50 protein-coding genes and 1 pseudogene (1 of these 51 cut by a window edge) are annotated in these 52,731 nt (G+C 60.3%); 18 read left to right on the top strand and 33 right to left on the bottom strand.

Annotated features, from left to right (window positions below; genetic code table 11):
- Positions 1-219: 219 nt before the first annotated feature.
- Complete coding sequence (locus tag Q7C20_RS01820; protein WP_375064831.1) at positions 220-846, top strand: transcriptional regulator; 627 nt, start codon at positions 220-222, stop codon at positions 844-846.
- Here Q7C20_RS01820 and Q7C20_RS01815 read toward each other — a convergent pair.
- Both Q7C20_RS01815 and Q7C20_RS01810 read right to left on the bottom strand, forming a co-directional pair.
- Entirely contained in the window at positions 834-1,214 is a 381-nt protein-coding gene (locus Q7C20_RS01815) for a RidA family protein (protein ID WP_375064829.1), read from the bottom strand. The genes Q7C20_RS01820 and Q7C20_RS01815 overlap by 13 nt on opposite strands.
- Positions 1,211-2,176, bottom strand: coding sequence for a threo-3-hydroxy-L-aspartate ammonia-lyase (locus Q7C20_RS01810; protein ID WP_375064827.1), 966 nt, complete (start codon positions 2,174-2,176; stop codon positions 1,211-1,213). The genes Q7C20_RS01815 and Q7C20_RS01810 overlap by 4 nt, the downstream gene beginning before the upstream one ends.
- Positions 2,177-2,297: 121 nt before the next feature.
- Between Q7C20_RS01810 and Q7C20_RS01805 the strand changes: the two genes are divergently transcribed.
- Positions 2,298-2,912, top strand: coding sequence for an LpxA family transferase (locus Q7C20_RS01805; protein ID WP_348059020.1), 615 nt, complete (start codon positions 2,298-2,300; stop codon positions 2,910-2,912).
- Here Q7C20_RS01805 and Q7C20_RS01800 read toward each other — a convergent pair.
- The 10 genes from Q7C20_RS01800 to Q7C20_RS01755 all read right to left on the bottom strand — a co-directional run bounded on the left by Q7C20_RS01800 (position 2,909) and on the right by Q7C20_RS01755 (position 11,355).
- Positions 2,909-3,121 (bottom strand): carbohydrate porin, encoded by a 213-nt coding sequence (locus Q7C20_RS01800; RefSeq protein ID WP_375064825.1) that lies wholly within the window; start codon positions 3,119-3,121, stop codon positions 2,909-2,911. The genes Q7C20_RS01805 and Q7C20_RS01800 overlap by 4 nt on opposite strands.
- Positions 3,084-3,266 carry a hypothetical protein gene (locus tag Q7C20_RS01795; protein WP_375064823.1) on the bottom strand — a complete coding sequence of 61 codons (183 nt, stop codon included), beginning with the start codon at positions 3,264-3,266 and terminating at the stop codon, positions 3,084-3,086. Before Q7C20_RS01795 ends, Q7C20_RS01800 begins: the two co-directional genes overlap by 38 nt.
- A gap of 165 nt (positions 3,267-3,431) precedes the next feature.
- Positions 3,432-4,202, bottom strand: a complete 771-nt coding sequence (locus Q7C20_RS01790) for an SDR family NAD(P)-dependent oxidoreductase (protein WP_375064821.1) — start codon at positions 4,200-4,202, stop codon at positions 3,432-3,434.
- A gap of 28 nt (positions 4,203-4,230) precedes the next feature.
- Positions 4,231-5,289 carry an L-rhamnose/proton symporter RhaT gene (gene rhaT, locus Q7C20_RS01785; protein ID WP_375064819.1) on the bottom strand — a complete coding sequence of 353 codons (1,059 nt, stop codon included), beginning with the start codon at positions 5,287-5,289 and terminating at the stop codon, positions 4,231-4,233.
- Positions 5,290-5,329: 40 nt separating this feature from the next.
- Positions 5,330-5,650, bottom strand: coding sequence for an L-rhamnose mutarotase (gene rhaM / locus Q7C20_RS01780; protein ID WP_375064817.1), 321 nt, complete (start codon positions 5,648-5,650; stop codon positions 5,330-5,332).
- Positions 5,650-6,531 carry an amidohydrolase family protein gene (locus Q7C20_RS01775; RefSeq protein WP_375064815.1) on the bottom strand — a complete coding sequence of 294 codons (882 nt, stop codon included), beginning with the start codon at positions 6,529-6,531 and terminating at the stop codon, positions 5,650-5,652. The genes rhaM and Q7C20_RS01775 overlap by 1 nt, the downstream gene beginning before the upstream one ends.
- A 70-nt stretch (positions 6,532-6,601) precedes the next feature.
- Positions 6,602-8,035, bottom strand: a complete 1,434-nt coding sequence (gene aldA, locus Q7C20_RS01770; protein WP_375064813.1) for an aldehyde dehydrogenase — start codon at positions 8,033-8,035, stop codon at positions 6,602-6,604.
- Positions 8,036-8,046: 11 nt separating this feature from the next.
- Positions 8,047-8,847, bottom strand: coding sequence for an aldolase/citrate lyase family protein (locus Q7C20_RS01765; RefSeq protein WP_375064811.1), 801 nt, complete (start codon positions 8,845-8,847; stop codon positions 8,047-8,049).
- Between the two features lie 11 nt (positions 8,848-8,858).
- Positions 8,859-10,043 (bottom strand): L-rhamnonate dehydratase, encoded by a 1,185-nt coding sequence (rhmD, locus tag Q7C20_RS01760; protein WP_375064809.1) that lies wholly within the window; start codon positions 10,041-10,043, stop codon positions 8,859-8,861.
- A 16-nt stretch (positions 10,044-10,059) separates the two neighbouring features.
- Positions 10,060-11,355: an MFS transporter gene (locus Q7C20_RS01755; protein WP_375064807.1), complete on the bottom strand. Its 1,296-nt coding sequence runs from the start codon at positions 11,353-11,355 to the stop codon at positions 10,060-10,062.
- 116 nt (positions 11,356-11,471) lie between these two features.
- Between Q7C20_RS01755 and Q7C20_RS01750 the strand changes: the two genes are divergently transcribed.
- The 4 genes from Q7C20_RS01750 to Q7C20_RS01735 all read left to right on the top strand — a co-directional run bounded on the left by Q7C20_RS01750 (position 11,472) and on the right by Q7C20_RS01735 (position 14,585).
- Complete coding sequence (locus Q7C20_RS01750) at positions 11,472-12,413, top strand: LysR family transcriptional regulator (protein WP_375064805.1); 942 nt, start codon at positions 11,472-11,474, stop codon at positions 12,411-12,413.
- 92 nt (positions 12,414-12,505) lie between these two features.
- The gene (locus Q7C20_RS01745; RefSeq protein ID WP_375064803.1) at positions 12,506-13,024 is read left to right on the top strand and encodes a sigma-70 family RNA polymerase sigma factor; all 519 of its coding nucleotides are present in this window, start codon (positions 12,506-12,508) and stop codon (positions 13,022-13,024) included.
- Positions 13,021-13,947: a FecR domain-containing protein gene (locus tag Q7C20_RS01740; RefSeq protein WP_375064801.1), complete on the top strand. Its 927-nt coding sequence runs from the start codon at positions 13,021-13,023 to the stop codon at positions 13,945-13,947. Before Q7C20_RS01745 ends, Q7C20_RS01740 begins: the two co-directional genes overlap by 4 nt.
- Positions 13,948-14,369: 422 nt before the next feature.
- Positions 14,370-14,585: a molybdopterin-binding protein gene (locus tag Q7C20_RS01735; RefSeq protein WP_003173733.1), complete on the top strand. Its 216-nt coding sequence runs from the start codon at positions 14,370-14,372 to the stop codon at positions 14,583-14,585.
- Between the two features lie 67 nt (positions 14,586-14,652).
- Here Q7C20_RS01735 and Q7C20_RS01730 read toward each other — a convergent pair whose 3' ends face one another.
- Complete coding sequence (locus Q7C20_RS01730) at positions 14,653-18,006, bottom strand: hypothetical protein (protein WP_375064790.1); 3,354 nt, start codon at positions 18,004-18,006, stop codon at positions 14,653-14,655.
- A gap of 305 nt (positions 18,007-18,311) precedes the next feature.
- Here Q7C20_RS01730 and Q7C20_RS01725 point away from each other — a divergent pair, with 305 nt between their 5' ends.
- A complete protein-coding gene (locus Q7C20_RS01725; protein WP_375064788.1) occupies positions 18,312-22,676 on the top strand; it encodes a hypothetical protein in 4,365 nt (1,454 codons plus the stop codon).
- A 44-nt stretch (positions 22,677-22,720) separates the two neighbouring features.
- Here the strand turns inward: Q7C20_RS01725 and Q7C20_RS01720 are convergent, their stop codons facing one another.
- The 4 genes from Q7C20_RS01720 to Q7C20_RS01705 are packed head-to-tail and all read right to left on the bottom strand — an operon-like array spanning position 22,721 to position 25,424.
- On the bottom strand, positions 22,721-23,866 hold the full coding sequence (locus tag Q7C20_RS01720) for a MalY/PatB family protein (RefSeq protein WP_375064786.1): 1,146 nt from the start codon (positions 23,864-23,866) through the stop codon (positions 22,721-22,723).
- A 58-nt stretch (positions 23,867-23,924) separates the two neighbouring features.
- On the bottom strand, positions 23,925-24,518 hold the full coding sequence (locus tag Q7C20_RS01715; protein ID WP_375064784.1) for an FMN-dependent NADH-azoreductase: 594 nt from the start codon (positions 24,516-24,518) through the stop codon (positions 23,925-23,927).
- On the bottom strand, positions 24,515-24,955 hold the full coding sequence (locus Q7C20_RS01710; protein WP_375064781.1) for a GNAT family N-acetyltransferase: 441 nt from the start codon (positions 24,953-24,955) through the stop codon (positions 24,515-24,517). Before Q7C20_RS01710 ends, Q7C20_RS01715 begins: the two co-directional genes overlap by 4 nt.
- Positions 24,948-25,424 (bottom strand): carboxymuconolactone decarboxylase family protein, encoded by a 477-nt coding sequence (locus Q7C20_RS01705; protein ID WP_375064779.1) that lies wholly within the window; start codon positions 25,422-25,424, stop codon positions 24,948-24,950. The genes Q7C20_RS01710 and Q7C20_RS01705 overlap by 8 nt, the downstream gene beginning before the upstream one ends.
- Positions 25,425-25,553: 129 nt before the next feature.
- Between Q7C20_RS01705 and Q7C20_RS01700 the strand changes: the two genes are divergently transcribed.
- Positions 25,554-26,960 carry a PLP-dependent aminotransferase family protein gene (locus Q7C20_RS01700; RefSeq protein ID WP_375064777.1) on the top strand — a complete coding sequence of 469 codons (1,407 nt, stop codon included), beginning with the start codon at positions 25,554-25,556 and terminating at the stop codon, positions 26,958-26,960.
- 781 nt (positions 26,961-27,741) lie between these two features.
- Positions 27,742-29,466, top strand: a complete 1,725-nt coding sequence (gene ggt / locus Q7C20_RS01695) for a gamma-glutamyltransferase (RefSeq protein ID WP_375064775.1) — start codon at positions 27,742-27,744, stop codon at positions 29,464-29,466.
- A 27-nt stretch (positions 29,467-29,493) separates the two neighbouring features.
- Here the strand turns inward: ggt and Q7C20_RS01690 are convergent, their stop codons facing one another.
- From Q7C20_RS01690 to idi, 3 genes are all read right to left on the bottom strand, one after another.
- Positions 29,494-30,018, bottom strand: coding sequence for an AAA family ATPase (locus tag Q7C20_RS01690; RefSeq protein ID WP_348057697.1), 525 nt, complete (start codon positions 30,016-30,018; stop codon positions 29,494-29,496).
- The gene (gene pnuC / locus Q7C20_RS01685) at positions 30,015-30,578 is read right to left on the bottom strand and encodes a nicotinamide riboside transporter PnuC (protein ID WP_348057641.1); all 564 of its coding nucleotides are present in this window, start codon (positions 30,576-30,578) and stop codon (positions 30,015-30,017) included. Before pnuC ends, Q7C20_RS01690 begins: the two co-directional genes overlap by 4 nt.
- 179 nt (positions 30,579-30,757) lie before the next feature.
- Positions 30,758-32,284: an isopentenyl-diphosphate Delta-isomerase gene (gene idi / locus Q7C20_RS01680; RefSeq protein WP_375064773.1), complete on the bottom strand. Its 1,527-nt coding sequence runs from the start codon at positions 32,282-32,284 to the stop codon at positions 30,758-30,760.
- A 307-nt stretch (positions 32,285-32,591) separates the two neighbouring features.
- Here idi and Q7C20_RS01675 point away from each other — a divergent pair, with 307 nt between their 5' ends.
- Positions 32,592-33,566, top strand: coding sequence for a polyprenyl synthetase family protein (locus Q7C20_RS01675; protein ID WP_348057645.1), 975 nt, complete (start codon positions 32,592-32,594; stop codon positions 33,564-33,566).
- Between the two features lie 19 nt (positions 33,567-33,585).
- Here Q7C20_RS01675 and ampC read toward each other — a convergent pair whose 3' ends face one another.
- Positions 33,586-34,728: a class C beta-lactamase gene (gene ampC, locus Q7C20_RS01670; RefSeq protein WP_375064770.1), complete on the bottom strand. Its 1,143-nt coding sequence runs from the start codon at positions 34,726-34,728 to the stop codon at positions 33,586-33,588.
- Between the two features lie 132 nt (positions 34,729-34,860).
- Between ampC and Q7C20_RS01665 the strand changes: the two genes are divergently transcribed.
- Complete coding sequence (locus tag Q7C20_RS01665) at positions 34,861-35,739, top strand: LysR family transcriptional regulator (protein ID WP_348057649.1); 879 nt, start codon at positions 34,861-34,863, stop codon at positions 35,737-35,739.
- A gap of 54 nt (positions 35,740-35,793) precedes the next feature.
- Here Q7C20_RS01665 and Q7C20_RS01660 read toward each other — a convergent pair whose 3' ends face one another.
- Positions 35,794-36,324 carry a DUF1349 domain-containing protein gene (locus tag Q7C20_RS01660; RefSeq protein ID WP_375064768.1) on the bottom strand — a complete coding sequence of 177 codons (531 nt, stop codon included), beginning with the start codon at positions 36,322-36,324 and terminating at the stop codon, positions 35,794-35,796.
- Positions 36,325-36,433: 109 nt separating this feature from the next.
- On the opposite strand from Q7C20_RS01660, the gene Q7C20_RS01655 reads away from it, so the two are divergent.
- On the top strand, positions 36,434-37,618 hold the full coding sequence (locus tag Q7C20_RS01655; protein WP_375064766.1) for a DUF2252 domain-containing protein: 1,185 nt from the start codon (positions 36,434-36,436) through the stop codon (positions 37,616-37,618).
- Between the two features lie 318 nt (positions 37,619-37,936).
- Here Q7C20_RS01655 and yghX read toward each other — a convergent pair whose 3' ends face one another.
- Positions 37,937-38,824 carry a YghX family hydrolase gene (gene yghX, locus Q7C20_RS01650; protein ID WP_375064764.1) on the bottom strand — a complete coding sequence of 296 codons (888 nt, stop codon included), beginning with the start codon at positions 38,822-38,824 and terminating at the stop codon, positions 37,937-37,939.
- Between the two features lie 44 nt (positions 38,825-38,868).
- Positions 38,869-39,363, bottom strand: a complete 495-nt coding sequence (locus Q7C20_RS01645) for a PaaI family thioesterase (RefSeq protein ID WP_348057657.1) — start codon at positions 39,361-39,363, stop codon at positions 38,869-38,871.
- Positions 39,364-39,484: 121 nt separating this feature from the next.
- On the opposite strand from Q7C20_RS01645, the gene Q7C20_RS01640 reads away from it, so the two are divergent.
- Positions 39,485-40,039 (top strand): YceI family protein, encoded by a 555-nt coding sequence (locus Q7C20_RS01640; protein ID WP_375064761.1) that lies wholly within the window; start codon positions 39,485-39,487, stop codon positions 40,037-40,039.
- On the opposite strand, the gene Q7C20_RS01635 is transcribed toward Q7C20_RS01640, so the two are convergent.
- Positions 40,036-40,926: a DMT family transporter gene (locus Q7C20_RS01635; protein WP_375064759.1), complete on the bottom strand. Its 891-nt coding sequence runs from the start codon at positions 40,924-40,926 to the stop codon at positions 40,036-40,038. The genes Q7C20_RS01640 and Q7C20_RS01635 overlap by 4 nt on opposite strands.
- A gap of 90 nt (positions 40,927-41,016) precedes the next feature.
- On the opposite strand from Q7C20_RS01635, the gene Q7C20_RS01630 reads away from it, so the two are divergent.
- Positions 41,017-42,342: a PLP-dependent aminotransferase family protein gene (locus Q7C20_RS01630; RefSeq protein ID WP_375064757.1), complete on the top strand. Its 1,326-nt coding sequence runs from the start codon at positions 41,017-41,019 to the stop codon at positions 42,340-42,342.
- 11 nt (positions 42,343-42,353) lie between these two features.
- Here the strand turns inward: Q7C20_RS01630 and Q7C20_RS01625 are convergent, their stop codons facing one another.
- Positions 42,354-42,785 (bottom strand): nuclear transport factor 2 family protein, encoded by a 432-nt coding sequence (locus Q7C20_RS01625; RefSeq protein WP_348057665.1) that lies wholly within the window; start codon positions 42,783-42,785, stop codon positions 42,354-42,356.
- A gap of 258 nt (positions 42,786-43,043) precedes the next feature.
- On the opposite strand from Q7C20_RS01625, the gene Q7C20_RS01620 reads away from it, so the two are divergent.
- Both Q7C20_RS01620 and Q7C20_RS01615 read left to right on the top strand, forming a co-directional pair.
- Positions 43,044-43,262, top strand: coding sequence for a DUF6434 domain-containing protein (locus tag Q7C20_RS01620; protein WP_375064755.1), 219 nt, complete (start codon positions 43,044-43,046; stop codon positions 43,260-43,262).
- A 105-nt stretch (positions 43,263-43,367) separates the two neighbouring features.
- Positions 43,368-44,111, top strand: coding sequence for a CPBP family intramembrane glutamic endopeptidase (locus Q7C20_RS01615; RefSeq protein ID WP_375064753.1), 744 nt, complete (start codon positions 43,368-43,370; stop codon positions 44,109-44,111).
- A gap of 249 nt (positions 44,112-44,360) precedes the next feature.
- Here Q7C20_RS01615 and Q7C20_RS01610 read toward each other — a convergent pair whose 3' ends face one another.
- The 3 genes and pseudogenes from Q7C20_RS01610 to Q7C20_RS01600 form a co-directional block, all read right to left on the bottom strand.
- Positions 44,361-46,070 (bottom strand): amidase, encoded by a 1,710-nt coding sequence (locus Q7C20_RS01610; protein WP_375064851.1) that lies wholly within the window; start codon positions 46,068-46,070, stop codon positions 44,361-44,363.
- A gap of 55 nt (positions 46,071-46,125) precedes the next feature.
- Positions 46,126-46,473 (bottom strand): annotated as a pseudogene (locus Q7C20_RS01605) (transcriptional regulator); the annotation flags it as partial.
- A gap of 54 nt (positions 46,474-46,527) precedes the next feature.
- Positions 46,528-47,739, bottom strand: coding sequence for an MFS transporter (locus Q7C20_RS01600; RefSeq protein WP_348057671.1), 1,212 nt, complete (start codon positions 47,737-47,739; stop codon positions 46,528-46,530).
- A gap of 145 nt (positions 47,740-47,884) precedes the next feature.
- Between Q7C20_RS01600 and Q7C20_RS01595 the strand changes: the two genes are divergently transcribed.
- Entirely contained in the window at positions 47,885-48,658 is a 774-nt protein-coding gene (locus Q7C20_RS01595) for a helix-turn-helix domain-containing protein (RefSeq protein ID WP_375064751.1), read from the top strand.
- Here Q7C20_RS01595 and Q7C20_RS01590 read toward each other — a convergent pair.
- On the bottom strand, positions 48,651-49,838 hold the full coding sequence (locus Q7C20_RS01590) for an MFS transporter (protein ID WP_375064749.1): 1,188 nt from the start codon (positions 49,836-49,838) through the stop codon (positions 48,651-48,653). The genes Q7C20_RS01595 and Q7C20_RS01590 overlap by 8 nt on opposite strands.
- Positions 49,839-49,897: 59 nt before the next feature.
- Positions 49,898-50,920, bottom strand: coding sequence for an alpha/beta hydrolase (locus Q7C20_RS01585; RefSeq protein ID WP_375064747.1), 1,023 nt, complete (start codon positions 50,918-50,920; stop codon positions 49,898-49,900).
- 165 nt (positions 50,921-51,085) lie between these two features.
- On the opposite strand from Q7C20_RS01585, the gene Q7C20_RS01580 reads away from it, so the two are divergent.
- Positions 51,086-52,006 (top strand): AraC family transcriptional regulator N-terminal domain-containing protein, encoded by a 921-nt coding sequence (locus Q7C20_RS01580; protein ID WP_375064745.1) that lies wholly within the window; start codon positions 51,086-51,088, stop codon positions 52,004-52,006.
- Here the strand turns inward: Q7C20_RS01580 and Q7C20_RS01575 are convergent.
- Positions 51,984-52,487, bottom strand: a complete 504-nt coding sequence (locus tag Q7C20_RS01575) for a GAF domain-containing protein (RefSeq protein WP_348057679.1) — start codon at positions 52,485-52,487, stop codon at positions 51,984-51,986. The genes Q7C20_RS01580 and Q7C20_RS01575 overlap by 23 nt on opposite strands.
- A gap of 52 nt (positions 52,488-52,539) precedes the next feature.
- Positions 52,540-52,731 carry the end of a glycine betaine/L-proline transporter ProP gene (gene proP, locus Q7C20_RS01570; RefSeq protein WP_375064743.1) on the bottom strand. Its footprint extends 1,311 nt past the window's final position, so only the last 192 of its 1,503 coding nucleotides appear in the window; the start codon falls outside the window, past its right edge — the gene reads right to left on this strand; it ends in the stop codon at positions 52,540-52,542.

Raw genomic sequence — 52,731 nt, 5'->3', positions numbered from 1 at the left:
TTCCGGCGAAGTTTGCTCGCCGGAAAGTGTCCACCATGTCCCCGCACACCCGTCAACCATGTGTCCGGTCCGTACAGGGCGTTTGCCAAAAGTGACCCGCTGTAAGAGCGGAACCGATTTCAGCCATCACCCAAACAACGGATATGTACCCAACCCAACCCAACCCAACCGCACACCAGCAAATTGACGCCCTGTCCATGACTGGATATGTTGTCTCGCATGAAAAAGACCTCGACCCAAGACACCCACCTGATCTCCCAGCTAGAGCAGATCGCCGAAGGCTTGAGCAAAACCTTCAGCCCGTTCTGCGAAGTGGTGCTGCATGACCTGCGCGACCCGCAGCACGCGATTCTGGCGATCCACAACAACCTCTCCGGGCGTCAGCCGGGGGAGCCGGCCACCGCGCTGGGCCTGGCACGCATCGCCGACCCGGAGTACGACCAGGTCATCGCCAATTACCAGAACCAGTTCAGCGATGGTCGCCAGGTCAAAAGCACCTCCATCGGCATCAAGGGCGTCAGTGGCGAATACGTCGCCGCCCTGTGCATGAACGTCGATCTTTCGCTGTTCCGTGGCTTGCAAGGCATGCTGGAACAGTTCGGTTCGCTCAGCGGCGACAACCCCAACGACTCCCTCGACCCGTCGGGCGCCGACGCGATTCGTGCGCGTATCGACAAGTTCGCCGCGCGGCTGGCGACGACTCCGCGTGCGCTCAAGACCGCGGACCGCCGCGTGTTGATGCAAGAACTCAAAGACTCCGGCTGCATGGACATTCGCCGGGCTATGGAAACCGTGGCCTCGCACCTCGGCGTGTCGCGCGCGGCGGTTTACACCTACGCCAAGTAACGCGCCACGGCTTCGATCTCGACCAGGTAGCCGTGGTGCAACTCAGGCACCGGCACCACCGCGCGCGCGGGGCGGTGCTCGCCGAGCGCGGCGGCATACACCTGGTCGAACTGCGGCCAGTGTTCGACGCCCACCACGTACACCGTGACTTTCACCAGGTCCTCGGGTGAGCCGCCCGAAGCCTTCAGTATCGCCAGCACATTTGCCAGCGCCAGCTGCACTTGTTCGGCAAACGAGGCCGACAGGTTGTGCCGCCCATCCGGGCTGACCGGTAATTGCCCAGAGATGTACAAGGTGTCGCCATGGCTGACGGCCTGCGCATAGTGCCCGGCGGGTTTTGATGCGGTGGGCGTGTTGATGATCTTCATGACGCCTCCTGGATCAGCGTGGCGAAGTTCTGAAAGTCCACGTTGCCGCCGGTCACGATGACCCCCACACGCTTGCCCCTGAATTGATCACCCATGCCGCGCAATGCCGCCAGACCGAGGCAGCCGGTGGGCTCCACGACCATTTTCATGCGTTGCATAAAGAACTTCATCGAGGCCACCAGTTCTGCATCCGACACCGTGAGAATGTCGTTCACCCGGTCACGGATGATGGGAAACGTGTAGTTGCCCAGGTGTTGGGTCTGTGCGCCGTCGGCGATGGTCGCCGGGGTGTCGATATGCACGATGCTGCCACTGCGCAACGAGCGCTGGCCGTCATTTCCGGCTTCGGGCTCCACGCCGAACAATTGGCAATCGGGTGACAGCGCACGGGTCGACAATGCCGTGCCCGAGAGCATGCCGCCACCGCCCAGGCCCACAAACAGTGCGTCCAGTGGCCCGGTGAATTCGAGCAGCTCTTTGGCCGCCGTGCCCTGGCCGGCGAGGATGTGCGGGTGGTCGTAAGGCGGGATCAAGGTCATACCGTGTTCAACCGCCAGCGTGCGGCCGATCTGCTCGCGGTCCTCGGTGAAGCGGTCATACAACACCACGCTGGCACCGTAGCCACGGGTGGCCGTGACCTTCGACGCTGGCGCATCGGCGGGCATCACGATGGTTGCCGGCATGCCCAGCAAGCTCGCCGCCAGCGCGATGCCCTGCGCGTGGTTGCCAGACGAAAATGCCACCACGCCGGCCTTGCGCTGCTGTTCATCGAAACGCGACAGCGCATTGAACGCACCGCGAAACTTGAAGGAACCGGTGCGTTGCAGGTTCTCGCATTTGATAAACACCTCGGCACCGGTATCGGCATTCAGGGTGCGTGAAGTGAATACCGGCGTCTGGTGGGCGAAGCCTTCCAGGCGCAGGGCGGCAGCGATGACATCGGGGTAAGTCGGCAATTGCATGGGACGGACCTCATGGGCGTTTCTAGATAAAATATCCACAACAAGACAAATAGTAAAGATGCGTTTTTCTCCTTGGGCATGCTAGGTTTTCGAACTTCGCTGACTGCTGGAGGGTACGACGTTGATCCGAATCACCGATTACATCGCTCACTTTTCCCACTCTGCCCTGGCGCCCTGGACTGACCTTACGCCTTGGGCGATGGTCTCTCAGGCGCCCGCCATCGTCCGGCAGTTGCTGGCCGAATTGTCGGTGGAGGATTACCGCATAGAAGATGACGTCGCCGTGCACCGTACCGCCACCGTCGAGTCCGGCGCCTTGCTTAAAGGGCCGCTGATCATCGGTGCCCATTGCTTTATTGCCAGCGGCTCACTGTTGCGCGGCGGGTGCTGGCTGGATTCACACTGCATCATTGGCCCCGGCGCTGAACTGAAAACGTCCTTCGTGTTCAGCGGCAGCAAGCTGGCGCACTTCAATTTCGTCGGCGATTCGGTACTGGGCCACGGGATTAACCTGGAGGCGGGGAGCATCGTCGCCAACTACCGCAATGAGCGCGACGACAAGGAAGTGCGGGTACGGGTTGACGGGCATGTGCAGCGCACCGGCTGCGACAAGTTTGGTGCCTTGTTGGGCGATCAGTGCCGTATCGGCGCCAATGCGGTATTGGCGCCGGGTGCGCTGCTCAAGCCTGCCAGCGTGGTAGGGCGCGGGCAGGTGTTTGATGGCGAGAAAGACTAGAAGTCGGCAATAAACTGCACGCGGCCGACCACTGCGCCGGTGGTTTGCGTAAGCCCTCCGGGGTATTTCACGTATTGCAGGTTGGGGCGCACCATCAGCCATTTTGTTGCCTGGAAGCCGTAGTTGATCTCGTAGCTGTATTCGCGGCGTTGTTCGGGCACGTACAGCGGGTCATCGATATCGGTAACGCCGTTGGCTGCGTTGAGCATCTGCGTAGCCTTGCTCGGCCAATTGCGGGCGCAGGCCGTTCCGGTCGCCGAGCATGGCGGGGGAATTGGGGTCCAGCAAACCGGCGCTGAAGGCACAGGTCGACATGGCGCTGCAGAGCAGGGCCAGGGGGAGGGTGGTACGCATTGGATGATGGGAACAGCACAAATTTCAGGCACACAGGGGCCTACTGTGGGAGCGGGCTTGCTCGCGAAAGCGGTGGTTCAGGCATGAATCTGGTGACTGACACACTGCATTCGCGAGCAAGCCCGCTCCCACATTGGAACTGTGGTGTTTGTAAGGGGGGTGTGTTTACTGCAGGTTAACGAACAACCCGCCGTCCACCAGCAACGATGCGCCGGTCACATAGCGCGCCATGTCGGAGGCCAGGAACACAATCGGCCCGGCCACGTCATCCGGCTCGCCCAAACGACCCAGCGGCGTGCGCGAGGTCATGTAGGCGAGCTTTTCTTCATCGGCCAAATCTTCCTTGTTGATGTCGGTGGCGATGGTGCCCGGCAACACCGAGTTGCAGCGAATGCCATAAGGCCCCAACGCAATCGCGCAGGACTGCATCAACGAATGCAGCCCGGCCTTGGTCGGCGTGTAGTGGGTTTGCATGCCGCCGCCCACCAGCGCACTGATGGAACTGACGGCGATGATCGCGCCGCCACGGCCCTGGTTTTTCATCTGGTTGGCCGCCGCCTGCACGGCGAAGTAGGCGCCGTTGAGGTTGGTGTTGACGGTCTTGAGGTAGACCTCGCGCGGCATGTCGAGGAACGAGTGGAACGGGCAGATTCCAGCGTTGTTGACGAACACATCGACGCTGCCGAAGGCTTTGACTGCGCCGGCAACGAGCGCGTCGCCGGTGTCCGGGTCGGCGGCGTCGCCCCCGACTTGAATGGCCTGGCCGCCGAACGCCTTGATCTCTTCAATCAACGAGTACGCCGCCTCGGTGCCCTGGCCGCTGCCGCTGTGGCCGATCACCACGCGAGCGCCCTGACGCGCACATTCACGGGCGGCGGCGCGGCCGATGCCACGGGAGGCGCCGGTAATGATTACGGTTTTGTCTGCAAGCAACATAAAAAGTCTCCTGGGAAAAATGAGAGGTTCAGCCGAGGTAATTGCCGTAACCGACCATGGCGATGGCGCCGAGGATCACCGCGATGCCCGCCACCAATACGCCCTTGTTGGTCGCACTGGTGCCTTGCCATTCGCGGAAATACAGGCCCCAGCAGTTGGACACGATGATGATGAACGACATGTGCAGCACCCATGAACTGGCGTCGTTCTGCAGGCGGCTTTCGCCCATGCCATAGAAGAAAAACTGCAGGAACCACAGGGTCCCGGCGATGGCCACCAGCAGGTAATTGCTCAGCAGCGGGGTGCTGCGGTCGGTGTAGTTGGAGAAGGTGCGGTTACGCCAGTTGAGCCACAGGCACCAGATCCCGTTGGTGGTCAAACCGCCCCACATGATCACCATGAAGGTCACGTTGTTCTGGAACAGGCTGTTGGCGCCGTGCTCCACCGCGGCGGCGGCGAGTGGGCGGCCAGCGGAAATACCGTAGCTGAAGCAGGCGCTCAATACCCCCGAAATCACCGCCACCAGCATGCCCTTGCCGAGCGAAAACTCGCTGACACTGGCGAGCTTCACCGCCTGCGGCACTTCGCGTTCCTTGATAAGCCCGGCCTTGCCACACACCGCGATGCCGATCAACGACACGGCCACGCCCCACAGCACCCAATGCCCGCCCTGTGAGGCCAGCATCGAGGTCAGAGTGCCCTCGGTTTCAGTGGTGAACAGGTCGCGGTACAGCGCCGGCATCAAGGCGCCGAGGGCCGAGGTCAGGCCCATGATCAGCGACATGCCCAGGGACAAACCGAGGTAGCGCATGGTCAGGCCGAAGGTCAGCCCGCCGATGCCCCATAACACCCCGAACAGATAGGTCCACAGCAAAGTGCCGGTGTCGGCCGTGCGCAGGATTTCCAACCAGCCCGGCACGGTGAGTTGCGCGGCAATCAGCGGCACGATCAGCCAGGACACCAGGCCGCCGGTGATCCAATAACTTTCCCAGGCCCAGCCGCGGACCTTCTTGTAGGGGATGTAGAAACTGCCGGAAGCGAAGCCGCCGATAAAGTGCAGAATCACACCGAAGAGAATGATTTCCACGTGGTTGAATCCTTTTTATTGTTGTTGTGAGCCAGTCGGTTCAAGGGCGCGTCAGGTGGAACATGGGCAGCAGGTCAACGCTGATCGGCGAGGCATCCGCGTGGCTGGGCATGATGTCCTGCATGTAAGTCCACCAGCGTTGCATCAGCGCGGTGCCGGGCAGTTCGTCCAGGCCATGGGCGTCTTCGTGGGTCAGCACCGCAAACAGCGCGTTGGCGGCCTCATCGAGAAAAATCCGATAGTCCACGACGCCCGCCTCCAGCAGCGCCTGGGCCAGTTCTGGCCAGAGCTCATCGTGGCGTCGACGGTATTCGTCGGCCTGGCCCGGATTGAGGTTCATGCGAAAGGCACGGGTTTGCATCACAGTTCTCCATGGGACGGCGCAGGCGTGTAGATGCGCACCGCGTTGTGCAAAAAGAACTTGGCCTGCGCCGCTTCGGACTTGTCTGCCATGCAGTTTTTTACCAACGCCTGCGTGGTGGCGAAATCCGCCAGGTGATCGCTGTTGGGCCAGTCACTGCCAAAGAAACAACGGTCCTCGCCAAAGGCCTCCCACAACACGGCCAGGCGGTCGTTGTAGAACGCGGTGTCGGTGATCAAGCCGTGCGGCCCGAGCTGGGGGATTTCTGCCAGTTTGGCGAACACATTCGGCCGTTCGGCCAGGCGCAACAGGTCGGCGTGGTAGGCGTTTTCTTCGCCGGTCGGCACCTGGGCGTTCGGCAGGTGGTCGACGACAATGCGCAGTTGCGGCAGCGCGTCGCTCACGTGCAACAGCCCCTTGATCAGACGCGGATTCGGGTTGGCACTGTCCAGGCTGCGTCCGCAGGCGGCCAGCTGGCGCAAACCGTCGATAAACCCCGGGCGGGTTTGGTCCAGCAGCAGGTCGCGGCCCCACAGGTTGCCGTAGCGCAGGCCAAGAAACAGCGGCTCATGGGCCAGTGAGTCGAGGTCGGCAGCGAAAGACGCTTCACGTGGGTCCAGGTTGCCGACAAACCCCAGCATGCGCGGGTCGCTGCGCAGGGTGTCGAGCAGCCAGTGATTGTCGTCACGCCACGGGCTGGCTTCCACGGCGATGGCGCCGACCACATTGTGTTCGCTTGCCACCGCCCAGTAATCCGCTGGCAAATGCGCGGCGTACAGGCGGTTACCCGGCTCCGGCCAGGGAATGCCTTGAGCGCGACGCGGGTCAAACAGGTGCAGATGGCTGTCGATGATCGGGCCGCTGTAAGGGGGCAGGGGCATGGCGCAGTCCTTATCTGTAGCATTCTGGGGAAGGCCCGCACGCTACCGCGCCGGGCCACGTTTCACCACCTCAGCTCTGCAGGTACACCACGTGCGTGTGGGTGTATTCGTACAGGCCGTGTTTGCCGTCAGCACCGCCCACGCCGGATTTACGCACGCCGGCATGGAAGCCTTGCATGGCTTCGAAGTTCTCGCGGTTGACGTAGGTTTCGCCAAAATCAATCTCGCGCACCGCATGCATTGCCTTGCCCAAGTCGCGGGTGTAGATCGAAGACGTCAGGCCGTAGTCGCAGTCATTGGCCATGGCGATGGCTTCGTCCAGATCGTCGACAATCTGGATCGGCAGCACCGGCCCGAAAATCTCTTCGCGCATGATCTCCATGTCGGCGCGGCAGCCGGCCAATACCGTGGGCTGGAAGTGAAAGCCCGCGCCCAGGTCGGCAATCTGCCCGCCGCTGACCAGGGTGGCGCCCTGGCTCAATGCCGTGCGCACTTTGCGGTTGACGCTGTCCAGGCCCTGGCGGTTGATCAGCGGGCCCATCTCCACATCAGCCTGAGCGATGGGGTCGCCGAAGCGCGTGGCCGACATCGCGGCGCTGATGCGCTCGATAAACTGGTCGGCGACCTTGCGCTCCACGTACACGCGCTCGGCGCAGTTGCACACTTGGCCGGTATTGATGATGCGCGAATCGCGGATGGCTTTCACCGCCAGGTCGAGGTCGGCGTCAGCCAGCACGATGGCCGGCGCCTTGCCGCCCAGCTCCAGGTTGAGCTTGGTGATATTCGGTGCGGCGGCGGTCATGATTCGCGAACCGGTGGCCACGCTGCCGGTGAAGCTGATCATGTCCACGCCCTTGTGCGCAGTGAGTGCGCCGCCGACCTGGCAGTCGCCGCACACCACGTTGAACACGCCTGCGGGCAGGTCGGTCTCGGCCACGAGTTTGGCGAATTCGAAGCAGTTATTCGGGGTTTCTTCGCTGGGCTTGATCACGATGGTATTGCCGGTGAGCAGCGCCGGGGCCATCTTGCGCGCGATCAGGAACAACGGAAAATTCCACGGCAGGATGCCGGCGACCACGCCCAGCGGCTTGCGGAACAGGAAGATATTTTCGTTCTGGCGGTCGCTGGTGATGATCTCGCCTTCGATACGCCGCGCCCATTCGGCCATGTAGTCGAGGTAGTCGGCGGTGAAATTGACTTCGACCTCCGCCAGGCCACTGACCTTGCCCTGTTCAAGGGTGATGGTGCGTGCCAGGTGGGCGACGTTTTCGCGCAGCCTGGCAGCGATGCGCCGCAAGTGGCCGGCGCGTTCGATGGCGGGTTTGCGCGCCCAGTCTTTTTGCGCATGGCGAGCGGCGGCGAGTGCCTGGTCGACGTCGGCAGCGGTGGAGGCCGGCACCTTCGACAGCAGCGCGCCGGTGGCCGGGTTGAGCACGTCAATGTGTGCCTGGCTGGCGACGAAACGGCCGTTGATAAAGTTCTGGTAAACGGGAACAGATGACATGGGCAGGTTCCTCAGTAAGTGCGCGACGGCGCTTTCGCGTCGGCGGCCGGGCGATAACGGGCGAGTGTTGCCAGCGCGCTTTGGCGCAGCAGGCTGATGTCGATGGCCACCGCGATAAAGCGGCAACCCCAGGCCTGGTAGCGGCGCGCGTCTTCTTCGTTGGGCGCCAAGATGCCGCTGACCTTGCCGGCGGCAAGGGTGGCGTCCACGGCGTGCTTGATGCGTTGCTGGACTTCGGGGTGGCCAGGGTTACCTGCATGGCCGAGGCCGATGGACAGGTCGGCCGGGCCGATAAACACCGCGTCCACACCTTCCACGGCAGCGATCGCCGCGACGTTTTCCACGCCCAGACGCGACTCCACTTGCACGATCAGGCACAGCTGCTCGTGGGCGGTTTGCAGGTAATCCGCCACGCCGTCCCAGCGCGTGGCGCGGGTTAAACCACCGCCGACGCCACGAATGCCGTGGGGCGGGTAACGCATGGCGCGCACCAGCGCCTGGGCTTGTTCAGCGGTTTCAACCATGGGGATCATCAGGGTCTGGGCGCCGACATCCAGCAATTGTTTGATCAGGTTGGCGTCGCCACTTACCGCACGCACCACGGGCGCTGTGGAGTAGGGCGCCACTGCCTGCAATTGGTTGAGTACGCTGGGGACGGTATTGGGCGCGTGCTCGCCATCGATGAGCATCCAGTCATAGCCGGTGCCGGCGACGATTTCGGCCGCGTAGGCGGTGGCGAAACCGGCCCAGATGCCATATTGCGTGGCGTCCTCGGCGAGGGCGGCCTTGAAGCCGTTGCGGGGCATGTTCATGGCAGTCTTCCTCAGCGGTTGTACGGACGGTGCAGTTGGCAATCCGGGTTCAGGTCAACGCCGAAACCGGGCTTGTCGAGTTCCGACAGGCGCATGCGGCCATTCACCGGTACCGGTTCGCCGAGCAGTTGCGGATGGAACATGGGCACCACTTCGTCGGCCTTGGGCGCCATCATCAGGAATTCGGCGAACGGGCTGTTATGGCGTGTGGCAACAAAGTGGTAGCTGTAGACCGACGAGCCGTGGGGCACGACCATCGCGTTGTGGGCATCGGCCAGGGCGGAGATTTTCACCAGTTCGGTGAGGCCGCCGCACCAGCCGACGTCGGGCTGGATAATGTCGCAGCAGCCCATCTCCAGCAGCATGCGAAAGCCCCAGCGCGTGGCTTCGTGTTCGCCGGTGGTGACCAGCATGCCCTTGGGCACGTTGTTGCGCAGGGCGGCGTAGCCCCAGTAGTCGTCCGGGGACAAGGCTTCTTCGATCCATTTCAGCCCGTATTCATGGGCGCCAATCGCCAGTTTGGTCGCGTAGTTAAGGTCCAGGCTCATCCAGCAATCGAGCATCAGCCAGAAATCCGGGCCGACCCGTTCGCGCATGGTCGCCAGGGTTTCGAGGTTTTTGCGCAGGCCTTCTTCGCCTTCGCTGGGGCCGTGGTGCAGGGGCATTTTGCCGCCGATGAAACCCATCTTCTGCGCGAGGTCGGGGCGCGCGCCAGTGGCGTAGAACTGCAGTTCGTCACGCACCGCGCCGCCGAGCAATTGGTGCACCGGTTCCTGGCGGATTTTGCCGAGCAAGTCCCACAAGGCCAGGTCGACACCGGAGATCGTATTGATCACCAAACCCTTGCGGCCGTAGTAAAGAGTGGACTGGTACATCTGGTCCCAGATCTTTTCGATATCGGTGACGCGGGCGCCCTCGATAAAACGCGCCAGGTGTTTCTCGACGATATAGGCCGCCGGTTCCCCGCCAGTGGTCACCGCAAAGCCGACAGTGCCGTCGCTGGCTTCAATTTCCACCACCAGCGTACCGAGCACGTTGATGCCGAAACTGCGGCGGCTCTGGCGGTATTCGGGGTATTTGCTCATGGGCGTGCTGATGTGGTCATCGATCCAGTGGCCGTCGGCCTGGTCGTGGTAATCCGCGCCGCCGCCGCGCAGTACAAAGGCGCGCACGTGTTTGATAGTGAGGTGACCCATGGTGTGACTCCTGGAATTAAACAGTGGCCGGCGTGTTCGACGCCTTATGGCCGGGTGAATGGATGCCCAGTACCAGCAATGCCGCCAGGACCGTGGTGGCGGACAGCAGGTAGAGACCGGCCGCCGGGGAGTGGAAAGCGCCTTCGGCCCAGTGCTTGATCACGGGCGCAATAAACCCGCCGAGGGCGCCAAAGGAATTGATCAACGCAATGCCGGCGGCAGCCGCGCTGCCGGCCAGGTAGCTGGAGGGGAACGTCCAGAACACCGGTTGCACGGCGATGAAACCCGAGGCCGCGAAACACAGGGCAAGCATGCCCAGCAGCGGGTTGGCGAAGGTCACCGAACAGGCGATGCCGGCGGCGGCCATTAACAGCGTCAGGCTGGCGGTGCGGCGGCGGTCGCCGGTGCGGTCGGAGTAGGCGGGGATCCACCAGGCGGCAAACAGCGCGCAGACCCATGGAATGGCCGACACCAGCCCGACCATCAGCCCGACCTTGGCGCCGAGCAGGCCACCGACCTGGGTTGGCAGGTAAAACACCACGCCGTACACGCTGGCCTGGATCAGCAGATACACCAGGCACAAATACAGCACTGACGGTTGGCACAGCACGTTCAGCAGGCTACGGCCGTGGGAGGTTTTGTGGCTGTCTTCCGTGTTTAGCAGGGCCTGGATTTGCTCGCGCTCATCCACGGTTAGCCACTTGGCATCGGCGGGGCGATTATCCAGGTACCAATAGGCCCAGATGCCCACAGCGGTGGCCATCAAGCCTTCCACCGCGAACAGCCATTGCCAGCCGTGAACCCCGCCGATGCCGTCCATCTCCAACAACAACCCGGACAGCGGGCTGCCGAAGATGAACGCCAGCGGCGCACCAAAGTAGAAGAAACCCATGGCCTTGCCGCGCACGGCTTGGGGGAACCAGTAGGTGAGGTAAAGAATGACGCCGGGGAAGAACCCCGCTTCGGCCACGCCGAGCAGAAAGCGCAGGACATAAAAGCTGGTTTCGTTGTGGGCGAACACCATCGCCGCCGACACCAGGCCCCAACTGACCATGATCCGGCACATCCACAGGCGGGCGCCGACGCGGTGCAGGATCAGGTTGCTCGGCACTTCCAGCAGCGCGTAGCCGACGAAAAACACCCCGGCGCCGAAGGCGAACGCGGCATCGCTTAAGCCGGTATCGGCCTGGAAAGCTTGTTTGGCGAACCCGACGTTGGCGCGGTCGAGAAAGGCCATGATGTACATCAACAGCAGGAAGGGCAGCAGCCGCCAGGAAATTTTGGCGAGCAGGGGCGCAGGCAGGGTTTTCATAATGGCGTCCGATGTTTTGTTCTTATGGGCCGGACTGTACGGCGGGCGAGAGATACGCTACAAATCGAATCTCGCTTACAAGCGATAACCTCAGGGTATCGATAACAAGGAACTGTATGAGTCATCCGCTCGCTTCTCGGAGCCTGTTCAACCGGCTGCGCTACAAGCACCTGCACATGCTGGTGGCGTTGAGTTCCAGCCAAAACCTGCACCGTGCCTCTCAAGCCTTGAACATGTCGCAACCGGCGGCCACGCGCATGTTGCGTGAGATCGAGGACATGTTTGCCTGCGACCTGTTCGAGCGTTTGCCCCGTGGCATGCGGCCTACAGCGCTGGGCCAGGAGCTGATCCGTTTTGCCGAGTCAGCCCTGAGCGGGCTGGACCGCTGCGCCGAAGACCTGATGGCGCGTCAGCAGGGCGGCTATGGCTACCTGTCGATCGGCACGATCATGGGCGCGGCGCCGGACTTGGTCATGAACTGCATCGCGCAGATGAAAACCCTCTACCCGCAATTGCGTATCCGCATCATGGGTGACACCAGCGACCAGGTGATCCAGTTGCTCGAACAGGGCCGTATCGACCTGGGCATCACCCGGCGCAATGCCGCCACCGACAGCGAGCATTACACCTTCGAGCCGTTGGGCAACGAACGCATGCTGGTGGTGGTGCACGCCGGCCATCCTCTGGCTCAGCGCGAACGGCTGGAGCTGGCGGAGTTGGTGAGCGACTGGCCGTGGATCCTGCAACCGCAAACCAGCCCGGCGCGGATCGGCTTCGACGAGGCCCTGCAAGACCTGGCGCTGCCGAGCCCGGCGGACATCATCGAATGCAGTTCGATTTATTCGATGCAGCAACTGATCCAGCTCACCGACGCGGTGATGGTGCTCTCGGAAAGCGCCCTGCGGGACTACTTGAAAATGGGCCTGGTGGTGGCATTGCCGGTGGCGCTGGATGTGCGGCTGGCCCCGTTTGGTCTGTTGTTGCGCAAAGGCGAAGGGGTCAGCCGCGAGTTGGGGCTGTTTATCGACATGCTGCGCCAGAAGGCGGCGATGCTCTAAACGGAATGTTGAAATGGGCATGGTACGTAGGCGCGATATTAAATAGAATGAATCTCATTTGAGACTCAGTCGCGCCGCGCAGGTTGCTTGCCATGAATGATGCTGTTGCCCCGACCCACGGCCCGGAACTGACGCTGTCGAGCTTGTACCGCGACCATCGCAGCTGGCTGGAAAGCTGGCTGCGCCGGCGCCTGGGCAATGCCTGGGATGCAGCGGACCTGAGCCAGGATACGTTCCTGCGGGTGCTGTCGAGTGCGCAGCCGATCGCGCATCTGCAGGAGCCGCGTGCGTATCTGGTGACTGTCGGCAAGCGTTTGCTGGTCAACTTTCATCAGCGGCGCAGCCTCGAACAGGCGTATCTGAATGCCCTGGCCAACTTGCCCGAGGCGTGCGTGCCGTCACCCGAACAGCGCTGGCTGGTGCTGGAAACGCTGCACGCGCTGGACGAATTACTTGAAGGTTTGCCGGTGCGGGTGCGCCGCGCGTTTCTCTTGAGCCAGCTGGAAGGCTTGGGTTATCGCGAGATTGCCGAGCGTCTTGAGGTTTCGGAACGCACGGTGAAACGCTACATGGCAGAGGCTTACGAGCATTGTTTGCTGGTGGAGCTGTGAGCCGCGACGTCGCCCGCGCGGCGGCGCAATGGCTGGCGTTGCTGGAGTCGGGCGCCGCCACCGAGCGTGATCACGCCAACTTGCAGCAGTGGCGCGACAGCCATCCGCAACACGAACAGACCTGGCAAAAAGCCCAATCCCTGCGCCAGCGTTTCAGCGACGTGCCGCACGCCCTGGCCATGGCCAGCCTCGACCGTCCGCAGCCCGGGCGACGGGCAATCCTCAAGCGTGCCTTGGGTGTGGCGGTGCTGGTGCCGACGGTGCTGTTGATTGGCCGTCAGTTGCCCATTCAGACGTGGCGAGCTGATTTGCACACGTCGACCGGTGAGCGCAAACGGCTGCCTCTGGCCGATGGCAGCAGCCTGCAACTCAACACGGCCACGGCGGTGGATATCGACTGGGCGCAGCGGCGCATCACCCTGGTTGACGGTGAATTGGCGCTGACGGTGCCCGGCGCTGCCCCGATGTCTGTACGCACCCGTTACGGCGAGTTAAGCGTCAGCCAGGCCGAGGTGTGCGTACGGCAATTGGCGTCCGGCTGCCGGGTTTCGGTGCGGGAGGGCTCGGTACAGGTGCGCGATATGAATGGGCGGCTGACGACGCTGCAGAGCGGCCAGCAGGCCTCCTTGACCGCCAGCGGGCTTGGCGCCTGGGTGCCGTTTGATCGGCTGCAACTGGACTGGCGCGACGGCATGCTGACCGCGCAGAACCAGACGCTGGGGGATTTTTTGCGCGAGTTGGAACGCTATCGTCCGGGCGTGCTGCGCTGGGACCCACGCCTGGAAGCGTTACGGGTGACGGGCAGTTTCCGTCTGGACGATACCGACCGAATCCTCAGCCTGCTGGCTTCGACACTGGGGCTGGAAGTGCAGGCACGAACGCGGTACTGGGTGACGCTAAGCCCGCGCAGCACGGCTGTATAACCTCGGGTGGGTTTGCTGTAGGAAGCAAACTCATCGTGGCGAGCGGGCTTGGTGTGGCGAGCGGGCTTGCCCCGCGTTGGGCTGCGCAGCGGCCCCAAAACCATACGCCGAGGAGTAACTGATACACCGCATGCTTCTTTACTGGGGCCGCTGCGCAGCCCAACGCGGGGCAAGCCCGCTCGCCACAGTAAGCCCGCCGCTCGCCACAGATGATGCTGGCCCGCTGCAACTCGATTCAGGCCAATGCCTCTAGCTGCGGCAGAGGGCAAATTGCTGATTGACTGTTTGCTGGCGAACAATTCCTATATATCCATAACGAATAAATAAAGAGTTATATATTCTTTTTAATGTTCGATCTGATAGCGCATTTTGACTGCCTGCGCATTCGTGCGGATTGACCCAACAGCCAAAGGAAAGCCGACATGACCATTAAAGCGATCAACGTGCGCAACCAGTTCAAGGGCGTGATCAAGGAAATCCTGCTGGGGGAAGTGGTGTCTGAAATCGACGTGCAAACCGCGTCCGGCATTGTGACGTCAGTCATCACCACCCGCTCGGTGCGTGACCTGGAATTGAAAGTGGGCAGCGAAGTGATTGCGTTTGTGAAGTCGACTGAAGTGTCTATCGCCAAACTGTAAACACCAAAACCACTGTGGGAGCTGGTACGCCAACTCCCACAGTGGTTTTTGTCAGTCTGTCACAGCGTCAGTTAATTCTTGCGCCGCCACCACCGCCGAACGGACGCGGTTCCGGTTCATCCGGCGGCGCCTCGCTTGGCAGCGGTTCGGGCGGTGTGTTCGGGTCTATGTAGTCCTTGTGCAAGTCGCCATCGAGGCGGTTGCTCGACGAGCCACCTTTTTGCGGCGTCTGGTCGAAGTGCTCCCACTCCGATTGCTGAAAGCGAAAGATACTGTCATCGGTCGGCGTGTCACGGCCGTGGTAATGGTGGATCTCGTAGTGGGCGTACTCGACCTTGTCGGCCCAGTCGCCCTGCAATAAACCATCGCCTGCCAGGTCGCGGTACCAGTCGTTTTCCTTCTCGGTGGCTTTCTGTTTTTTGTTGTGGTCGACAAAGTAACCGATGATCCCGCCGATCACCGCCAACGCCACGCCCACCAGGAAAAACGGCCCGGTCAATGCCGCCGCCGAGCCTGCGCCGAACAGTGCAGCAGCACCGAGTACCCCGGCCGAAGCGCCGAATGCACCGCCCGCCACTTGCAAACCACCGGCCGCCTGAGCCAGCGGGTCTTTGCTGGCTACACCACTCTTGATTGCCAGTGCACCCAGCACGATATCGGCAAAGCCACCGACGATGTCCGTGGCCGGGCCCAGTACCTTGATCACTGAACCGGCAATTTTTGCCGATTTGGAGGCGCCCAACTTGGCCACGCCCGCTGCGGCCAGCCCGTCATCCAGGTGGGTAGCCAGACCTTCTGTGGCTTCGGTGACGGCTTTGTCGCCTTCGCCAAACATCTTCGAGATGCCGTCGTACTGACTGTCAGGGACCGCGTCCAGCGCTGCGGAAATCTCTTTGCTGAGTTTCGTGTCAATCTCGCCGCCCGGGCCGAAGTCGAGCACCTTGCCTGCCGCGCCTTCCTTGCCCCAAATTTCCGGAAGGGTCTTGTCCAGGCCCAGAAAATTCACCAGCCCGCCCTTGCCCAAGGACTCGCCAATTTTGTCGCCCAGCTTGACGAAGTGGCTCGCGCCGCCTGCAAAGCTGAGGAAGTCCTTGGCGATGGACATGCGCTGAGCCGGCGTTTCGCCGAGCTTGCCGCCTTTGCCGACCATTTGGTAAATCGCCGAGAACAGCGTCACGCCGGCGCCGAGGGAACCGAGGATGCCCTTGCTGTTGAGGGTGTTGAATACTTCACCGAGCATGCCGCGATCCGCGACCGGGATGTAGGGCTTGCTCAGGGCGGTTTTGACATCGGCTTCGCTGATGGTGCCGCTGTTTTTGTAGACCTCACCCAACTCTTCAAGGGCCTTGGTCACGGACGAGGATTTCGCCTTGCCCTGAAGGCCTTCATTAAGGAATTTCTCCAGGGTTTCCTGGGTGCGGCGCGGCAGGTCGAGCAGGTTGCCCTTGAGCACGCTCTTGAGCAAACCGAACAGGTCTTTGGTGGCCAGTTCCTTGTTTTCGTCGGAGATCTTGCTTGGGTCCGAGAGGATGGTATTGAGGTCGGTGGTCAAGCCATCCGCCTGAATGTTCTGCGCAGCCTTGCTGGCAGCCTCCGGGTCGAACAACGACAGCGAGGTGAGGGTGTCACTCAGGTCCTTTTGCGCCTCGGACGTCTTGCCCTGGTTTTGCAGGTCCTTGAGGTACAGCACGTAATCAGGGTTTGACGTGAGGTCGAGCAGCTTCTGCTTGATCTCATCCTTGTTCGGCAACTTATTGATGGCGTCGTCCATCTTCGACTTGTAGTCGGCCTGCACCGTCGGGTCCTGGAACAACTCGCCGATCTGTTTCTGCACCGCCTTGCCGTCGATGATGTCGTGCATGTCGGCCGAGGTCAGCTCGGTCTGCTTGTCATCGAACTCGCGCCAAGTGGTGTTGAACGGGCGCTTGGACTCTTCGTAGCCCGTGATGCCATGGCCATTCTGGTAAGCCGCCTGGGCTTCCAGGGCGCGGACCAGTTTGGCCCGCGGGTCATCGTTGGGAATCGAGCCGTTTTTAACGCCTTCGCGGTAGGTGTCGATCAACTGGGTGGTGGCCAGTTCGCTGACGCTCAGGGTCGGCGACGTGTCGTCCTTTTCGTCGGCATGGACGCCGGTGTCCATGTTCAGCACATCGAGGTCGCCCGCCTTGGGGAGGTTGTGTGTTGCCCGTGTATCGTCGACCCCTGCGGTGCTGGCGGCGTCCCACTTGGCCTTGACGTCGTCGTAGAGCTGCGGGCTGAGCTCCCTGGACACGATCACCTTGCCTTCGCTGGTCTCATAGCGGATCAGGCCATCGCCCAGCTCGTCGGGGGAGCCGAAGGTGATGTCGGTGTTTTTCAGGAAGTCATTCGGCCCGGCGAGTTTGTAGCCGGCTTCTGCACTGGTGTTAATTTTGGTCCAGGTGTCATTTGCGGTGGCGACACTCTTGAACAGCTCGGGGCTGATATCGGAAGACACCACAACCTTGGTGCCGTCCTGCAATTCATAGGTGAGAACGTGGTCTTTCTGATCGTTGTTCCAGCTGAACATCTTGTAGTCGTTCAGCTCCGGCACTTTGGTATTGGCGTCGGCCAGAACCGCACCATTATTGAGTTCACCTTCTACAACGGCCTTTTTGCCGGGGTCGGTATACACCGCGTTGAGGCCCGCCAGGTAATCAAACAGCTTGGGGTTGTCGTCGCGGGCCACAACGACTTTCTCGCCATTGCTTTCATAACGAATCAATCCCGGGCCGACTTCGTCTACCGGGCCAACCGTCGTGCCGCCGTAGGGCGGCCACACTTCGTTGTCGGTGGCACGCCGGTAACCGGCGTCTTCACTGCTGGAGAGGCCCGTGAAGCTTTCATAGGCTTCCTTGGCTTTCTCGAAGGCCTCGGGGTTGTCGCGCTGGCTGATAACAATTTTGGTGCCGTCCTGGGTTTCGTAGCGGATCACGCCAGGGCCGGTTTCGTCCGGTGGGCCGAGGGCTTTGTAGTCGCCCAGTGTGTCCGGCGCCTTGCCATCCGCGCCGAGGCTTTGGTAACCCGCGTTCTGACTGGCGACTACGCCGGACAGCGACTTGAAATCCTGGCTGACCTGCTTGAACAGGTCCGGGCTGTCGTGCTCGCTGACGATGACTTTTTTGCCGTCCTGGGTTTCATAGCGAATCAGCCCCGGGCCGACTTCATCCGGCGGGCCGATGGCTTTGTAGTCAGACAAGGCCTCGGGAGGTGTGGCGTCTTTGCCGGCAAGCTCATAGCCATCTTTTTTGCTGGTATCCAGCCCGGACGGCGTCTTGTCGTGCGCCTCGACCGTTTTATCGGCGCTGTTCTTGAGCAGCACATGAAATTCCGCGCTCGCCTTGAGCAGCGTGATGCGGACGCTTTTGAGCTCGATCGAGTTGTCAAGCGGCTGGGTCGACATGCCGTGGAACTCCTGCTATTTCGGGTTGGACTGTTTGGCGAAAACAGTACCAGCAGGGTGGCGATGCACGTTGCGAAAAGTTGTGAATTGAGGCGGTGGGCTTTTCCATTCAATGTGGGCAGCGTGTTGATGAATGCCGCAGGGGCATAAAACAAGATATATGGAACTTATTAAGTAAGCGCCGCGGGAATGATCATTCGGATAAGTCTGATACAGGCACCCGGTATGGGTTTGTAGTGTGAATGGTCTTGGAGAATCATCGTGTCAAGGAGGGTCGGTAACGCTATTTAATTCTGGAATATTATATGCAGTCACTCACGTCTGTCGCAGGCTCAACGCAATCTGTCTATGTTCCTGCCAATCAACATTCAGCTGACACCCGTCATCCTCCTACTCCGCGGGAAGTTGTAGATCGCGCCGTCCCGAATACCGCTGCGTCGCCAGCTGTTGTGCCTGATTCCGAAGTGCCTGAGCACTTTGTGCAAAAAATTAGCAGTGCTAACGTCGGAACCGATAATGAAGCCTTTATGAGAGGCTATAAAAATCCCTCAGCTGTCGCGTTGCCCGGTTATTTTAAAAACATGAGCGATACTGAACTCATGCGACTTGCTGTGGATCAGCCGTTGAGTCCGGAGCAAGCAGGGGCGTTGAAGTTTATGGTAGAAGGTCGACTTATTGAGCCCAACCTCGACGACGTAAGAACGTTCACGAAGGTGATAACGGACAACGGCGTGAAAGTAACGCCTATGCCACAAGGTTTCTATCTTAGCGTGATCAATCAATTATCTCCTGGGCAGTGTGCAGCGATTACTCACTTGATGTCGCTGGCCATTGCGGAGGGTAAAGAACATATTTTTTTGGGCAATGTTTTTCAGGCGCTTGCTCATCCCGATGCCCCAGAATCCCAAGTGTTTTTTAACCAGCTGGCTCAACTGCAAGAACAAACCGGAAACCCGAATAAAGCGCATGATCCGGCGACCGTGAAGATGGCACCCTACACCGCAATTGCGCCAGAGTTGATCAGTTCACCTACGACCAAGACATTATTGATCAGTTCTCATCTACACCGACTCTCCGCTGGCGTGAAGGTCGACCCCGACGGAAAGCGAACATACTACTACAGTGATCCAAACGTCGGCTTTGTGACTTTTTCTACCGCTGAATTATTTAAAAAAGGCCTGCAGAGAATATTCACACATCCCGAACTGTCTACCTTCCTCACGCCAAATAATCAAGACCTTGCCAACCCCCTGTTCAAGATGAGCACATTTAATCCTGAACATATCCCGGAGTTGTCCGGAAAATCAAACACAATCAACTATATGTACCACGCACCACTCGCCGGGTTGGATGATATAAAAGTGGTCGATGCCACGCGTGTGCCGACGCCTGAGAGTTTGAGAATGCAGCGGCCTGCACCTTCCGATGCGGAGTTGGCCAAGTATGACAGCGCCTTGAGTGAACTTGGAAAGTTGCACGAAGCCAAAGGAATGTCGCAGTTCCATAAGACCGTAGACGCCTTGAGGGCTACCCGGCATTTTATGGACAGTTATCCAGGTTCTCCGGTTTATTTTCGCATGCTCGCACTTGAGTCGAAATTGATAGCTGCCATCAATGAGGCGCGCCCCCCGGTTGATTATCCCTTTGCCTTTAGGCGTATAGAGCAGCAGCGCGTCTATATTGCCGAGGGCAAGCTCGGACCACAGAGAGGGGAATACGCCAAGACACTCCAGGGAGAGATTTTTTTAATAACTCACCCTGCCAATACCAAGAGTGGCACGTTAAACAGCGTACAGGATGCCATCAGCAACGCATTGCTCAAACTTCAACTAAGCGATCCGACAACAGCGGGTTCACTTGGCAATGTTACCAACGTGATTGTCGCTAAGCCGGGAGAGCAACCCGAAACGCGCTTGTCTTTGGGGCTCCCACCCACCTTGATTATCGGTGATGATTTTTTCACCGCGCCTTCTGCCACGGGTGGCACGGTCGCTGATCGGTTGGGGCGCGAGGCTCAAAGCAATGGTGACGACCCTCTTGCTGCCAAGCAGGCCGCGATGATTAGCGGCAAGTTCGGCATGCTGGCCTACTACAAAGCCGATTCCACCGGGTTCCTGGAAGTGGCCAGCAACAAGGAGCCCTTCCGTGACGGTGGCAAAGAGCTCGGTTCGCGTGCGAGCCGCAGCGCATCGGACTTTATGGAAGAGGCCTACACCTCACGACTTTACGATGGGAAGCTCAACCCTGATACCAGCGCCTCACTCGGCAGGCTTTTCGCTCCCGCAGCAGACCCCTCGCCGCCGCCTCCGGCACAGGCCCCCAACAGGCAGCCGCCATTAGCGGTGACGCCACCGACCACAACGTTGGTACCGATTGACGAGGCCGAAGTCAAACGCCTCCAGGCAATTGATGATAGCCATCCACCTATCCGAATCGGAGAGGCGCAAGTCACGCGTGTCGAACTTTACAGGATGGGTTTGCACGTCAAGGGCAAACCCATCGAAAGTGCGCTAGCCACTGACGCGAGAGGCCTTATAACCACTAAAGTGGAGATCGACTACGACCGTCTTCTGGCGTATTTGAAATCGACGTCAACTGAGGTCGGTGCGCGCACGACCAGTATTGTCAGTGAAATCGCGGCCAAGCGCAGTCCTGCTGCGTCGCCTTTGGTCACCCGCCGCGATGGCGAACCCATTCCTGAGTCTCTCCAGACCTCCATAGATGAAACATCGCGACACGCTGCTGCGCTACGTGATTTGGAGCGCAGCGGCAAACCCTTGGCTGCCGATTTTTTCTCCCCGCAAGCATCCGGCGAGCCTGGAGGGAAAACCCGATCCGCCGGGCTTGGATTCCAGGCTTTCAGCACCTTTCAGGGGCTACGCAGTTCCATAGAAAGTATTCAACGTGGCGATACAACGGCAGGCATTATTGGTCTGGGTGCTGTGGCGTCTGACTACGTCGGAATGGGCGTGGAGGCGGCTCTCAATAAGGTGGCGCAGAAGGCAGTCAGTAGTGCGGCGCCGACAATACTTAGCTTCAAAACCTCCAGTATCGGCAAGATGATCGGGAAGGCCAGTGGGGGGATAGGGGCGACCATCAGTGTTCCTTTCGACGTTCACAGCGCCGTCAATTCGTTTAAACAAGCGGCTAAGAGCTCGGGCAAGGAAGCCCAGGATCACTATGTCAACGGCGCATTTTCAGTCGCTAATGCGGCTACTTCGATCGCCTTGACCGGTGCGTTTCTCACAGGTTTTAGTGCTGCAGGGCCGGTGGGGCTAGCCGTGGCAGCGGTATTGATGACTGCGCAAATGATTTATTCGGCAGTGCGCTCTGTAGAGGATATTAATAAACTCACGCCGCTGAGCGATGGGCAAAAGTTCGTCACCGGTCTGAAGTCATTCCTGGGGTTTGAGCCGGGGTTTGATGTTATGAAGCCCTATTTGGAAGCGAAACACTCCCAGTTCTACGATCAACAAAAGAGAGCGCACTATGAGGCGTTCCTTAACGGCAAGGGCAAAGACTATTTTGAACGTGTTGTATTTGGCTCTGCGGATGTGGTGGTCACGCAAGTGCCGGGGAAGGTGGGCCTTACCGGCAAACACTGGTGGTCCCCGGTCTCCTATTTGCTCAACCTGATCAAAGTGGATGGCAAAGTCACCTCCGTCAAAGTCAACGGCGGGAACGATTGTATTAATGCGCCTGCCGACTCGTGGAACGGCCTTTCGGTAACACCCGTGGACAGTAAACAGGGGCCAGGCAGAGCCACGCTCTGGGACCTGGGCGATGGGGATGACTCAGTGGCGGGAGTGTTTACAAAGCCCAACTATTTTTTGTTGGGCGCAGGCAAAAAACTGATGAGCGGCGGTGACGATGACGATACGGTCGTTTTCAACGCGGATGCTCGTCAGACACTTCAGCAAACACAGGACATTGTAGCTACTGAAAATAACGGCTTCAGCCCAAAAGCGTCTGAACTCTGGGGTGGCGGTGGCCGTAATACACTCATCTTTTCCGGCAGTTTGAGCACCACCTACACGGAAGATAAAGAAACTAAAAAAGCCGAATATTTAGGGCATTTCATTGATTTCCAATCCGGGGCGGTTTGGGTAAAAACCCAACTTGCGCAAGGGGTGGGTATTGTAAAGACTGTGAATTTTAAGGACTTTTCCAATGCGGTCACGGTTGAAAATGGGGAGAGTTATATCAAAGGAGATGAACAGAGCAATCTGTTTACCCTGAACGGCAAGAAAGATGTAGTGGAAACCGGCGGGGGCTCGAACGTTATTGTGATCAATGGTGGCGCCACCGTTACCGGGCAGGGCGGTTTCAACACCTATGTCATTAACAAGGGTGATAAGAATGTGACCATCAATGACCCAAGCGACAGCGTTATCAAGCTGGACTACAACGCTGCGCAAGTCTCGGGCTGGAGCGTTTCACCCTCTGGGGATTTGAGCGTAATTCTGAGCGGGGATAAGCCAGGAGAGGAACGCACCGTGGTTATCCAGAACGCGTTTGCCAAGGACTCGAAGGACGATGTGTTGCGGGCAAAATTTATCACTAATGACAATGTGATGATGACGCTCAGTGCGCCATATCAGGAAGGTTCAACCGTTCGCATACCGCAGGTGAGTACCATCAAGATGGCTACCGACCAGCCAAAAACTTAATACCTGCGGTGGCATGACTGGCACCGCAAGGGTGCCAGTCAGATTCAGCGGCTTAGCAAGCTGCGCTCCATGCGTTGCACGCCTTCTTCCAGCATCGCCCGTGGGCAGCCGAAGTTCAGTCGCACAAACTGCTGGCTGTCATCGCCAAATTCAATCCCTGCGCTCAAGCCAACCTTGGCCTGTTCCAGGAAAAACTGCTGCGGGTCAGCCAGGCCCAAAGCGCTGCAGTCCAGCCAGGCCAGAAAGGTGCCCTGAGGCACGTGCATCACCACGCCGGGCAAGCGCGTTTGCACCGCGTTGAGCAAGTAGTCGCGGTTGGCTTGCAGGTAGTTCACCAGCGCGTCGAGCCAGTCGCTGCACTGGCTGTAAGCAGCGCGGGTGGCTTCCAGGCCCAACGGGCTGACGCTGTCGACCATGCCGCAGCGGGCATTGTTGAAGCGCTCGCGAATCTCGGCATTTTGCACCACGGCAAAACACGTCTTCAGACCGGCCACGTTGTAGGCCTTGCTGGCCGACATCAACGTGATGGTGCGTTGGGCGATCTCGGGGCTGAGGCTGGCGGTGGGGATATGGCGGCGGCCGTCGAAGCACAGCTCGGCGTGGATTTCGTCGCTGATGATCAGCGTGCCGTTTTCCAGGCAGGCGTTGGCCACGGCCAGCAGTTCTTCACGGGGGAAGACTTTGCCAATGGGGTTGTGCGGGTTGCTCAACAGCAGCGCACCGGCACCGGTCAGCGCCTGGCGCATGGCAGCCATCGGTGTAATGAACTCATCGTTCACCCGCTCAAACGGCACTTCGATGCGCGGCAGGTTCCAGTGCCCGGGCGCCAGGCGGATCGGGCGATAGTTCGGGGTTTGCAGCACGACAGGCTGGCCGGGCTGCACAAACGCGTGCAAGGCCATATTGAAACCGGGCTCGACACCGGGCAGGAACAACAGGTCTTCGGGGCTCACGCGCCAGGCGTACTTGGCCCACAGGTCGGCCACGATGGCTTCGCGCACATCAGGGCCGGCCACGCTGTAGCCGAGAACCTGCTGGTCGAGCCGGGCGTGCAGGGCTGCCAGAATGGCGGGTGGCGCGGCGATGTCCATGTCGGCGATCCACATCGGCAAAACGTCTTGCGGGTAACGGTTCCACTTGGTGCTGCCGGTGCCGAGGCGTGGGTGGATCGTGTCGAAATCAAAGCTCATGGGCGGCTCGTATCAGGGAGGCTGGCAAACAATGGCGCCGATTCTAGCGCCATTAATTTTATAGGCCAGTGCTGATTGCCGCTGACAGTCGACGATGTGCCTGTTCCAGCGAGCGATTGACCGCTTCTTCACCGCGCACCATGGCGCCCAGGTAGACGAAATCCACGCGGTGAATGCCCACGGTAGAAAGGATGGTGGTCAGATAAGGCGTCAAAAAGTCCGGCTCATGGCCCTGGCGCGAATTGCCGGAGCTGACCAGCACAAAGGTGCGCCGGTCGTCGAGCAGGCCGACTTTTTCGAACCGCTCGGTAACCGTGAAGCTGCGGTGAATGCGCACCACATGGTCGATCCAACCCTTGAGCGCTGCGGGCACAGTGAAATTGTGTACCGGGGTGCAGAGGATCAGCAGGTCGCAGGCTTCCAGTTCCACAATCAGTTGCTCGGACACTGCCGTTGCAGTGCCACTCTGCCCGCCAGCAGTGGTCAGGGCATCCGCGTATTCGCGGGTCAACGGTGGCAACGCCTGGCCGCCATAGTCGCGCTCTGTAACCGTGGCGTCGGGCACCAAGTCTTGCAGCAGTGCGCGGGCCAGCTTGAAGGCGTGCGCGGCTGTGCCGTGGGGGCTGAAGCTCAACAGCAGGGCGCGGGTCATTGGCTCAAGTCCTGGGAAAAATGCATGCCCCGCGGCAACAAGCCCTGACGGAAATAGAAGCGCTGGGCCAGGGCCATGTGCATGCCGGTGTCCAGCACCAGCCAGCGATAGCCGCGCGCGCGGGTTTCTTCACGAACCCGGTCGAGCAACTGCTCACCTAGGCGCCGGCGTTGCAGGGCGGCGTCCACCACCAGGTCATCCACATAAATAAAGCGCCCGTAAAGGGTGTTTTCGGTCAGCCGGTAGCCCGCCAGACCGATCACCTGGCCGTGTTCACGGGCGGCCAGCAGGCGGTAACCGTTCTGCCGTTGGCGCTGGATTTGTTCGGTGAAACCGGTTGCGTCGGTGAGGTGTGGCCTCAGTTGCTGCATCACCGCAAAGCTGGCAAGGCAGTCGGCGTCGGTTTCGATGTGCACGAATTCGACGGCGTCATTCATGGCTCAGGTTCTCCAGATGGGCCTTGATGGCCGCCGGGACTTTGCGAAAGCTGATGGCGACGCGGTTGAGGGCGTTCATCAGGGAGATGGCCAGGGTCAGGTCGGCGACTTCTTTTTCGCTGAATATCCCTGCGACGGCGGCGTAATCGGCATCCGGCGCTTCGGTGTTTGCCACGTCTGTGACCACCTCGGCCCAGGCCAATGCGGCCTGTTCGCGCGGGGTGTACAGCGGCAGTCCCTCGCGCCAGGCGGCCAGCAACATGATTTTTTCCAGGCTTACGCCTAGCTTGAGCAAGTCGCGGGAGTGGGAGTCCAGGCAATAGGCGCAGCCGTTGAGCTGCGAAACGCGCAGGTACACCAGGTCAATCAGCTCTTTTTCGAGGCCGCAGCCGTGGATGTAGCTGTGCACCGAGCCCAGGGCCTGGTAACCGGCGGGAGCGGCCTTGGCGTAATCGAGGCGGTGTTTCATGGGCAATCCTTGTGTGTGAAGGGTGCGCCATTTTCAGCGGCGCGAAGGCCGGTCAACAGGGGCATGATTGGACAAGTGGGTTGGGACATGATCAGACTCCGGGCTGTCTTTGCATCGAGCCAACCTGTGATGTCGTCACTGCCCAAGTACCAGGAAATTTACCGCCGCTTTCGTTTGGCCATTGATCAGGGCCAACTGGCTGCGGGTGATCGAGTGCCGTCCGTGCGTAGCCTGGCGCTGGAACTCAAGGTGGCGCGTGGCACGGTCGAGGCGGCGTATGAGTTGCTCGTCAGCGAGGGTTTTTTCGAGGCGCGCGGGCAAGCGGGAACAGTGGTCGCCGGTTCTGCGCCGCAGGTGTCGGTAAAGCCGCTGCCGGTGGTTGCGCCGGTTGCATCGGGGCCTGCGCCGCTGCAAATGGGCTTGCCGGCGCTGGACGCGTTTCCGCGCAAACTGTGGGCGCGGCTGGTCACTCAACAGGTGCGCCGCACCGACGCCGACAGCCTGGCGATGGGCGACGTTCGCGGTGCCTTGACCTTGCGCGTGGCCATTGCCAATTACCTCGCGCTGTACCGGGGCGTGGAGTGCACTCCGCAGCAGGTGTTTGTGTGTTCGGGGTATGCGGGGTGCCTCACGTTGTTATGCGACGCGTTGGAGATGGCCGGGCAACGTTGTTGGTTTGAGGACCCGGGCTACCTGCATGCGCGGCAGTTGTTGATGCACCAGGGGGTTGAGCTGGTGCCGGTGCCAGTTGACCGTGACGGGCTGGAGGTGGAGCAGGGCCGGCTGCGAGATGTGGATGCGCGGCTGGCCATTGTGACCCCGGCGCATCAGAGCCCGCTGGGTGTGGCGCTGAGCCCGGCGCGGCGGCGGGCGTTGCTGGACTGGGCGCGGGAGAGGGGCAGTTGGGTGGTTGAAGATGATTACGACAGTGAGTTTCGCTATCGGGGCCAGCCGTTGGCGGCGCTCAAAAGCCAGGATGGTGATGGCCGGGTGATCTATGCCGGGAGTTTCAGCAAGATGCTGTTTCCGGGGTTGCGGTTGGGGTATCTGGTGGTGCCTGCGGCATTGTCGGGGGCGTTTGAGCGAGGGGCGCAGGCGTTGCAGCAGCGCAGTGCGCAGTTGTTACAGCTGACGGCGGCGGACTTTTTGGAGCAAGGGCATTTTACGCGGCACCTGAAGAAGATGCGGCAGTTGTATGCGGTGCGCAGGGGGTTATTGGTGGCGGCGCTGGGGGAGCATTGCTCGGCTTTTTTGCGGGTGGATGAGCAGTCTGGTGGGATTAACTTGCTGGCGCGGTTGTTGGTGGATGTGCCGGATGGGGCAGTGGCTGACGCGGCCAACGCTGCGGGCTTGGCGGTTCAGGCGGTGTCGGGGTGGACGCTTGAACCGGGGCGGGGGCAGGGGCTGTTGATGGGGTTTACGAATGTGGTCACGGCTGCGGAGGCGGCGGATTTGGCTTTGGTTTTGCGCGGGGTGATTGCGGGGTGTATATCCGGTTCTGCGGTAACGGCCAGCCCTTTCAAGGCCTTTAGGTAGAGCAGGCGATAAAGAACCCCGTGGCGAGCGGGCTTGTCCCGCGTTGGGTTGCGCAGCGACCCTAAAAAGGAAGAACGCGGTGAGTCAAATACTCCTCGGCGGCTGGCTTTGGGGTCGCTGCGCAACCCAACGCGGGACAAGCCCGCTCGCCACAGGGACAGTGTTCGCCCTTAACGGGCTGGTATCAGATGAATCTCCAAAGACCTTTGGCAAACGACCTGAATGCCGGACCAGCCGAAAGTAACCCACCACTCGGCACCTCGCTGTAGCTCGGTGTGCTGCCATCTTTATTGACGGTGCGCCTCAGATCAAAATCTAAAGCACGGCGGCCTGGTAGCCGACCGTAGTGGTTGAATCAAAGGCGCTGTTTTTTCCTGGAGCAGATTGCGATCCCCGGAAAAATGGAGACCCAACCTATATGGAGATCCAACTGTGGGAGCGGGCTTGCTCGCGAATGCGCAGGGTCAGTCGATGAATTTGGTGGCTGATGCACCGCATTCGCGAGCAAGCCCGCCCACCGTTGAATCCGGTTTCTACAGTCGGGTCGGCGATACGCCGCACGGTACAAGGTCACTGCAATCATCAAGTTCACGTGCTTGAGGTCCACATCTTGATCACTCTGTGAAAGCGCCTAACACGACAGTCAGGGCGCGAAATATAGCGTGGAGTTTTTCGCGTCCGTTCTGTGACCGACAAGTTCTGTAACAAAAACGCCATTGTGCTGGGGATTGGATCCGGGAAGGGCTATTTTGGTGCGTCCCAATAACGAGAGTAGCCATGGATGAAATACCAAACCTTCAGCCTTACCCTGATTGCCACTGCGCTGGTGTTGACGGTCAGTGGCGTGCAAGCCGCGTCACAGGCCCCGGTGGGCGGTGAAAACGGCATGGTGGTGACCGCCCAGCATTTGGCAACTCATGTGGGTGTGGACGTACTCAAGGCCGGCGGCAACGCGGTCGATGCAGCCGTGGCGGTGGGCTATGCGCTGGCGGTGGTGTACCCGGCGGCGGGTAACCTGGGCGGCGGCGGTTTCATGACCGTGCAACTGGCGGACGGGCGCAAGACTTTCCTCGACTTCCGCGAAAAAGCCCCGCTGGCGGCCACCGCCAACATGTACCTCGACAAAGACGGCAACGTGGTCGAAGGTCTCAGCGCCAAAGGTCACCTGGCGGTCGGCGTGCCCGGCACCGTCTCCGGCATGGAAACCGCCCTGAGCAAATACGGCACCCTCAAACGCGCCCAAGTGATTGCCCCGGCGATCAAGCTGGCGGAAAACGGCTTTGAGCTGGAGCAGGGTGATGTCGACCTGCTGCACACCGCCACCGGCGAGTTTGAGAAAGACAAAGACCTGCGCGGGATCTTCCTGCACAACGGCCAGCCGATGCAGGTAGGCCAGAAACTGGTGCAGAAAGACCTGGCCAAGACCCTCAAGGAAATCTCCGCCAAGGGCACCGACGGCTTCTATAAAGGCTGGGTGGCCAAGGCGCTGGTGGACTCCAGCCAAGCCGGTAAAGGCCTCATTACCCAGGCGGATCTGGACAAATACAAGACCCGCGAACTGGCGCCGATCGAGTGCGACTACCGTGGCTACCACGTGGTCTCGGCACCGCCGCCGAGCTCGGGTGGCGTAGTGATCTGCCAGATCATGAACATCCTTGAAGGCTACCCGATGGCCGACCTCGGTTATCACTCGGCCCAAGGCCTGCACTACCAGATCGAAGCGATGCGCCACGCCTACGTGGACCGTAACAGCTACCTGGGCGACCCGGATTTTGTGAAGAACCCGATCGCGCACTTGCTGGACAAGGACTACGCGGCCAAGCTGCGCGCGGCCATCGAGCCGCAGAAAGCCGGTGATTCCCAGGCGATCAAGCCGGGTGTGTCGCCCCACGAAGGCAACAACACCACGCACTATTCCATCGTCGACAAATGGGGCAACGCGGTCTCGGTTACCTACACCCTCAACGACTGGTTCGGCGCGGGCGTGATGGCGAGCAAGACCGGGGTGATCCTCAACGATGAAATGGACGACTTCACGGTCAAGGTCGGCGTGCCGAACATGTACGGGCTGGTCCAGGGTGAAGCCAACGCCATCGCGCCGGGCAAGGCGCCGCTGTCGTCGATGAGCCCGACCATCGTGACCAAGGACGGCAAGGCCGTGATGGTCGTCGGTACACCCGGCGGCAGTCGCATCATCACCGCCACCTTGCTGACCATCCTGAATGTCATCGACTACAAGATGAACATCCAGGAAGCCGTGGACGCGCCGCGTTTCCACCAGCAGTGGATGCCTGAGACCACCAACCTTGAGACCTTCGCGGTGAGCCCCGACACCCAGAAAATCCTGGAGAGCTGGGGCCACAAGTTTGCAGGCCCTCAGGATGCCAACCACTTGGCGGCGATTCTGGTGGGCGCACCGTCTCTGGGCGGCAAGCCGGTGGGCAACAACCGTTTCTACGGGGCGAACGACCCGCGTCGTAATACCGGGTTGTCGCTGGGCTACTAAGACAAAACGGACAGTTGCTCACCCCATTCAGGGGTTGAGCAACTGCTCTACCGCAGTAAACGCTGCTGTGCGGCGCTCCTCCCAATTTCCCCGAATTACCCTTACCGACTGCTGATGCTGCTGCATCCACTCCAGGCTGCCCTGAAAAAACGCTCGGCGGTCCGCCAGGTCCGGCTGGCAGCGCTGACCGTCGGCGGTCCATTCCACGTCTTCGGGAGACAGCAGCAGGTGCAGGTCGTAATGACGTGCGAGCAGTTCGCGGTCGAGCCAGGCCGGGTAGTCGCCGAACAGGGTTTGGCTCCACAGTTTGTTGGTCAGCAGGTGCGTGTCGAGGATCAGCAGGTGCGGTTGTTCGGCGCGCGCGGCATCTTCCCAGGCCAATTGACCGTGGGCGATCGCCGGGATATCCGCCAGGGTGGTGTCGCGTTGATGGTGGTCGATGAAATGGCGCACGTATTCGCCGACCATTACACCGCCAAAGTGCGCGTGCAATTGCGTCGCCAGCCAGCTTTTGCCGCTGGATTCCGGTCCCGCCAGTACCACGACTTTCATGTGCGCAATGCCGGGTCGGCGTGCCATTCGCGCCAGCCTTGTACGGCAATTAGGGTGAACAAAGCGTAGAGCGCGGCGGTGAGGTAGAGGCCTTTGTAGAGGAACAGGCCGACGAAGATTACGTCTACGGCTATCCACAGCGGCCAGCATTGCACGCGCTTTTGCGCCATCCACATTTGCGCGACCAGGCTAAAGCCGGTGAGGGCGGCGTCGAGCCACGGTTGGGCGGCGTCGGTCCAGTGGGCCATGGCGGCGCCCAGCAGCAGGCTGAAAATGGCGCCCACGGCGAGGTGGAGCATGATCACCGGTACGCCGAGGCTGGTCACTTGGCGGCCTTGTTTAACCTCGCCGGCGCGGGTCCATTGCCACCAGCCGTAGAGTTGCAGGGCGGCGTAGACCACTTGCAGGAGCATGTCGGAGTAGAGTTTTACGTCGAAGAATACCCAGGTGTAGAGCAACACCATGACCAGGCCGATGGGCCAGCACCATGGGTTTTGTTTGACCGTGAGCCAGACAGCGATCACCCCCAGGGCGGCGGCGAACAGTTCAAGCCCGGACATGGTGGTTCCTTGGAGGAGTTGTAGAGGGCGGTGATTGTAACCAGAGGTGGTGGATCTTCACACTGTCTGAGGTGGGCTGGGGGTTGGGTGCATACCCGTTGCTGCGGTAATAGCTGATATCGGCTCGATGAGGCCAAACACTATCCCTGTCAGATAGATTTCCAAAGACCTTGAAAGGGCTAGTCCTTAAAGCGAATTTCCTGATAGCGCGGCACTGCCAGGTGCCAGGCAATATTCCCGCGCCATTGGTTTTGCACGGCTTGGGCGCACATCATCAGTTGTTGCACCGATTGCTCGTCATAGCCATAGCTTGCCAGGCATTCGGGCAACCGTTTCCGGGCATCGGTAAACGCATGCGCCCACTGATCAATGCGTCGGGATACTTCGCGGGCAGCCTCGTCGGGGGAGTAACCCTGGGTGTGCCGCAGATGGGTCAGCAAGTTATAGATGTCGTCATCGGGGTCTTCCATGATTCGAAACGAGAGTAAATCGTTGACAGCCTTCAAGAGGTTCAGCGCCAGCAAGCACAGTTCCTGCCAAGGCTTGCTGTAGTAGAGGGCGGTGGGCAGGTAAATATTCTGTGCCCAGTAGGTGAATTCGAGGCAAACCTGGAAGCCTCCGGCGTTCCGCCAAAGGCTATCGTAGCCTTCGATTCCAGGCTGGGTTCGATGAATTCGATGCATTAACGCAGTCGTACAGGGCGCGATATAGGAGGCATAGCTCTCGCCAGCCCGTTCTTTCCAGAGAGGCGGTGCCAAGCGTGCGGAGCGCCTTATTATATCCTTGAGCCCCGAGGCCAGCGGCCCGGATTGAGGGGCGGAGCATGTGAACGCACTGCTATGAACTGCGCGAAGCAGGTGTTCCAGCATTTGGGGGTCCTTGCAGTCTTCGTCTGCAAGATCGTCCTGGCAACTGAACCACCCCACCACGTCTGACAAAATGAACAACAGGTCCCGCGGCGCGTCTGGCCACATATAGCCGGCATAGGTGCCTGGAATGTAAATATCCAATTGGCGCGCTGCGCGCGGCGTATCTTCCAGGCCAATGCTCTTGAGCCAATGACGCGTGTGCGATTGTGCTTCTTCGGCGTAAGGGTTTAGCGGGTAATCTGCTTCAGCCAGCCAGCGAGGGAGGTCAAAAGCCCCGGCGTTTGATGGTGTTTGAGGGGGCTGCTTCGATTTAGGCGCCCAACCTTTGATGCCTGCGGCCCCGGCGCCCAATACGATGGTACGCAACCAAACCGTGAATGTTTTTGGGGCGTGTTGCAGCTCATCCTGTAATTGTTCACTCTCCACCCAGCGCCATGCTTTAGCTTCGTCCGGATTGGCAACTGGATCCGTTGCACAGCAACCTACGAACACATGATCGTATTCATATTCAGTCATGGTTTGCGACACGCTTTCTCGATAAACCAGCGTGGAGTGTGACTCCAGCTCGCAGGTCAGCCCCATCTCTTCATATAACCGGCGCCGTGCCGCGTCTGGCGTCGTCTCGCCCTGGCGCGGGTGCCCGCAACAGGTGTTACTCCACAGCCCGGGCGAGTGGTATTTAGTGTCTGCCCTCTGTTGCAGTAACAGTCTGGAGTGGCGGTCAAAAATGAATATTGAAAAAGCCCGGTGCAGTAGCCCTTCTTCATGCACCTGTTGTTTACCCGCGAAACCTGTTGGTTGATCATTCTCGTCAACCAGAATGAGGACGTCTTCCATAGCCGCTCTCCTGAGCTGTATATGCAGGACGGTAAAGCGGTCCATTTCAAGGGTGTGTGGCACGTTGAGTGTGAGAGCTTAGAGGGAGTGAGCGGTGATTGGTTATATTTATTTGAACTCGAATGTATATCAAAAAAATCGAAAGAAGTTATCCGCTTTTGCAGAAGTCCGCTACGTTTAAAACACTGTTCCTCGTAAAGTGGTGTCCGTTTCAGTTCCGGTCTTTTACGTCTAGAAAATCCAGGTGCGGCCAGGCAGGTAACACTGCGCTTACCTTGCGCCTCGCTCACAACTAGAGGCCGCAACGATGATCACTGCCGACGTGCTGACCGAAAAATCTGACTATGAAGTAGCTAAAACCCACTGGCGCGAGGCGTTTGAGTACCAGGCGCATGTGGGTGGCAAGAAAGTGCGCACTGCTATTGCCGTGGCACTGTCAGCTGTCTATAAACTTGCACCCCATCAGACAGCTGTTCTTTGCGAAGCCATTGAACTTATCAACACCTCCACGCTAATCCATGACGATGTGCTGGATGGCGATCTTGTTCGCCGTGGGCTTCCTTCTGTGTGGGCCAAATTCGGTGTTGAAGTTGCGCTGAATTCCGGCATGTGTGGCTACCTTGCCGGCCTGCAACTCCTTGCGAAGTCATTCAATGTAGGCGTTCTACAGGCCGCGCTCACCAGTCTTGAGCGCTTACACGTGGGGCAGCACCTCGATTTACAGTTCAGCAATGGCGATGTTCTGCCGACCAGGGAGGAATATGAATTAATTGCTCAAGCCAATACTGGGTGCCTGTTTGTTTTTCTGCTGGATGCGTGTCAGTGTCTGACGCCGATAGATGAAGCCACCTACCAGGAACTCAACGTATTACTGCTCGAACTGGCTGTCTATTACCGTTATGTGAATGACTATTCAGATGTCAATCATATTCCGCATTACGAAAAAAAAGGATTCGCACCCGATCTTGAAGGCGGACCCAAGTCAATTTTAATGATTCTTGCCAATGACGCATTGAGTAAAGGCAAAAAAACCAACGCCCAGAAGAACCAAATAATCAAAGCCTATGGCCGCACCGGCGTATTTGATGCCGCCTTGGCGTTAATAGACACTACCTACTTAGCGATTGAACATCGCCTTGAAACCCTTATGCGTGTTCATCCAGAACATGACCTATGTCCTTTAAAGTCGGTGTTGAAAGAAATTCGATTTGAGCATGGCCCAGCGGATAACTACTATCAGCAGCTCCTGGCCGGCGGTCGTCCGCTACAGCGGACAACCTGAGGTCACGGGAATTAAGGCTTTACTGGTCCAGCGCGCTCAAAATCGCGTGAGCCACCTTGACCCGCTCCGCATTCGGGTAGTTCTTGTTCGCCAGGATCACCACGCCAATGTCCTTGCTCGGCACATACGCCACGTAGGCGCCAAACCCGCCGGTAGAGCCGGTTTTGTTAAACAGCACGTCAGCCGTTTGCGCCTTGGCCGGTGTCAGCCAATTGACCGTGTGCGGCTGCATGGCCATTTCGGTCGAATTGCCCTCCAGCAACGCTTGCAGCGTGACCGGATACGGGTAGGACTCCCACGCCAGGCCCTGGGTCATGCCATTGACGGTGTAATAACCGGTGTGGGTGGCGGCGATGGCTTGTTGCAGCGGTTTTTCCAGGGTGTCCGGGTGCATGTTCGCGATCACATAGCGGGCCATGTCCTGGGTGCTGGTCTTTATGCCGTAGGCTTCGCTGTCCAGTGCGCCGGGGCTGACGCGTACGGGCTTTCGCGCCTTGTCGTAGCCTTGGGCGTACTGGGCTGATTTGTCGGCAGGCACGCTGACGTAAGTGTTCTTCAGCCCCAGTTTCGGCAACAGGGTCTGCTCCATGGCAACGTTGAACGGCTGGCCCAGGCTGTGTGCGGCCAGGTAGCCGAACAGGCCAATGCTCGGGTTGGAATACAGGCGCTGCGTGCCGGGGGCAAATGTGGGTTTCCACTGCTGGAAGTAACCGAGCATGGACGCGGCGTTGTCGGCGGCATCGGGAAACTGCAAGGGCAGGCCACCGGCGGTATAGGTCGCCAACTGCAACAGACTTATGTTGCCAATGGTGCTGCCCTTCAAGCTGGCCAGGTGTTCGACGGCGGTGTCCGACAGCTTGAGTTTTCCGGTGGCCTGGGCATAACCGCCGAGTGTGGCGGTGAAGGTTTTGCTCACCGAGCCGATTTCAAACAAGGTGTCTTCGGTCACCGGCTGCTGGGTGTCGGTGGCGGCGACGCCGTAATTAAAGTATTGCACCTGGCCTTTGTGCACCACGGCAACTGACAGGCCGGGGATGGCTTGCTGCTTCATCAGCGGTTCAATGCGGCCGTCTACCAGCGTGCGCAAGTCAGTGGCTGCCATGCAGCTGCCGGACGCAAGCAATAACGCCGACATCAGCATTTTTTGTAGGTTGTGTTTCATGGTGATTCGCTTCCCTGTAAAGAATGTACTGACGATCAAGGCCTGCGCAGGCGTGGCAAATCTAAGTGGCTTTTGTGCGTGCGGCAAACGATCATATCTCGCACCTGCCATTAGAAAAATTAAGGGCTCAGCATGCTACGTTCCCATTTGCCCCTCAATGCCTTGCGCGCCTTTGAGGCGTCGGCCCGCCATTTAAGCTTTACGCGGGCGGCTATCGAATTGTGCGTGACCCAGGCGGCGGTCAGCCATCAGGTGAAAAGCCTGGAGGCGCAACTCAATGTCACGCTGTTCAAACGCTTGCCACGCGGCCTGATGCTCACCAGCGAAGGGGAGACGTTGCTGCCGGTGGTGCGTGAGTCGTTTGATCGCATCGCCCAAACCCTCAGCCAGTTCGAGGGCGGGCATTATCGCGAAGTGCTGACGGTGGGCGCGGTAGGCACGTTTGCCGTGGGCTGGTTGCTGCCGCGCTTGCCGGACTTTCAGGCGCGGTATCCGTTTATCGACTTGCGCCTGTCCACCCACAACAACCGGGTAGACGTGGCCGCGGAAGGCCTCGACTACGCGATTCGTTTCGGTGCCGGCGCCTGGCATGGCACCGACGCCTGCGTACTGCTGGAAGCGCCGTTGACGGTACTGTGCGTACCTGCGATTGCCGAACAACTGCACACACCGGCCGACTTGCTGAAACACACCTTGCTGCGCTCCTACCGCGCCGATGAATGGACGCAGTGGTTTCAGGCTGCCGGCTTGCCCGCCGACACTCCTGTACCGCGCAGCGTTATGTTCGACTCGTCGCTGGCGATGATGGAAGCCGCACTGCAAGGCATCGGCGTGGCCTTGGCGCCAGCGATGATGTTCTCGCGCCAGCTGGAAAGTGACGGGATTCGCCAGCCGTTCGACGTCGGTATTACCACCGGCAGCTATTGGCTGACACGTTTGCAGTCGCGGGCAGAAACCTCGGCGATGACGGCGTTCAAGGGGTGGTTGCAAGCCGCATCCACGCAACCCTGACCCGCTCGGTCAGGACAGGTCGTGCAGGGCCTTGCCATTCGGCGCACTCACGTGCTATTCGGAAAAGCTTACCTCCAGGCCGCCGCGTTCCGGCGTGCAGCAATAAGGCCCGACCTGATAGGACGCCGCGACCTTGAAGGGCGCCAGACGCACAAGCGGCCAGTGCACGCCGTCCACTGAAACCTGCACGCGCAACACGCCTTTAGTCACCGTCGCCCGAATCCAGAACGCCTGCGGGTCGCCGGGGAATGTGCCAGTGGCCCAGTCTGAAACCTCGTCGGTCAGCACGCTGCTCAACAGCGTTGTACCGTCGGACAGTTCCGCGCCGATCTTTACCCAGTGCGCTTCATCCACTCGCACCATCAACCCGGCCTGGTCGTACAACTGCTCGAAGCTGGCCTCGATTTTCATTTGCGCCGTAAAGTCGCCCGCGGTCTGCACACAAAAAAAATGGCCGTTGTCGCGGGTGAAACCGTAGTGGGTTTCGCGCCAGAAGTCGGTGTGGGCGTCGGTGGTGACCGTGAGTCGATCATCACTGCGGGTCCATTGCTGAGGCGGATTAAGCCAGGTGGCCTGTTCAAACATGGAGAGAGCTCCTTGTGATTAAGAGGATTTTTGCTGCTTATTTTTGAAACATAATGAAACATTTGCCTGACGCCAATGCTCTACCGTTTCTCCAGTACTGAGTTCATCCATGAAGACCCCGCGCCCCTCTGACCGCATTCCCCACCTCACGCAATTGCGAAACCTGAAGATGGCGCGTTCCGCCCACGCCTATGTACGTGGCAGCACTGTGCAATTCTACGAATGGCTGCACAGCCAGTCCGGCCGCCGTTTGCCCCATGGGCCGGCGATCTGGATCTGCGGTGATTGCCACGCCGGCAACCTCGGCCCGACGGGTGACACCAAGGGCCGCATCGACATGCATATCCGCGACCTCGATCAAACCGTAATCGGCAACCCGGCCCACGACCTGGTGCGCCTGGCGCTGTCCCTGGCCACCGCCGCGCGAGGCTCGGATTTACCCGGCGTGACCACGGCGCGCATGCTCGAAGAAATGATGGTGGGCTACGAACAAGCCTTCAAGGATAAGCCCGACGAAGCGCCGCCGCGCCCGTCCCAGGTCAAGGCGAGCATGCGCAGCGCGGTGGAGCGCACATGGAAAAGCCTGGCGCAGGAACGAATTGATAACGCGCGCCCGACGATTCCCTTGGGCAAGCATTTCTGGTCGATGTCCCGCGCCGAAAAGGCCGCGCTCAAAACCCTCTGCGCGTCTGATGAACTCCATCAATTGGTCACCTCACTCAAGGGCCGCCCCAAAGACGCCAGGGTCGAACTGCTCGACTCGGCGTATTGGGTCAAGGGCTGCAGTTCACTTGGCCTGTTGCGCTACGCGGCCCTGCTCGGCGTGGGTGACAAGGACGATCAGGAATACTGCCTGATCGACATCAAGGAAGCCGTCGGCGCCGCCGCACCCCGCACCGCACGGGCAAAGATGCCTCGGGACAACAGCCGTCGGGTAGTGGAGGGCGCACGCCAACTGTCACCGGGCCTGGGCGAGCGCATGCTGGCCACACGGTTTCTGGATCATGGTTTTTTCATCCGAGAATTACTGCCCCAGGACATGAAACTTGAGCTGGATGAGTTGAGCGAAATTGACGCCATGCACGCCGCCGGCTACCTCGCCCGCGTCGTCGGCATCGCCCATGCCCGGCAAATGGACCGCGCGGCCCGCAAGGACTGGATGGCCGTGCTGCAGGAAAACCGCTCCCGGCAACTGGATGCGCCGTCGTGGCTATGGACCAGCGTGGTGCAATTGGTGGGCAGCCATGAGCAGGGCTACCTCAATCATTGCCGGCGGTATGCGCTGGAACACTGACCTGCAAGGCACTGAAGATTAATGTGGGAGCTGGCTTGCCTGCGACGGCCATAGGTATCTACACAACTTCTAGAGGCTGGCGAATCTCTCTGTGGCGAGCGGGCTTGTCCCGCGTTGGGTTGCGAAGCGGCCCCAAAACCAGCGGCCGAGGAGTATCTGACTCACCGCATTCATCCCTTTCAGGGTCGCTTCGCAACCCAACGCGGGGCAAGCCCGCTCGCCACAGGGACAGTGTTCGCCCTTAACGGGCCGTTATCAGCCAGATATAGCCGGCTCCTAAAGACCTTGAAAGGGCCAGCTCCCACAGTTGGATTACCTTTAGGCCAGATATTTGCGGAACCAGCCCAACGTTCGGTCCCAAGCCAGATTGGCTGCCGCTTCGTCATACCGTGGCGTCGAGTCGTTGTGGAAGCCGTGGTTGGCGCCTTTGTAGATATAAGCCTCATACGTCGTACACGCCGCTTTCAGCGCCTTTTCATATGGCGGCCAACCTTCGTTGATCCGCGTGTCCAGCTCGCCGTAATGCAGCATGATCGGCGCCTTGATGCGCGGCACGTCCTTGGCGTCCGGTTGCCGGCCATAAAACGACACTGCCGCGCCCAATTCCGGGTACGCCACTGCCGCCGCATTGGTCACGCCGCCGCCGTAGCAGAAGCCGGTGATCCCGACTTTGCCGGTGCTGCTGTCGTGGTGCATCAGCCATTCGATGGCGGCGAAGAAGTCGTTCATGAGTTTTTCAGGATCGACTTTCTGTTGCAGCTCCACGCCTTTCTCATCGTTGCCGGGGTAGCCGCCCACGGAGGTTAAACCGTCGGGCGCCAAGGCGATAAAGCCGGCTTTGGCCAGGCGTCGGGCGACGTCTTCGATGTAGGGGTTCAGGCCACGGTTTTCATGCACCACCACCACGGCGGGTAATTTGCCGGGGGCCTTGGCCGGGCGCACGAGGTAGGCGCGCACGGTGCCGTTGCCTTTGGGCGAGGGGTAGGTGATGTAGTCGGCGACGATGTCCGGGTCGGTGAATTTGACCTGTTCAGCCAGCGCGTAGTTGGGGCTCAGTGACGCGAGCAGCGCCGAGGCGGTGAGGCCGCCAAAGGTGAACAGCGCGGCGCGGTCGAGGAATTCGCGGCGGTTGATCTTGCCGTGGGCGTAGCCGTCGTAGAGTTCCAGCAGTTCGGGAGCAAAGTCTTTCGCGGTGAGACGAGTCATCGGTGCAATCCTCGATTAGCGGTGGCAGTCAATGTAGACCAGGTTCAGCCCTCGCGGCCATGGGCGGCGTCCGACAAGTGCCGGGTGTCGACGCGCACGAACACCGAATCGCCGATTGCGGTCAGTACGTCGCCCGCGTACACCTCACAGACCACGCGGGTTTTGCGCCCCACGTCGCCTTCGACCCGCGCGCGCAAGGTCAGTGGAACACCCATGGGCGTCGGCTTGATGAATTTGATGCCGAGGTTGCCGGTGACGCAGTCGATGCGCGGCAGGCTGCCGGGCTCGCGGTTTTCGGCTTGATAGTGATAGGCCATGGCGGTCCAGTTCGAATGGCAGTCGACCAACATGGCGATCAAGCCGCCGTAAACCAGGTCGGGCCAGCCGCTGTACTGGGGTTGCGGCTGGTGCTCGGCGATCAGGTGAATGCGGTCTTCATCCCAATGGCTCTTGATGTGCAGGCCGTGCGGGTTGCTGCTTCCGCAGCCGTAGCAGACGCCTTGCGGCGCGGCAATGTCCTGTAGCGAAGCAGTGTGCATACGCAGTCCTTTTTGTTCCGGGGCGACTACTCTGTGTAGCAGGACACGCGCCAAATGTGAATAAACCCCCGGTATGAGGTGTTAGCTCAGTACCTGTGTCCTGCCCGTTATGGAGCGTTGCATGAAGCCTTTCGTTTACCTGGCCATCCTTCTCGGTTTTTGCACCAGCGCCCATGCGGTGGAATACCGCGACGTCAACCGCACCGCCAGCCAGATCAGCTTTACCTACAAGCAATTGGGGCAGCGCGTGTATGGCACGTTCAGCGAGTTCGAAGGCACGTTGACCTTTGACACGCAAAAGCCCGAGGTGGGGCATGCGTTGCTGAAGATCCAGCTGGCGAGCATCGATGCCGGCAGCCCCGACGCCAACGACGAACTGCAGCGCGCCTCCTGGTTTGATACCGCGACTTACCCGGTGGGCGTGTATGAGTCCACGGGCGTCACGCCACTGGGCGATAACCACTTCAGGATCAGCGGCAACCTGACCATCAAAGGCACCACGCGCCCGGTGGACGTAGACGTCGTGCTCAAGGAGCAAGGCGGCATCGGTGTGTTCGACGGTGAGCTGATCCTAAAGCGCGGCGACTTCAAGATCGGCGAGGGGGAATGGGCCGGCAACAGCGTGGTGTCGAATGACATCAACATCAAATTCAAGATGGTCGCGCCACAACGCTAGCGGGCGAACCGCTTCGCGCCGGCCACGCAGCCGATCACCGCGACTGTCACCAGCAGCATGCCGGGGCTCACCTGTTCGTGCAGCAAGCCCGCCGCCAGCGCCAGGCCGAAGAACGGTTGCAGCAACTGCAGTTGGCCAACAGCGGCAATACCGCCCTGAGCCAGGCCGCGGTACCAAAATACAAAGCCGATCAACATGCTGAACAGCGCCACGTAACCCAGGCTCAGCCAGGCGGGCAGGCTGATGCCGGTGAAACTCGACGGCGCCCGCAACACGCTCAAGGGCGCCACCACCGGCAACGACACCACCAGCGCCCAGCAAATCACCTGCCATCCGCCCAGGCTGCGCGACAGCCTGGCACCTTCGGCGTAGCCCAGGCCGCACACCAGAATCGCCAGCAGCATTAGTAAATCCTCGGCGGGCGCGGCGCTCAGGCCCTGGGCGAACGCATACGCCATCACCAGCCCACTGCCCAGCACGGAAAACAGCCAGAACACCGGGCGCGGCCGCTCACCGCCACGCAGCACGCCAAACAGCGCCGTGGCCAGCGGTAGCAGGCCGACAAACACGATGGAATGCGCCGAGGTGACGTATTGCAGCGCGAGGGCGGTGAGCAGGGGGAAACCAATCACTACGCCAAGCGCGACGATCACCAGCGATGCCCATTGATCACGCGCGGGGCGTTTTTGCTTGAACAGCCCCAGCAGGCACAGCCCCAACACCGCAGCGATGGCGGCGCGGATCATGGTGAGAAACACCGGGTCGAACTCCATCACCGCCAGGCGCGTGGCCGGTAATGAGCCGCTGAAAATCACCACGCCGATGAAGCCGTTGATCCAGCCTTGAGTGCTGGCGTCCAGCGTGTTGATCCGTGACGTGCGATCCATGGGCAGCGGCCTGAAAAAGAGAAGTTGCGTGCCCGGCATCCTAAGGTTGAAGATTAAGACAATCAAAAAATTGTCATGGATACATCGCCCATGCCCCGCGCCCGTTACAAAACCCTGGTCGACTCGTTTGCCCAAGCTATCCGCTCGGGGCAGATGCCGCCCGGTACGCGCCTGCCGACGCACCGCCAATTGGCCGCCGACCACGGCCTGGCGCTGGTGACTGCCAGCCGCGTGTACACCGAGCTTGAGGCCATGGGCCTGGTCAGTGGCGAAACCGGCCGTGGCACGTTCGTGCGTGAAATCTCGTTGCCGCCGGGGCAGGGCAGTGGGCAGATGCGCTTGGCGACGGGCATGCTCGACCTCAATTTCAATTACCCCTCGCTGCCCGGCCAGGCTGACTTGCTGCGCACAGCGTTGCGCCAATTGGCGCTGTCCGGCGACCTGGAAGCCCTGCTGCGTTACCAGCCTCATGCCGGCCGCTTGCACGAGCGTGCGGCCGTGGCGCGGCACTTGTTGAGTCGCGGGCTGACGGTGGACGGCGAACAGGTGCTGGTGGTCAGTGGCGCCCAACACGGTTTGGCGGTGACGATGATGGCGCTGCTCAAACCCGGCGATGTGATCGCCGTGGATGCCCTGACGTATTCAGGTTTCAAGGTGCTGGCTGAAACCCTGCACCTGGAAATCGTCGCCATCCCGGTCACGCCCGGCGGCCCCGACCTGGAGTTTCTGCGCAGCCTGTGCCGCAAGCGCCCGGTGCGCGCGGTGTACAGCATTCCCACCTTGCACAACCCGCTCGGCTGGGTGATGAGCCTGCCGCAACGTGAGGCGTTGGTTTCAATCGCCCGCCAGCACAACCTGATGATTATTGAAGACGCGGCCTACGCGTTTCTCGCCGCCGATGCGCCACCGCCGCTCGCCACCCTGGCGCCGGAATGCACGGTGTACGTCGGTGGGCTGTCCAAAAGCGTTGCCACGGGCTTGCGGGTCGGGTTTATAGCGGCGCCGGCGGCGTGGGTGAAACGGTTGGAACGCACGATCATGGCCACCACCTGGAACGTGCCCGGCGTGATGAGTGCCATCGCCGTGGCCTGGATCGAGGACGGCACTGTCGCACAGCTGGAGGCGCAAAAACGCGCGGATGCCCAGGCGCGACAAGCGCTGGCGGCACAGGTATTGAACGGGGTGGATTACATCAGTCATCCATCGTCGTACTTTCTGTGGCTGCCCTTGGCGGAAGACGCTCGGGCGGATCAGATTGCGATGGCGTTGCAGCGGCAGAACATTTCGGTGTCCACCGCCGAGCCCTTTGCGGTCTCGGCGTACGTGCCCCATGCGTTGCGCCTGGCGCTAGGCTCGGTCGAGATGCCGGCCTTGCGCGAGGCGCTGGTGAAGGTGCGCGGGGTGGTGGCTTGGTGAGTCGGGCTTAATCAGTATTTGTAAGCCTGACGGCCGATCAGGATCCACTTGCCTTTTTGCTTCTGCCACACCTGAAAGTTGTCGATGTCGGTAGGCGTATCGACGCCACTGTTCACCGCCAGCGCGTGAAAGTGGTTACGCACCAGGGCGGTGTCGCCGTCCAGGGTGATGGTCTGGTTTTGCATTTCGAGAGTTTTAAAAGCGCTGGTGTGTGTTTCAAGGTCAGCGATAAATTGCGCTTTGTTCTGCACTTTGCCGCTGGAGTGACCGTAGGTGAGTTTCTCCGACGTCAGCGCATGCAGCTGCTTGAGGTCCAGGTGCAGCATGGCTTGGGTCAGTTGGTCGACCGCCTGGGCCACCTCTTTCTCGGCGGGGGCCGGCGCAGCGGCGACGTAGCCGGTGAACAGGCACAGAAAACCGATCAGCACTTTGACGTTTTGCATGGGTGTTTCCTTATTCTTGTTAGGGGCGTAGACGACCGCTTGAGTCGTCGTACAACCATGCAATACTTCCATTGGGGAAGGAAAGTAAAATTTCGACATATCTTGAAAAGGTAAGCTTTTAAGGTGTTTTAAGCGGCGATTTTTCTTGTACGACGTCTCAACACATCTATTTTTTACTGCCGGGCCTCTTCGTGACTTCCTGCTCCCCTGGCTCATCGCTATGCTATCGCCAAAATAACAAACCGTCGGAGGGACAAAATGGAATTTGATTGGCACAGCGAAGCCATTACGCGCGCCACCCCGGTGACTCCCCACTACAAAAACACCCAAAACGTGCGCCGTTTCATGCTTGAACACTGCGGTCCCCGGTTTAAGTTCGACCGGCCTTTTATGGCCTGGATTCGCAACGGCGTGCCGAAGACCCTGGGTGATGTCGTGGATGAGTGGCAACGTCGACATTCGGAACCAACACCATGACCCGCGATGAAAAATACCAGGCTGTGCAGCAGCGCATCGGCTACCAATTGGACGAATTGAAGATTGGCGGCAACATGATCGCCGTCTCCCACGGCTGAGTGGCCCATGATTACCCAAGGTATGGCGGAGTTGACCGACTACGGCGTCACGTTGGCGCCGGGCCTGTTGCTGTTTGGCCTGTGGTTTGCACTCACGCCCAGGTCGATGACGGCGCTGCGCATTATGATTTTGCTGGCGGCCTTTGTGTTGATGCGCGACGTGATGACGCCGCTGGGTATGTGGGCGCTCAGTCGCGAGGTGCAGGTTGCGTTCAGCGCCAACGCCTTTGTATTGGCGATGCTGGGCGGGCTTTCAGTGGTGCTGATCATGCTGCTCTCACGGCTCGCGCCGGAGCTGTGGCGGCTGATGCGCTGGACGGTCGGCAACCCGGCCGTTGGCATACTCGTGGGGCTGGCGGTGGGGTGTTTGATCGGTGTGCCATTGCGGGTTTACCAGGGCATCGAGGGGTCGGCGATTCATGGTTACTGGGTCTGGCTGCCGGGCATGGTGGTGTTGGCCTATGGCGCCAATGCGCTGGAAGAGGTGTTGTTTCGCGGGTTTTTGCAGGGTTACCTGGAGCAGCAAATTACCCCCTTGCGGGCGGCGTTGATCAGCGGGGTGGCGTTTGCGGCGTGCCACACGTTCCTGGCACTGAGCGTGACGCAACTGGGCTGGCCGGTGCTGCTGTTTACCCTGGTTGAAGGGTTGGCGTGTGCACTGGTGCGCATGCGCTACGGCGTGCTGGCGGCAATGCTTGCCCACGGCACGGCCATATTGCTGATTGCCGTGCCCCTCATCACCAGATTTTAAATACAGGTGAATGTGGGAGGGGGTTGCTCAGGAGGGCGATCTGCCAGTGGCAACTATGCCGGCTGATCCACCGCATTCGCGAGCAAGCCCGCTCCCACATTTGATTGCATTTCAAGTCAGGGACGGAAAACTGAACGCGGGCAAAATGTGGGAGCGGGCTTGCTCGCGAATGCGGTCTGTCACCCACAAATTGGCCCACTGATCCACCACTATCCCAAGCCAGCTTCCTACATTTTTCCCCCTATTTACTTAGCCCGCTGACAGCGGCGGTGTGCGTGGAGGAATCTGGCGTTTGTTGCCGGTGGCTTCGAATGCTGATGCAAATCTAAGCAGCGCCGAATCGTCATAAGCACGCCCGGCAAATGTCAGCCCCACTGGCATGCCGATATCGGCCATCACGCCCATCGGTACAGTGACTGTCGGCACGCCGAGGTGGCGTATGGCGAGGTTGCCGTTGGCGACCCAGACGCCGTTGCTCCAGGCGATATCAGCCGAGGCTTCGTTGACATCCGCATCCGCCGGGCCCACATCGGCCACGGTTGGAAACAGCACGGCATCCAGCCCCAGCGTGTCCATCCAGTCTTCCAGGTCCAGGCGGCGGGTGTGTTCAAGGCCGCGCAGGCCGTCGGGCAGGGTGGTGATCTCGTTCCACGGCGTAATGCCACGCTCGGCCATGCGCACGTATTCGTCCATGCCGGCGGCCAGGTCGTCTTCGCGGTTGGGCAGGGTGCCGGGGTCGTGGGGGAAGATGTTCGGCCCATCCACATCCGCCAGGCGGTTCAGCGTGGGGTCATCGTTGGCGCGCAGGAAATCATCGAACGCCCAAGCCGACAGTTCCCACAATTCATCGTGCAGAAACGCTTTGGAGACCAAACCACGGGTGAACACCGTCGGCGCGCCGGGGCGGTCGCCTTCGCAGTTGGAGACCAGCGGGAAATCCACCTCGATGACTTCAGCACCGGCGGCTTCAAGTGCCTGGCGTGCGGCTTGCCACAGGTCGATCACCGTGGCGCGGGTGTGGATCTTTTGCCCGGTCGGGCCGCCAATGCCGGGCTTTTCGCTGGTGCCCGCATCCGGGTCAGCATTGATGTACATGCGCGGTACGCCGAAGCGTTTGCCGGCGAGGGCTTCGCTGTTGACGGCCAGCTCAGCATACGACGCCGGGCGCACCGAGGCGACGCTCGGGATCGGCACCCAGGGTTGCAGGCGCCACAGGTCGCCACGGGTGTCGGGGTCTTCAGCGACCACCACGTCGAGCACTTCCAGCAGGTCGGCCATGGTGCGCGCGAACGGCACGACCACATCCATGGTCGGCGTCAACGGCCAGTTGCCGCGCACCGAGATCACTCCACGCGACGGCGTGTAGGCACACAAGCCATTGTTGGACGCCGGGCCGCGCCCGCTGGACCAGGTTTCTTCGGCCAGGCCGAACGCGGCGAAGCTTGCCGCCGTTGCAGTGCCAGCGCCATTGGACGAGCCCGAGGCGAACGGTGCCGTCAGGAAGTCTGCGTTGTAGGGGCTTTCTGCACGGCCATACACACCGCGCTGCATTCCGCCGTTGGCCATCGGCGGCATATTGGTCTTGCCCAGGCAGATGGCGCCGCCGGCGCGCAGGCGCTCGATGGTGAAGGCGTCGCGATGGGCGATGAGCTTGGCGAAGGCCGGGCTGCCGGATGCAGCGGTCAGGCCCTTCACCAGGTAGCTGTCTTTGGCAGTGTAGGGAATGCCATCCAGTGGCCCCAGAGTTTCGCCCTTGGCGCGGCGCGCATCGGACGCCTCGGCTTCCTTGAGGGCTTCGGGGTTGCGCACCACCACGGCGTTCAGCGCGGTGGCGGTCTGCGGGCCATCGTAGGCATCGATCCGCGCGAGGTACGCCTGGACCAGTTCAACGGCCGTGGTCTGGCCACTTTCAAGCGCAGCGCGCAATTGCGCAATGGAGACTTCGGTAACTTGCATCAGGTTTTTTTCGCCGCCTTCACGTGGGAGGTATGGCGGCAGTCTACGTACAGATATTTCACAAAACCAGCGCGGCATGGTCCGCATAAGCGGCGCGCATGATTTGCCACGTGGCCTCGTCTGCGGGAATCAGATGTTCGATGCGCAGAGAGCTGAGCGTGATGTCCTGAGGCATGCCGAAGGTGGTGAAGGTGGACAGAAAGTTCAGCTCGCCCCGGGTTGAACGCACGCGTGTGAGTACCAGTGGCGGCGGGTGTGTGGGCGGTTCGCTGTTGGTCGGCAACGGCAAGCTCGCCAGCAACGTGGCCAACGCCGGGTTGCCCAGCGCTTCGCGGGTTGCTCGTTGCCAGGCGAGGGTGCGGATTTCTCCGGCGTTGATCAGGTGATCGCCGAGGCCGCCCGCTTGCTCCTACCGTTTCGACCGATTGAGGCTTCAACCTAGGTAAGACGCGAGGCGCGCTTACACGCCCTTTGTCGACGGTAACAGCACCGTCAAAATGCCCACCAGCGGCAGGAACGAACATATCTTGTAGACATACTCGATGCCGTGGCTGTCAGCAAGCAAGCCCAGCAACGCCGCACCAATCCCGCTGAAGCCGAACATCAAGCCGAAGAACACACCTGCAATCATGCCCACATTGCCCGGCACCAGTTCCTGGGCGAACACCACGATGGCCGAGAACGCCGAGGCCAGAACAAAGCCGATGATCACGCTGAGGACAGCGGTCCAGAACAGGTCGACGTAGGGCAGGGCAAGGGTGAACGGCGCGGCGCCGAGGATCGAGAACCAGATGACTTTCTTGCGGCCGATCTTGTCGCCGATCGGGCCGCCGGCGAAGGTGCCCACTGCGACGGCGCCGAGAAACAGGAACAGGTACATCTGCGAGCTGGCGACCGACAGCTGGAATTTTTCAATCAGGTAAAAGGTGAAGTAGCTGGTCAGGCTGGTCATGTAGAAATACTTGGAGAACACCAGCATGGCCAACACCACCAGGGCGAAGGTCACGCGGCCTTTTGACAGGCCGTGAGTGGCTTTGCCGCCGCTCTTGAGCTTGAACAGGTTGAGGTGGTTGCGGTACCAGCGGCTCAGGCCATACAGCACCAGAATGGCGAACACGGCGAACAGCCCGAACCAGGCAATGTGGCTTTGGCCGTAGGGAATGATGATCGCCGCCGCCAGCAACGGGCCGAAGGCGCTGCCGGTGTTGCCGCCGACCTGGAAGGTCGATTGCGCCAGGCCATACCGCCCGCCGGAGGCCAAACGCGCGACCCGTGAGGTTTCCGGGTGGAAGGTCGAGGAGCCAACACCGACCAGCGCTGCCGCGAGCAGAATCATCGGGAAGCTGCCGACAAACGCCAGCATCAAAATGCCGATCAAGGTGCTGATCATGCCCGCCGGTAACAGCCACGGCTTGGGATAGCGGTCGGTGTGGTAGCCGATCCACGGCTGCAGCAGGGAGGCGGTCAGTTGGAAGGTCAGGGTGATCAGCCCCACTTGGGTGAAGCTCAGGCCGTAGTTGGCCTTGAGCATCGGGTAAATCGAGGGCAGCACGGCCTGGATCAGGTCATTGATCATGTGCGCCAGGGCGCAGGCGCCCAGGACGCGCATGACCAACGGGCTTATCTGGGGCGTAGTGGTTGCAGCGGCGGGTGACGCGGTCAGGGTCGACATGCAGGCATTCCATACAAGGCAGCGAACAAAGACAGACGGTACTTAAGCCGTCTGCCCATTTCAAAATATTTCGACGGTTATGCTAAATTCAGTGAAAATGCCTGTCTCGCGAAATTCGGGATACAACTAGCGCAAAAAGGGCGAAATGGTTAAATCACTGGATGCATTTTTGCGCGAGATCGATGAAGGCGACTGGGCCGTCATCAGTTCCGCCACCGATTACCCGGAGAACTGGGTGATCCCGGACCACAGCCACGAGAAGCACCAATTGCTGTATGCCATCGAGGGCGTGATGGTAGTGCACTCGGCGCAGAACCAGTGGACGGTGCCACCCAATCGCGGGTTCTGGATGCCGAGCGGGCAAGTCCATTCGTTGCGGTGCGTGGGCACGTTGAAGATGCGCAGCGTGTTTGTGCGCCCCGGCAGCTTCCCGAACCTGCCGACCGAGACCAAGGCGGTCAGCGTCTCGCCGCTGCTCAGTGAGCTGATCAAGGCCTCCGTCAGCCTGAAACCACCGTATGCCGAGGATTCCCGCGATGCGCGGATCATGCACCTGATCCTGGATGAACTGGCGATCCTGCCGGCGCTGCCGCTGTCGCTTCCCCAGCCAGCCGACGTGCGCATCAATACCATCTGCCTGGCCTGGCAAGCGGACCCGGGTGATGCTTCGACGGTGGCCGATTGGAGTGATCGACTGGCGTTGGACCAAAAAACCATCCAGCGATTGTTTCGCAAGGAAACCGGATTGACGTTCGGTCAATGGCGCCAACAGGCACGGTTGCTGTTGGCGCTGGAACGCATAGCGGTAGGGGAGAAGATCATCGATGTAGCCATCGAACTGGGCTACGAAAGCCCGAGTGCCTTTACCAGCATGTTCAAGAAACAGTTTGGCAAGACACCGAGTCAGTTTTTCAGGTAGGGCGCACAAACGCCGAGGCTCGCGATGGCTGGCGCGAGGCGCTATAGGCCAATAGCCCGGCAATGCCCAAACACGCCGCACTCAGTTCGAACGTGGCCTGAAAGCCGCGCAGGTCGAATACCAACCCACCCACTGTAGCGCCGCAGGCAATTGCCAACTGAATAGTGGCGACCATCAGCCCGCCGCCGGCCTCCGCGTCGTCGGGCAGTACCCTCGACAGCCATGTCCACCAGCCCACGGGCGCGGCGGTGGCCACCAGGCCCCAGGCGCCGAGCAACAGTGTGGTCATCCACGGCGAGTCGCCGAATGCGACCAGCGCCAAGGCAATCAGCGCCATCAACAGCGGAATAACAATCAAGGTTCGGTAGAGCTGGTTGTGCAGGAAGCGCTCGATCAGGCATGTCCCCGTAAAGCCGGCCACGCCCAGTACCAGCAGCATCAGCGACAACTCCGTCACGCTGACTCGAGTGACGTTTTCCAGAAACGGCCGCAGGTAGGTGAAGAGCATGAACTGGCCCATAAAAAACACGCTCACTGCCAACATGCCCAAGGCGACTGGCGCCTGCTTCATCAAGCGGAACACGCCGCCGGTGTTTGCACCGCTGCCCGGTTTAATCGAGGGCAGGCTGACCAGCAGCCACACCAGCGCGATCACGGCCACCGGCACCACGCAGAAAAACGCCCCACGCCAGCCAATCAGCCCGCCGAGGAAACTGCCCAGCGGCGCAGCAACCACGGTTGCCAATGCATTGCCGCCATTGACGATGGCCAACGCGCGGGGCACTTGGGCTTGCGGCACCAGGCGCATCGCAGTGGCGGCCGACAGTGACCAAAAGCCGCCGATGGCGACGCCTATCAAGGCTCGGCCGAGCATGAAGATCAGGTAGTTCGGCGCCAGCGCCACCACTGTTCCAGATACGATCATCAGCAGCGTGAGCCCGACCAGCAGGTGCCTGCGCTCCATACGCGCGGCGATGCGTGCAATCACCAGGCTGGTCAGCAACGCAAACAGCCCCGACACCGAAATGCCCTGGCCCGCCTGGCCTTCGGAAATATGCAAGTCGGCCGCCAGCGGGGTCAGCAAACTCACGGGCATGAATTCGGAGGCGACCAGTGCAAACGCTGCCAGCGACATGGCAAGCACGGCGCCCCAGTTCTGCTTGGGAGGATGAGTGGGCATGTGTTTAATCCTGTGTTGCGCCAAATCCGGGGCCCCACGCAGGCCCCAGGCCGAGACGGTTATTTCAAGTTGCTTTTGAAGAAAGCAGTGAGGGTGGCGAAGGGGATCAAGTTGACTCGGTCATACAGGTCTACATGCCCTGCGCCCGGGATGATCACCAACTCCTTGGGTTCGGAAGCGCGTCGATAGGCTTCTTCACTGAACTCGCGCGAGTGCGCGTTGGCGCCTGCAATGAGTAACAGCGGGCGTGGCGAGATCGACTCAATGTCGTTGAACGGGTAGAAGTTCATGAACTTCACATTGCTGGTCAGCGTCGGCCTGGTGGTGGTGTGTGCCGATGCGCCGGCAGGCGTGACTTCGCCGCGCGGGGTGCGATAGAAGTCAAAGAACTCATCGCCAATCGGGTTGCCGGTCAGTGTCAGCGGAGTGCCGCCGGTGTAAAGGATTTCACCGCCCTGAAATTCCACATAACGCTGATTGGCCGCTTGCACAAGAACCTGCTGGCGCTGCGCCTGGGTGACGCTGTGCTTGAGGCCATCACGGTTGGCCGCGCCCATGTCGTACATGCTCACCGTGGCAATGGCTTTGAGGCGTGGATCGATTTTCGCCGCGCTGATCGCGAAGCTGCCACTGCCGCACACACCGATTACGCCGATGCGTTGGCGGTCCACAAACGGGCGGGTTCCGAGAAAGTCCACGGCGGCGCTGAAATCTTCGGTGTAGAGGTCCGGGGACACGGCGTTGCGCGGCGTGCCTGCGCTTTCACCCCAAAATGACAGGTCCAGGGACAGCGTAACGAAACCCTGTTCGGCCATTTTGGTGGCGTAGAGGTTGGCACTCTGCTCTTTGACGGCGCCCATGGGGTGGCCGACGATAATGGCGGCCTGTTTGGCGGCTTGATTCAGACCTTTGGGTATGAACAGGTTGCCGGCCACCTGCATGCCATATTGATTGTTGAAAGTGACCTTTTCGACGGTCACCTGTTCGCTTGTGTAGAAGTTGTCGGCACCGTTGGACATATCGGCTCCCAGTGAAGAAAAAGAAGTGATCAGCAAACCCAGGGCGAGCATGAAGGCTTTCATTGAAGGTTCCTTGGCGGGGTGGGTCTGCACATTTTCCTCATCGCAGGCGCTGTTCTGTAGTGCGTTCCGCTGGATTACTTGCCTGATCCTCTGACTCTTGCTGCAGGCCGGGGACGTGCGTGCGCGGGCAGGGTAAAGTTCGGGAAAGATTCGAAAGGGCTTGTTATGACGATCAACCAAACGCCTCTCGCCGCGCTGATTCAAGCTATCGGCTCACGTATCGCCACGCCCGGCGATTACCCCATGCCGATCCCCGGCCTGGGGTTTTATCGGCGTGACAAGCCGGCAACGCCGGTGGTGTGCATGGTGGAGCCGTGCATCGTTCTGGTGGCCCAGGGCGAGAAGCGAATGTGGGTCGGTGGTGAAGGCTACCCGTACGACGCGTCGCGCTTTCTGGTGACGTCGCTGGACATTCCCGCCAACTCCGAAGTGCTCCTCGCCAGTGCGCAGCAACCGTGCCTGGGGCTTACCTTCAAGCTGGACCTGCGCATCCTTGCCGAGCTGATCGCGCAAAGTGAGATGCCGCCCAAGCGCGAGCGAGAGCTGTTGAAAGGGGTGGGGATCGGCACGGTAACCGAGGGCATGCTCGCGTCATTCGCACGTTTGGTGGCGCTGCTGGATGAGCCTGAAGCCATCCCGATATTGGCGCCGTTGATCCAGCGCGAAATTCACTATCGTCTGTTGCAGAGCGACCAATCCGGCCGACTGCGCCAGATCTGCTCCATTGATGGTCACGGCTATCGGATTGCCAAGGCGATTGACTGGCTGAAGCTCAATTACGCCACAGCGCTGCGTGTGGACGAACTGGCCGCGCGCGTACAGATGAGCGCGGCCACCTTTCACCATCACTTTCGTCAGTTGACGGCGATGAGCCCACTGCAATATCAGAAATGGCTGCGCTTGAACGAGGCGCGAAGGCTGATGCTCAATGAGCATCAGGACGTATCAGGGGCGGCGTACACCGTCGGCTATGAGAGCCCTTCCCAGTTCAGCCGCGAATATAGCCGGTTGTTTGGGGATTCGCCCAAGCGCGATATTGCCGCATTGCGAGGCAAGGCCGGTGTCAGCGTTCAGTCGACAGATTAGCGAAGAAAATACAGCCGACCAGCCGCGCGAACAGGCTCAGGGTTTCCGGCAGGTTGGGGTCATCAAACAACATGGCCCTTGAGTCCAGGGCACACAGGGCGCCAAACAAACGGCCATCCGGCAGGAAAATCGGCGCGCCTGCGTAGCTTTCAATCTCGAACCGCTTGACCACCGGGCGCGTAGCAAAACGACCGTCCTGGCTGATCTGCGGAATAAACAACGCCTGGGGATTGATACAGAATTCGCTGCACAGGGTGGTTTCCAGCATCAGCACATCCTCAGCGCTGATGCCCATGTTCATGGGGTCGTAGGCCGAGCACACCACCCATTCAAGGTCGGTGAACTTGGCAATACCGGCAAAACGCATGCCGGTCAGGCGGGTGACCAAATGCAGGATGCTGGTGGTCGCTTCGATTTCTGCGATGGCAGCGCGCTCATCGGCGCTGAGCAACGCGTTTGCTGCGATGACACTTGGAACCATGCTGTGACACTCCAATGACGTGGTGGCCTGGGCCACCACGCACCGTCAGGCTTTAATTAATTCGCGGATGTTGCTGCACCAGATTCTGGCGCTTGGCTTCCAGTTCGGCAATCTCGGCATCGATGTCTTCGATCTTCTGCTCGATATTGTCGTGGTGCTCTTGCAGCAATTCCTTCGCTTCTTCCATGTCCGAGGCGGCCGGTGCTGCGCCGCGCAGAGGCTTGTTGGCGGTTTCCTTCATGGT

This window comes from Pseudomonas sp. AMR01 (genome assembly GCF_041946035.1).
Lineage (GTDB): Bacteria > Pseudomonadota > Gammaproteobacteria > Pseudomonadales > Pseudomonadaceae > Aquipseudomonas > Aquipseudomonas antarctica_B.
Note: the sequence above shows the minus strand (reverse complement) of the source record. Positions and strands in the feature narration are given on the sequence as shown.

What these genes read in the sequence shown, in the direction of transcription:
- Q7C20_RS01660 (WP_375064768.1), bottom strand. Translation starts at nt 36,324, where the DNA reads ATGTTTGAACAGGCCACCTGGCTTAATCCGCCTCAGCAATGGACCCGC.
- Q7C20_RS01795 (WP_375064823.1), bottom strand. Translation starts at nt 3,266, where the DNA reads ATGCGTACCACCCTCCCCCTGGCCCTGCTCTGCAGCGCCATGTCGACC.
- Q7C20_RS01640 (WP_375064761.1), top strand. Translation starts at nt 39,485, where the DNA reads ATGAAGCCTTTCGTTTACCTGGCCATCCTTCTCGGTTTTTGCACCAGC.
- Q7C20_RS01790 (WP_375064821.1), bottom strand. Translation starts at nt 4,202, where the DNA reads ATGTTGCTTGCAGACAAAACCGTAATCATTACCGGCGCCTCCCGTGGC.
- Q7C20_RS01720 (WP_375064786.1), bottom strand. Translation starts at nt 23,866, where the DNA reads ATGAGCTTTGATTTCGACACGATCCACCCACGCCTCGGCACCGGCAGC.
- Q7C20_RS01625 (WP_348057665.1), bottom strand. Translation starts at nt 42,785, where the DNA reads ATGCAAAACGTCAAAGTGCTGATCGGTTTTCTGTGCCTGTTCACCGGC.
- Q7C20_RS01595 (WP_375064751.1), top strand. Translation starts at nt 47,885, where the DNA reads ATGGTTAAATCACTGGATGCATTTTTGCGCGAGATCGATGAAGGCGAC.
- Q7C20_RS01730 (WP_375064790.1), bottom strand. Translation starts at nt 18,006, where the DNA reads ATGTCGACCCAGCCGCTTGACAACTCGATCGAGCTCAAAAGCGTCCGC.
- Q7C20_RS01630 (WP_375064757.1), top strand. Translation starts at nt 41,017, where the DNA reads ATGCCCCGCGCCCGTTACAAAACCCTGGTCGACTCGTTTGCCCAAGCT.
- idi (WP_375064773.1), bottom strand. Translation starts at nt 32,284, where the DNA reads ATGGAAGACGTCCTCATTCTGGTTGACGAGAATGATCAACCAACAGGT.
- Q7C20_RS01820 (WP_375064831.1), top strand. Translation starts at nt 220, where the DNA reads ATGAAAAAGACCTCGACCCAAGACACCCACCTGATCTCCCAGCTAGAG.
- Q7C20_RS01800 (WP_375064825.1), bottom strand. Translation starts at nt 3,121, where the DNA reads ATGCTCAACGCAGCCAACGGCGTTACCGATATCGATGACCCGCTGTAC.
- Q7C20_RS01620 (WP_375064755.1), top strand. Translation starts at nt 43,044, where the DNA reads ATGGAATTTGATTGGCACAGCGAAGCCATTACGCGCGCCACCCCGGTG.
- Q7C20_RS01615 (WP_375064753.1), top strand. Translation starts at nt 43,368, where the DNA reads ATGATTACCCAAGGTATGGCGGAGTTGACCGACTACGGCGTCACGTTG.
- Q7C20_RS01635 (WP_375064759.1), bottom strand. Translation starts at nt 40,926, where the DNA reads ATGGATCGCACGTCACGGATCAACACGCTGGACGCCAGCACTCAAGGC.
- Q7C20_RS01585 (WP_375064747.1), bottom strand. Translation starts at nt 50,920, where the DNA reads ATGAAAGCCTTCATGCTCGCCCTGGGTTTGCTGATCACTTCTTTTTCT.
- Q7C20_RS01715 (WP_375064784.1), bottom strand. Translation starts at nt 24,518, where the DNA reads ATGACCCGCGCCCTGCTGTTGAGCTTCAGCCCCCACGGCACAGCCGCG.
- Q7C20_RS01765 (WP_375064811.1), bottom strand. Translation starts at nt 8,847, where the DNA reads ATGAACATGCCCCGCAACGGCTTCAAGGCCGCCCTCGCCGAGGACGCC.
- Q7C20_RS01580 (WP_375064745.1), top strand. Translation starts at nt 51,086, where the DNA reads ATGACGATCAACCAAACGCCTCTCGCCGCGCTGATTCAAGCTATCGGC.
- Q7C20_RS01645 (WP_348057657.1), bottom strand. Translation starts at nt 39,363, where the DNA reads ATGCACACTGCTTCGCTACAGGACATTGCCGCGCCGCAAGGCGTCTGC.
- pnuC (WP_348057641.1), bottom strand. Translation starts at nt 30,578, where the DNA reads ATGTCCGGGCTTGAACTGTTCGCCGCCGCCCTGGGGGTGATCGCTGTC.
- Q7C20_RS01665 (WP_348057649.1), top strand. Translation starts at nt 34,861, where the DNA reads ATGCTACGTTCCCATTTGCCCCTCAATGCCTTGCGCGCCTTTGAGGCG.
- aldA (WP_375064813.1), bottom strand. Translation starts at nt 8,035, where the DNA reads ATGTCATCTGTTCCCGTTTACCAGAACTTTATCAACGGCCGTTTCGTC.
- Q7C20_RS01690 (WP_348057697.1), bottom strand. Translation starts at nt 30,018, where the DNA reads ATGAAAGTCGTGGTACTGGCGGGACCGGAATCCAGCGGCAAAAGCTGG.
- Q7C20_RS01725 (WP_375064788.1), top strand. Translation starts at nt 18,312, where the DNA reads ATGCAGTCACTCACGTCTGTCGCAGGCTCAACGCAATCTGTCTATGTT.
- Q7C20_RS01750 (WP_375064805.1), top strand. Translation starts at nt 11,472, where the DNA reads ATGAGTCATCCGCTCGCTTCTCGGAGCCTGTTCAACCGGCTGCGCTAC.
- Q7C20_RS01575 (WP_348057679.1), bottom strand. Translation starts at nt 52,487, where the DNA reads ATGGTTCCAAGTGTCATCGCAGCAAACGCGTTGCTCAGCGCCGATGAG.
- Q7C20_RS01710 (WP_375064781.1), bottom strand. Translation starts at nt 24,955, where the DNA reads ATGAATGACGCCGTCGAATTCGTGCACATCGAAACCGACGCCGACTGC.
- yghX (WP_375064764.1), bottom strand. Translation starts at nt 38,824, where the DNA reads ATGACTCGTCTCACCGCGAAAGACTTTGCTCCCGAACTGCTGGAACTC.
- Q7C20_RS01700 (WP_375064777.1), top strand. Translation starts at nt 25,554, where the DNA reads ATGTCGTCACTGCCCAAGTACCAGGAAATTTACCGCCGCTTTCGTTTG.
- rhmD (WP_375064809.1), bottom strand. Translation starts at nt 10,043, where the DNA reads ATGGGTCACCTCACTATCAAACACGTGCGCGCCTTTGTACTGCGCGGC.
- Q7C20_RS01775 (WP_375064815.1), bottom strand. Translation starts at nt 6,531, where the DNA reads ATGCCCCTGCCCCCTTACAGCGGCCCGATCATCGACAGCCATCTGCAC.
- Q7C20_RS01705 (WP_375064779.1), bottom strand. Translation starts at nt 25,424, where the DNA reads ATGAAACACCGCCTCGATTACGCCAAGGCCGCTCCCGCCGGTTACCAG.
- Q7C20_RS01755 (WP_375064807.1), bottom strand. Translation starts at nt 11,355, where the DNA reads ATGAAAACCCTGCCTGCGCCCCTGCTCGCCAAAATTTCCTGGCGGCTG.
- Q7C20_RS01600 (WP_348057671.1), bottom strand. Translation starts at nt 47,739, where the DNA reads ATGTCGACCCTGACCGCGTCACCCGCCGCTGCAACCACTACGCCCCAG.
- Q7C20_RS01735 (WP_003173733.1), top strand. Translation starts at nt 14,370, where the DNA reads ATGACCATTAAAGCGATCAACGTGCGCAACCAGTTCAAGGGCGTGATC.
- Q7C20_RS01745 (WP_375064803.1), top strand. Translation starts at nt 12,506, where the DNA reads ATGAATGATGCTGTTGCCCCGACCCACGGCCCGGAACTGACGCTGTCG.
- ggt (WP_375064775.1), top strand. Translation starts at nt 27,742, where the DNA reads ATGAAATACCAAACCTTCAGCCTTACCCTGATTGCCACTGCGCTGGTG.
- Q7C20_RS01815 (WP_375064829.1), bottom strand. Translation starts at nt 1,214, where the DNA reads ATGAAGATCATCAACACGCCCACCGCATCAAAACCCGCCGGGCACTAT.
- rhaM (WP_375064817.1), bottom strand. Translation starts at nt 5,650, where the DNA reads ATGCAAACCCGTGCCTTTCGCATGAACCTCAATCCGGGCCAGGCCGAC.
- Q7C20_RS01675 (WP_348057645.1), top strand. Translation starts at nt 32,592, where the DNA reads ATGATCACTGCCGACGTGCTGACCGAAAAATCTGACTATGAAGTAGCT.
- ampC (WP_375064770.1), bottom strand. Translation starts at nt 34,728, where the DNA reads ATGAAACACAACCTACAAAAAATGCTGATGTCGGCGTTATTGCTTGCG.
- Q7C20_RS01655 (WP_375064766.1), top strand. Translation starts at nt 36,434, where the DNA reads ATGAAGACCCCGCGCCCCTCTGACCGCATTCCCCACCTCACGCAATTG.
- Q7C20_RS01590 (WP_375064749.1), bottom strand. Translation starts at nt 49,838, where the DNA reads ATGCCCACTCATCCTCCCAAGCAGAACTGGGGCGCCGTGCTTGCCATG.
- Q7C20_RS01810 (WP_375064827.1), bottom strand. Translation starts at nt 2,176, where the DNA reads ATGCAATTGCCGACTTACCCCGATGTCATCGCTGCCGCCCTGCGCCTG.